33 protein-coding genes and 2 pseudogenes are annotated in these 42,828 nt (G+C 56.7%); 25 read left to right on the plus strand and 10 right to left on the minus strand.

Annotation, left to right across the window (positions count from 1 at the left end; genetic code table 11):
• From PFH44_RS07325 to glgP, 4 genes are all read left to right on the plus strand, one after another.
• On the plus strand, positions 1–145 hold a 145-nt coding region (locus PFH44_RS07325; protein WP_283824698.1), incomplete at its 5' end, for an alpha amylase C-terminal domain-containing protein.
• A gap of 129 nt (positions 146–274) precedes the next feature.
• Positions 275–1,558: a glucose-1-phosphate adenylyltransferase gene (gene glgC, locus PFH44_RS07330; protein ID WP_283824674.1), complete on the plus strand. Its 1,284-nt coding sequence runs from the start codon at positions 275–277 to the stop codon at positions 1,556–1,558.
• Positions 1,559–1,613: 55 nt separating this feature from the next.
• Positions 1,614–3,047, plus strand: a complete 1,434-nt coding sequence (glgA, locus tag PFH44_RS07335) for a glycogen synthase GlgA (protein WP_283824675.1) — start codon at positions 1,614–1,616, stop codon at positions 3,045–3,047.
• A gap of 18 nt (positions 3,048–3,065) precedes the next feature.
• Complete coding sequence (gene glgP, locus PFH44_RS07340; protein WP_283824676.1) at positions 3,066–5,513, plus strand: glycogen phosphorylase; 2,448 nt, start codon at positions 3,066–3,068, stop codon at positions 5,511–5,513.
• A gap of 102 nt (positions 5,514–5,615) precedes the next feature.
• Here the strand turns inward: glgP and ppk2 are convergent, their stop codons facing one another.
• On the minus strand, positions 5,616–6,530 hold the full coding sequence (gene ppk2 / locus PFH44_RS07345) for a polyphosphate kinase 2 (RefSeq protein ID WP_045855495.1): 915 nt from the start codon (positions 6,528–6,530) through the stop codon (positions 5,616–5,618).
• Between the two features lie 23 nt (positions 6,531–6,553).
• The gene (locus PFH44_RS07350; protein ID WP_045855364.1) at positions 6,554–8,164 is read right to left on the minus strand and encodes an inorganic phosphate transporter; all 1,611 of its coding nucleotides are present in this window, start codon (positions 8,162–8,164) and stop codon (positions 6,554–6,556) included.
• A 524-nt stretch (positions 8,165–8,688) separates the two neighbouring features.
• On the opposite strand from PFH44_RS07350, the gene oxlT reads away from it, so the two are divergent.
• Positions 8,689–9,963 carry an oxalate/formate MFS antiporter gene (gene oxlT / locus PFH44_RS07355; RefSeq protein ID WP_283824677.1) on the plus strand — a complete coding sequence of 425 codons (1,275 nt, stop codon included), beginning with the start codon at positions 8,689–8,691 and terminating at the stop codon, positions 9,961–9,963.
• Between the two features lie 54 nt (positions 9,964–10,017).
• Here the strand turns inward: oxlT and pgtP are convergent, their stop codons facing one another.
• On the minus strand, positions 10,018–11,397 hold the full coding sequence (gene pgtP / locus PFH44_RS07360) for a phosphoglycerate transporter PgtP (protein ID WP_283824678.1): 1,380 nt from the start codon (positions 11,395–11,397) through the stop codon (positions 10,018–10,020).
• 501 nt (positions 11,398–11,898) lie between these two features.
• On the opposite strand from pgtP, the gene PFH44_RS07365 reads away from it, so the two are divergent.
• Genes PFH44_RS07365 through pgtA form a run of 3 tightly spaced genes read left to right on the plus strand, consistent with a single transcriptional unit; the run spans position 11,899 to position 16,359 of the window.
• Positions 11,899–13,125 carry an ABC transporter substrate-binding protein gene (locus PFH44_RS07365; protein WP_283824679.1) on the plus strand — a complete coding sequence of 409 codons (1,227 nt, stop codon included), beginning with the start codon at positions 11,899–11,901 and terminating at the stop codon, positions 13,123–13,125.
• On the plus strand, positions 13,122–15,134 hold the full coding sequence (pgtB, locus tag PFH44_RS07370) for a two-component system sensor histidine kinase PgtB (protein ID WP_283824680.1): 2,013 nt from the start codon (positions 13,122–13,124) through the stop codon (positions 15,132–15,134). Before PFH44_RS07365 ends, pgtB begins: the two co-directional genes overlap by 4 nt.
• The gene (pgtA, locus tag PFH44_RS07375; RefSeq protein ID WP_283824681.1) at positions 15,115–16,359 is read left to right on the plus strand and encodes a two-component system response regulator PgtA; all 1,245 of its coding nucleotides are present in this window, start codon (positions 15,115–15,117) and stop codon (positions 16,357–16,359) included. Before pgtB ends, pgtA begins: the two co-directional genes overlap by 20 nt.
• Before the next feature lie 22 nt (positions 16,360–16,381).
• Here pgtA and PFH44_RS07380 read toward each other — a convergent pair whose 3' ends face one another.
• Positions 16,382–17,707, minus strand: coding sequence for a uracil-xanthine permease family protein (locus PFH44_RS07380; protein ID WP_283824682.1), 1,326 nt, complete (start codon positions 17,705–17,707; stop codon positions 16,382–16,384).
• A gap of 54 nt (positions 17,708–17,761) precedes the next feature.
• Entirely contained in the window at positions 17,762–18,886 is a 1,125-nt protein-coding gene (locus PFH44_RS07385) for an aryl-sulfate sulfotransferase (protein WP_283824683.1), read from the minus strand.
• A 202-nt stretch (positions 18,887–19,088) separates the two neighbouring features.
• Here PFH44_RS07385 and PFH44_RS07390 point away from each other — a divergent pair, with 202 nt between their 5' ends.
• Positions 19,089–20,099: a LacI family DNA-binding transcriptional regulator gene (locus PFH44_RS07390; RefSeq protein ID WP_283824684.1), complete on the plus strand. Its 1,011-nt coding sequence runs from the start codon at positions 19,089–19,091 to the stop codon at positions 20,097–20,099.
• 48 nt (positions 20,100–20,147) lie between these two features.
• On the opposite strand, the gene PFH44_RS07395 is transcribed toward PFH44_RS07390, so the two are convergent.
• Positions 20,148–21,251 carry an NADH:flavin oxidoreductase/NADH oxidase gene (locus PFH44_RS07395; RefSeq protein ID WP_045855371.1) on the minus strand — a complete coding sequence of 368 codons (1,104 nt, stop codon included), beginning with the start codon at positions 21,249–21,251 and terminating at the stop codon, positions 20,148–20,150.
• Between the two features lie 308 nt (positions 21,252–21,559).
• Between PFH44_RS07395 and PFH44_RS07400 the strand changes: the two genes are divergently transcribed.
• Complete coding sequence (locus tag PFH44_RS07400; RefSeq protein ID WP_283824685.1) at positions 21,560–23,401, plus strand: TonB-dependent receptor domain-containing protein; 1,842 nt, start codon at positions 21,560–21,562, stop codon at positions 23,399–23,401.
• Here the strand turns inward: PFH44_RS07400 and PFH44_RS07405 are convergent.
• Together PFH44_RS07405 and PFH44_RS07410 are read right to left on the minus strand one after the other, a co-directional pair.
• Positions 23,391–24,719, minus strand: a complete 1,329-nt coding sequence (locus PFH44_RS07405) for an ATP-binding protein (protein WP_283824686.1) — start codon at positions 24,717–24,719, stop codon at positions 23,391–23,393. The genes PFH44_RS07400 and PFH44_RS07405 overlap by 11 nt on opposite strands.
• Before the next feature lie 23 nt (positions 24,720–24,742).
• Positions 24,743–25,495, minus strand: coding sequence for a response regulator transcription factor (locus tag PFH44_RS07410; RefSeq protein ID WP_283824687.1), 753 nt, complete (start codon positions 25,493–25,495; stop codon positions 24,743–24,745).
• Between the two features lie 481 nt (positions 25,496–25,976).
• Between PFH44_RS07410 and nifH the strand changes: the two genes are divergently transcribed.
• The 9 genes and pseudogenes from nifH to PFH44_RS07455 form a co-directional block, all read left to right on the plus strand.
• Positions 25,977–26,804, plus strand: a complete 828-nt coding sequence (gene nifH, locus PFH44_RS07415) for a nitrogenase iron protein (RefSeq protein ID WP_044347205.1) — start codon at positions 25,977–25,979, stop codon at positions 26,802–26,804.
• A 57-nt stretch (positions 26,805–26,861) separates the two neighbouring features.
• Positions 26,862–28,433 (plus strand): nitrogenase iron-iron protein, alpha chain, encoded by a 1,572-nt coding sequence (gene anfD, locus PFH44_RS07420; protein WP_283824690.1) that lies wholly within the window; start codon positions 26,862–26,864, stop codon positions 28,431–28,433.
• The gene (gene anfG, locus PFH44_RS07425) at positions 28,430–28,774 is read left to right on the plus strand and encodes a Fe-only nitrogenase subunit delta (RefSeq protein WP_045855374.1); all 345 of its coding nucleotides are present in this window, start codon (positions 28,430–28,432) and stop codon (positions 28,772–28,774) included. Before anfD ends, anfG begins: the two co-directional genes overlap by 4 nt.
• Before the next feature lie 13 nt (positions 28,775–28,787).
• Positions 28,788–30,176, plus strand: coding sequence for a Fe-only nitrogenase subunit beta (anfK, locus tag PFH44_RS07430; RefSeq protein ID WP_045855375.1), 1,389 nt, complete (start codon positions 28,788–28,790; stop codon positions 30,174–30,176).
• Between the two features lie 51 nt (positions 30,177–30,227).
• Entirely contained in the window at positions 30,228–30,647 is a 420-nt protein-coding gene (locus PFH44_RS07435) for a hypothetical protein (RefSeq protein ID WP_283824691.1), read from the plus strand.
• Positions 30,647–31,147: a pyridoxamine 5'-phosphate oxidase family protein gene (locus PFH44_RS07440; RefSeq protein WP_045855377.1), complete on the plus strand. Its 501-nt coding sequence runs from the start codon at positions 30,647–30,649 to the stop codon at positions 31,145–31,147. Before PFH44_RS07435 ends, PFH44_RS07440 begins: the two co-directional genes overlap by 1 nt.
• 13 nt (positions 31,148–31,160) lie before the next feature.
• Positions 31,161–31,769 carry a Fe-only nitrogenase accessory AnfO family protein gene (locus PFH44_RS07445; protein WP_283824692.1) on the plus strand — a complete coding sequence of 203 codons (609 nt, stop codon included), beginning with the start codon at positions 31,161–31,163 and terminating at the stop codon, positions 31,767–31,769.
• A 202-nt stretch (positions 31,770–31,971) separates the two neighbouring features.
• The gene (locus tag PFH44_RS07450; RefSeq protein ID WP_082079070.1) at positions 31,972–33,579 is read left to right on the plus strand and encodes a sigma-54 interaction domain-containing protein; all 1,608 of its coding nucleotides are present in this window, start codon (positions 31,972–31,974) and stop codon (positions 33,577–33,579) included.
• Positions 33,580–33,963: 384 nt separating this feature from the next.
• Positions 33,964–34,377, plus strand: a pseudogene (locus PFH44_RS07455) (helix-turn-helix domain-containing protein); the annotation flags it as partial.
• Here the strand turns inward: PFH44_RS07455 and PFH44_RS07460 are convergent.
• Both PFH44_RS07460 and PFH44_RS07465 read right to left on the minus strand, forming a co-directional pair.
• Positions 34,377–34,811 carry a hypothetical protein gene (locus PFH44_RS07460; protein ID WP_283824693.1) on the minus strand — a complete coding sequence of 145 codons (435 nt, stop codon included), beginning with the start codon at positions 34,809–34,811 and terminating at the stop codon, positions 34,377–34,379. The pseudogene PFH44_RS07455 and the gene PFH44_RS07460 sit on opposite strands and share 1 nt — an antisense overlap.
• Positions 34,811–36,157 carry an LLM class flavin-dependent oxidoreductase gene (locus PFH44_RS07465; protein WP_283824694.1) on the minus strand — a complete coding sequence of 449 codons (1,347 nt, stop codon included), beginning with the start codon at positions 36,155–36,157 and terminating at the stop codon, positions 34,811–34,813. Before PFH44_RS07465 ends, PFH44_RS07460 begins: the two co-directional genes overlap by 1 nt.
• A 233-nt stretch (positions 36,158–36,390) precedes the next feature.
• Between PFH44_RS07465 and PFH44_RS07470 the strand changes: the two genes are divergently transcribed.
• The 6 genes and pseudogenes from PFH44_RS07470 to PFH44_RS07490 all read left to right on the plus strand — a co-directional run.
• Complete coding sequence (locus PFH44_RS07470; RefSeq protein WP_283824695.1) at positions 36,391–38,013, plus strand: ABC transporter substrate-binding protein; 1,623 nt, start codon at positions 36,391–36,393, stop codon at positions 38,011–38,013.
• On the plus strand, positions 38,010–38,963 hold the full coding sequence (locus PFH44_RS07475; RefSeq protein ID WP_045858055.1) for an ABC transporter permease: 954 nt from the start codon (positions 38,010–38,012) through the stop codon (positions 38,961–38,963). The genes PFH44_RS07470 and PFH44_RS07475 overlap by 4 nt, the downstream gene beginning before the upstream one ends.
• A gap of 2 nt (positions 38,964–38,965) precedes the next feature.
• Complete coding sequence (locus PFH44_RS07480; RefSeq protein ID WP_227503047.1) at positions 38,966–39,802, plus strand: ABC transporter permease; 837 nt, start codon at positions 38,966–38,968, stop codon at positions 39,800–39,802.
• 12 nt (positions 39,803–39,814) lie between these two features.
• A pseudogene (locus PFH44_RS28055) lies at positions 39,815–40,588 on the plus strand (ABC transporter ATP-binding protein); the annotation flags it as partial.
• A gap of 15 nt (positions 40,589–40,603) precedes the next feature.
• Positions 40,604–41,455: an ABC transporter ATP-binding protein gene (locus PFH44_RS28060; protein WP_463671537.1), complete on the plus strand. Its 852-nt coding sequence runs from the start codon at positions 40,604–40,606 to the stop codon at positions 41,453–41,455.
• 22 nt (positions 41,456–41,477) lie between these two features.
• Positions 41,478–42,828 (plus strand): LLM class flavin-dependent oxidoreductase (locus tag PFH44_RS07490; protein ID WP_283824697.1); only part of this gene is annotated, 1,351 nt, incomplete at its 3' end.

Genomic DNA, 42,828 nt, shown 5'->3' on the forward strand with positions numbered 1-42,828 from the left:
GATGCACTACCACGGCAGCAATACCGGCAACGGCGGAGTAGTGGAAAGCGAGGCGATCGCCAGCCACGGCCGCGAGCACTCGCTGTCGATTACCCTGCCGCCGCTGGCAACCGTCTGGCTGGTACGGAAATCTGCCGGCGAATAAAACAGAGCACTGATTTACCGCAATCCAGTTATTACCCGAGGAGACCACTTCTGAATTTATTTACAGAAGAGTAAGGCTTTTTCTTCATTATTTTCTTTGATGGCTTTTATTTAATAGCAGGACTTAATTATGAGTAAAATTGAATATACTGACAACTTAATGCTGTCACGCCAGCTGCCGCTTAAATCCGTGGCCCTGATCCTCGCCGGCGGACGCGGTACTCGCTTAAAAGACCTGACCACTATCCGCGCCAAGCCTGCGGTGCATTTCGGCGGTAAATTCAGAATTATTGATTTTGCCTTATCGAATTGTATTAACTCAGGCATAAGACGTATTGGCGTCATTACCCAATATCAGTCGCACTCCCTGGTTCAGCATATTCAACGCGGCTGGGCATTCTTTAATGAAGAAATGAACGAGTTCGTGGATTTATTACCGGCGCAGCAGCGGGTGCATGGCGAGAACTGGTATCGCGGTACGGCGGATGCCGTGACGCAGAACCTGGATATTATCCGCCGCTATGACGCTGAATATGTCGTGATCCTGGCCGGCGACCATATCTATAAGCAGGATTACTCGCGGATGCTGCTCGATCACGTCGAAAAAGGCGCGCGCTGCACCGTCGCCTGCCTGCCGGTGCCGGTAGAAGAGGCGACCGCGTTTGGCGTCATGGCGGTTGATGAGAATGACAGGATCATTGAATTTGTTGAGAAACCGGCTCATCCGCCCACCATGCCTGGCGATGAAACCCGCTCGCTTGCCAGCATGGGCATTTATATATTTGACGCGGAATATCTCTACCAGCTGCTGGCAGAAGACGATCGGGATGAACATTCCACCCATGATTTTGGCAAAGATATTATTCCCAGAATAACGGCGGCAGGCGAAGCCTATGCGCATCCGTTCCCGCGCTCCTGCGTGCAGTCCGATAATAATGCCGAACCCTACTGGCGGGATGTCGGAACCCTCGAGGCGTACTGGAAAGCCAACCTGGATTTAGCCTCCGTGGTGCCTGAGCTGGATGTTTATGACCGTAACTGGCCGATCCGGACTTACGTCGAGTCGCTGCCCAGCGCCAAATTTGTTCAGGACCGTTCCGGCAGCCACGGCATGACCATGAATTCCCTGGTCTCCGGCGGCTGTATTATTTCGGGTTCGGTGGTGGTGCAGTCGGTTCTATTTTCCAAAGTGCGGATTAACTCGTTCTGCAATATAGATTCGTCGGTTGTATTACCGGGCGTGTGGATTGGCCGCTCTTGCCGGATACGACGCTGCGTGATTGACCGAGGATGCGTGATCCCGGAGGGAATGGTGATTGGCGAAAATGCCGTTGAGGATGCGCGGCGCTTTTATCGCTCGGAAGAGGGCATCGTTCTGGTCACCAAAGAAATGCTGGACAGACTTGATCTATGAGCCCATTTGCGAAAAAACGCGGGTCGTCTCTGTGGATGAACAATAAGGAGCATACATGCAAGTTTTACATGTAGGAGCAGAGATGTTCCCGCTGTTAAAAACTGGCGGGCTGGCCGACGTCACCGGCGCGCTCCCGGCGGCGCAAATTGCCGAGGGGCTGGATACCCGCGTGCTGCTGCCCGGGTTTCCGGCGATCCGTAGCGGGCTGCAGGAGCCGCAGGCGGTGGCCAGCAGGGAGACGTTTGCCGGGCCGATGACGCTGCTGTTTGGCTGTTTTAACGGCGTGGGCATCTATCTGATTGATGCCCCGCATCTCTACGACCGGCCGGGTAATCCGTATCATGACCAGCAGATGCAGGATTATCCCGATAACGTACTGCGTTTCGCATTGCTGAGCTGGGTCGGGGCCGAGCTTGCCGGCGGTCTGGACCCGTTCTGGCGACCTGAAATCGTCCACGCTCATGACTGGCACGCGGGCCTCACGCCGGCCTATCTGGCCGCCCGCGGCCACCCGGCCAGGTCGGTGTTTACGGTGCACAATATTGCCTATCAGGGGCTGTTTCAGGCCCGGCATATGGCGGAGATCGCTTTACCCTGGGCACTTTTTCAGATGCACGGAGTGGAGTTTAAAGGGCAGATCTCCTTCCTCAAGGCGGGCCTCTATTTCGCGGACCATATCACCACCGTCAGCCCGACCTATGCCCGTGAAATCACCGAGCCGCAGTATGCGTTCGGCCTGGAAGAGCTGCTGCGGCAGCGTCAGCGTGAAGGGCGACTGTCGGGGATCCTTAACGGCGTTGACGAAAGCATCTGGGATCCGCGCAGCGATCCCATGCTGGCGGCACATTACGACTCGACCTCGCTGGCTGAGAAGGCGAAGAACAAGCGGCAGCTGCAGGAGACGCTGGGGCTGAAGGCGGACGCCCGGGCGCTGCTGTTCACCGTCGTGAGTCGCCTGACCAGCCAGAAGGGGCTGGATCTGCTGCTTGGCGCGCTGCCGGGATTAGTTGAGCAGGGAGGGCAGCTGGCGCTGCTGGGCTCCGGGGACCCTGATTTGCAGGCCCGTTTTCTGGCCGCCGAGGCGCAGTACCCCGGACAGGTAAGCATCCGGATCGGCTACGACGAGGCGCTGTCGCATCAGCTGATTGGCGGCGCCGACGTCATCCTGGTGCCCAGCCGCTTTGAACCCTGCGGCCTGACCCAGCTTTATGGCCTGCGCTACGGCACGCTGCCGCTGGTTCGCCGCACCGGCGGGCTGGCCGATACCGTCGCCGATTGCTCTCTCGAAAATCTCGCCGATGGCCTCGCGACCGGATTTGTGTTTGCCGACAGCGAGACCGGGTCCTTATCACGCGCCATCCGCCGGGCCTTTGTCCTGTGGTCACGCCCCTCGCTGTGGCGCTACGTGCAGCGGCAGGCGATGAGCATGGATTTTAGCTGGCAGAGTGCCGCAAAGTCTTTCCACCAGCTGTATCAGCGCATTATTTAAATATTACGGATAAGAAAAATGGAACCACGCATAAGTTACAATTCACCCAGGCTGAATGAAGAAGCGCTGCAGCATGCTATCGCTTATAAGCTCATGTTTATTCTTGGTAAAGACCCTTCACTTGCCAATAAGCATGAATGGCTCAACGCCACGCTGTTCGCCGTGCGCGATCGGCTGGTAGAGCGCTGGCTGCGGGCGCATCGGGCGCGGATCTCGCAGCAGGCGCGGCAGGTTTACTATCTGTCGATGGAGTTTCTCATCGGTCGTACTCTCTCTAACGCCTTGCTGTCGCTGGGTATCTATGAGGATGTGAAAACGGCGCTGGCAGGCATGGGGCTGGATCTGGAAGAGCTGATTGACGAGGAGAACGATCCGGGCCTGGGCAACGGCGGTCTCGGTCGTCTGGCGGCCTGTTTTCTCGACTCTCTCGCCACGCTGGGGCTGCCGGGACGCGGCTACGGCATCCGCTATGACTACGGCATGTTTAAGCAAAACATCATCGACGGCCGGCAGATGGAATCACCGGACTATTGGCTGGAGTACGGTAACCCGTGGGAGTTTGAGCGCCATAAAACCCGCTACACCATCCGCTTTGGCGGACGCATTCAGCATGAGGGCAAAAGCTCGCGCTGGCTGGAAACCGAAGAGATCATCGCGGTGGCCTACGATCAGATTATCCCGGGCTTCGATACCGATGCCACCAACACCCTGCGGCTGTGGAGCGCCCAGGCCAGCAGCGAAATCAACCTCGGTAAATTCAACCAGGGGGACTATTTCGCCGCCGTGGAGGATAAGAACCACTCCGAGAACGTGTCCCGCGTGCTCTATCCGGACGACTCGACCTATTCCGGGCGCGAGCTGCGCCTGCGGCAGGAGTATTTCCTCGTCTCGGCGACGGTACAGGACATCCTCGCCCGCCATTACCAGCTGTATCAAACCTATGACAACCTGGCGGCTAAAATCGCTATCCACCTCAACGACACCCATCCGGTGCTGTCGATCCCGGAGCTGATGCGCCTGCTGATTGACGAACATGGCTTCAGCTGGGATGACGCTTTCGAGGTGACCTGCCAGGTCTTCTCCTACACCAACCACACCCTGATGAGCGAAGCGCTGGAGACCTGGCCGGTCGATATGCTGGGGAAAATCCTGCCGCGCCATCTGCAGATCGTCTTCGAGATTAATGACTACTTTCTGAAAACCATGCAGGAGCACTATCCCGATGATATTGACCTGCTGAGCCGGACCTCGATTATCGATGAGTCCAACGGCCGCCGCGTGCGGATGGCCTGGCTGGCGGTGGTGGTCAGCCACAAGGTTAACGGGGTGTCGGAACTGCACTCCCGGCTGATGGTGGAGTCGCTGTTTGCCGATTTCGCCAGAATCTTTCCGCGCCGCTTCACCAACGTCACCAACGGCGTCACGCCGCGCCGCTGGCTGGCCGCCGCCAATCCGGCGCTTTCCGCGGTTCTCGACCGCCATATCGGCCAGACCTGGCGGACGGATTTAAGCCAGCTGAGTGAACTGGGTGAGTATCAGGATTATCCGCTGGTTAACCAGGCCGTCAGCGAAGCCAAGCTGGCGAATAAGCAGCGGCTGGCCGACTACATCGCCCGCCAGCTGGGCGTGGTGGTCAACCCGAAAGCGCTGTTTGATGTGCAAATTAAGCGCATTCATGAATACAAGCGCCAGCTGATGAACGTGCTGCACGTGATCACCCGCTATAACCGCATCAAGGCGGACCCGCAGGCCGAATGGGTACCGCGGGTGGTGATTTTCGCCGGCAAAGCCGCGTCCGCTTACCACACGGCAAAACAGATTATCCATCTGATTAACGACGTGGCCAAAGTCATCAACAACGATCCGCAGATTGGCGATCGGCTTAAGGTGGTGTTCATCCCTAACTACAGCGTCACTCTGGCGCAGATGATCATTCCGGCGGCGGACCTTTCTGAGCAGATTTCGCTGGCGGGAACCGAGGCCTCCGGGACCAGCAATATGAAATTCGCCCTCAACGGCGCGCTGACTATCGGCACCCTGGACGGCGCCAACGTTGAGATGCGGGAGCACGTGGGCGAGGAGAACATCTTTATCTTCGGTAATACCGCGGCGGAGGTCGAGGCGCTGCGCAGCAGCGGCTATCAGCCGCGCGATTACTACGAGCAGGATGAAGAGCTGCGCCTGGCGCTGACCCAGATGGGGACCGGAGCGTTCAGCCCGCAGGAGCCGGGCCGCTATCGCGGTCTGCTGGATTCGCTGATTAACTTCGGCGATTACTATCAGGTTCTGGCGGATTACCGCAGCTACGTTGACTGTCAGGAGAGGGTGGATACGCTCTACCGAACCCCGGAAGAGTGGACCGCAAAAGCGATGCTCAATATCACCAGCATGGGCTATTTCTCGTCCGATCGCACGGTGCAGGAGTACGCGAAAAAGATCTGGTATATCGACAAAACCCAGCTCTGAGCCCATAGCTATCGTCCAGGGCGCGCCGGGAACGCGCGGTAAGGCTGCCGGAGAACCCAGGGCGGGAAGTGCAGGGGCTTATTTTTATAAGCCCCTGTTTGTTTAATATATTTCCGGGACAATCATATTATCCGGAACCGGGTTACGGTGGTATTCCGGGTTGCGCTTACGCTGCGGCAGGGTGATAACGCTGCCATCGCCTTCCGTATACGGGATTTGCTGCAGAAGGTGGCTGATGCAGTTCAGTCGCGCCTTTTTCTTGTCGACCCCCTGAACCACCCACCAGGGCGCCTCTGGAATGTTAGTGCGCTCCAGCATCACCTCTTTCGCCTCGGTGTAGTCCTCCCAGCGGCTGCGGCTCTCCAAATCCATCGGGCTAAGCTTCCACTGCTTGAGCGGATCGTGAATGCGGCTGAGGAAACGCAGCTCCTGTTCGTCATCGGTGATTGAAAACCAATATTTGACGATCTGAATGCCGCTGCGGGTCAGCATTTTCTCGAACTCCGGCACGCTGCGGAAGAACTCTTCGTACTCTTCATCGTTGCAAAAGCCCATCACCCGCTCCACTCCGGCGCGGTTGTACCAGCTGCGGTCGAACAGCACCATCTCGCCGGCCGCCGGTAGATGGGCGATATAGCGCTGGAAATACCACTGCGTGCGCTCGCGATCGTTCGGTGCCGGCAACGCCGCCACCCGGCAGGTGCGCGGGTTGAGGCGCTGAGCTATCCGCTTGATCACCCCGCCTTTGCCGGCGGCGTCGCGCCCTTCGAAGACAATCACCAGCCGGTGGCCGGTGCGGATGACCCAGTCCTGCAGTTTTACCAGCTCGCCCTGCAGACGCAGCAATTCGCGGAAGTATTGCTTGCGCCAGGCCTTTTTCCGATCGCTGTCCACTTCGGCGTCGTTAAAACGCAAATCGTCCAGCTCCATCTCCAGCTCTTCATCATAGCTGTCGTAGAACTCCTGCAGCAGGCGCTGGTTGAAGGTTTCGTCGCGGTCAAATTCATGTATAGACATAATCATTTCCCGTCTTAGTCTTTTTAGAAATGGGTGAAGACCCAGTAAAGCGTGGCCGACAGCAGTATTGAGACAGGTAAAGTGAGCACCCAGGCCATCAGCAGGTTGCGTAGCGTGGACATCTGCAGGCCGGAGCGGTTGGCGGCCATGGTGCCGGCGATGCCGGAGGAGAGCACGTGGGTGGTTGACACCGGCAGGCCAAAGGCGTCCGCCGCGCCGATGGTGGTCATCGCGACCAGCTCGGCGCTGGCGCCCTGGGCATAGGTCAGGTGGGATTTACCGATCTTCTCCCCAACGGTCACGACGATCCGCCGCCAGCCCACCATGGTGCCGAGGCCAAGGGCAATGGCCACCACCACTTTTACCCAGAACGGGATAAAGCGGGTGGCGCTGTCCAGCTCGTTTTTAAGCGCGTCGAGATTGTGCTGCGAATTAGTGGAAATCTGCAGCTGCTCTTCAGATTTAAGATGTTTGATGGTTTCCGACGCCAGATACATATCGTTACGGGTGTTGGAGACCGACTGCACGGGGATTTTATCGACCGAGCCGTACTGGCGAATCTGATCGCCAATCGCACCGGTCAGCTGAGCCAGCGCCGGAACAACGTCCTGGGTGAGCTCTCTGGTACGTACGTAACCGGTCAGCACCTCGCGAGGAGGTATCTGGCCGACAGCCGGAAATTGCTGCAGCAGATCGTTTTTGGTGACTTCTGCCAGCGCGGCCACCCGCGGAATTTGCTCCGGAGGCATCGCGCGGTTCAGCGCATAGGCAATCGGCATGGTGCCCACCAGGATCAGCATGATGAGCCCCATGCCTTTCTGCCCGTCGTTGGACCCGTGAGCGAAGGAAACGCCGGTGCAGGTGAGGATCAGCAGGCCGCGGATCCACAGGGGAGGCGGCATATTCCCCTTCGGAGCGGTGTACAGCTGACGGTTCTTAACGAACGCTTTCAGCACCAGCAGCAGCAGGGCGGCGAACACAAAGCCGATGACGGGGGATAGCAACAGCGCGTAGCCCACCTTTATGGCCTGCGCCCAGTCAACGCCGCTGGTACCGGTACGGCCGTGGATCAGCGCATTCGCCACGCCGACGCCAATAATCGAGCCAATCAGCGTGTGCGATGAGGAGGCGGGTAGCCCGAGCCACCAGGTGCCGAGGTTCCAGATGATGGCGGAGAACAGCAGGGCATAGACCATCGCGAAGCCGTTGCCGGTACCGGCCTGCAGGATCAGCTCAACCGGCAGCAGCGAGATGATGCCGAAGGCCACCACGCCGCTGGAGAGCAGCACGCCGAGAAAGTTAAAGAACCCCGACCAGACCACCGCCACCATGGGCGACAGCGAGTGGGTATAAATGACGGTCGCCACTGCGTTAGCGGTGTCGTGAAAACCATTAACAAATTCAAAGCCTAAGGCAATCAGCAGCGCTAAGCCCAGCAGCAGGAAAGGAATATAGCTTGTATATACTGCGCCCGCATCATGGACATCATTAAATAAATTCACCCCTGCGAATGCTATGCCTGCAACTAATAATGAAACAAAAAAAAGAACAGCTAACTTGCTGTTCTTTTGGTGTATTTTAGGAAGGCCGCCGGCGGCATCCATTTTGGATTGAACTGCGCTGTTATCACTCATAAGTTACCTTTTTAAAATCGCATCCACATATACTTTTAAAGCAGCCTGCAGGCGAGATTATTATTAAATAACATTGCTGTTTTATTTCAGGCGGATTAATTGCGCATAAAAATCATCCTGGCCCGTCAGCGGCTGATTAAATGACTTGAGCAGGCGGATGGCATTAATATTTTGCACTGCAATGGGGTAGGCCGTCGGGCTAATAATCTTATGGTTAAACATACGCATTAAGTACGACCCGCCAGGCAGCGGTCATGTTCAATGCACATACCTGAAACATAGCCCCGCACATCTGAGGTGCAGTCACCGCCCCGCGCCCCGTTATCCTCTCGTTCGAAAATCAATTAACCTACTGATAAATAACAACTATAAATCCTGGCATGCTTAATGCTTAGCAGTGTAAGTATTGGAGCAGAGAGGAGAAATGCAGTGGCGCAGATCGTACCAACAGAGGGCAGACCGGGGAGCGCCGTGGGCGCGGAGACTTTTCGCAAGGTGCAATTAATGGAACACAGGAGCTGCCGATGACCGTTCTCAGAGAACCTTTAGTTGTTGCAAAATGGGGTAAATGGACCCAGCTTACGCTCGGCCTGATCTGCATGGCCTCGATTTCCAGCCCGCAATATGTCTGGACGCTGTTGACCAGACCGTTGACCGAGAAGCTGGGGGTGGGATTAGCGGAATTACAGGTAACTTTCTCGCTGTTAATTATCCTGCAGACGTTCTTTTCCCCGTTCCAGGGACGGCTGGTTGAGAAATTCGGCCCGCGGCTGCTGATCTCCCTCGGCACGGTGATGGCGGGGCTCAGCTGGGTGCTGTCTGCGCAGGTCAATGGCCTGGCAGCGCTGTATCTGGTCTACGGCTGTCTGGGAGGCCTGGGCACCGGGATCGTCTACATCGGCGTGGTCGGGTTGATGGTGAAGTGGTTTCCGCAGCACCGAGGCTTTGCCGCCGGCGCCGTCGCCGCGGGGTATGGTATGGGAGCGATTATGACCACCTTTCCCATTTCCCTCTCGCTGGTCAGCAACGGGCTCGAACAGACCATGACCATCTTCGGCATTATTTTTGCCGCCGTTGGCCTGCTGGCCAGCCAGGGGCTGAGGCTTCCCCCCGATCGGGGAGCGCTGCCGGTTAGCCAGCGCGTGGCGCAGAGCACCCGACAGTTCACCTCCCGCGAAATGCTGCGCCAGCCGCTGTTCTGGCTGATGTTCGCGATGATGGCAATGATGTCCACCTCCGGGCTGATGGTCACCTCGCAGATGGCGGTCTTTGCCGAAGATTTCGGCATCAGCAAAGCGGTGGTGTTCGGGATGGCGGCGTTACCGCTGGCCCTGACTATCGATCGTTTCACCAACGGCCTGACGCGGCCGCTGTTCGGTTTTATCTCCGATCGCTATGGTCGGGAGCAGACGATGTTCATCGCCTTCGCGCTGGAAGGCGTGGCGATGATGCTATGGCTGGCGTGCCGCGACGATCCGCTGCTGTTTGTACTGCTCTCCGGGGTGGTGTTCTTCGGCTGGGGGGAAATTTTCTCACTTTTCCCCTCGACGCTGACCGACACCTTCGGCAGCGAATATGCGGCCGCAAACTATGGCTGGCTGTATATCTCGCAGGGGATTGGATCGATATTCGGCGGCCCGCTGGCGGCGCTGCTGTACCAGCATACTCACGGCTGGCACGTGGTCTTCAGCTGTGCGATCGCGCTTGATTTTGTGACCGCCGCGCTGGCTATTGGCCTGTTGAAACCGTGGCGAGCGCGGTTTATCAGGCTGCACGGCGCGAATTCCGCGATGCGCTAACGCGTCCCCCGACGACCCGCTATCGCCGTCGTCGGGGGATGTTTGCTTAAATGCTTATGCCAGCGCCAGTTCCTGCTCTTCGGCCGCCTGCTGACGCTTGCGCTCCAGCTCCAGCGCGCCGCGATGCGACAGATAGCAGAACAGGATGCAGCAAATAACCCCGCCCATGAGCAGATAGAAGCCGCCGTGCCAGCCCAGATTGTCGACCATGACCCCGAACAGGCTGGTGCCCAGCGAGGCGCCGAAGATATAGCTCATAAAACCGCGCAGGCCGACGGCGGAGCCGACCGCGAAGCTCGGAACGATCTCCATGGTCTGTACCGAGGCCAAAAATTGCGGCACGTAAATCAGGCAGCCGACGATGGCGGCAAACACCGTGACCATAAACAGCGAGTCGCTCTTCCAGTAACCCAGCAGGCAGAAGAAGATAAGCGCCATGCAAATCATCGCCAGCGGCATCCGGCGACCCTTAAATACCTTATCAGACAGCCAGCCGGCGAGCAGGGTGGACGGAATCGCCGCCCATTCGAAAAACAGAAATGCGACGCTCATCTCCTGTTTGGTGAAGTGTTTCACCGACAGCAGGTAGATGGGCAGCCAGCTGATCATGCCGAAGCGCACCATATAGACAAAGACGTCGACCATCGACACATACCAGGCGTTTTTATTCTTCAGCACGTAGGTACAAAAAATCTGCCATGCGCTCATGTTTTCCGGCGCCTTTTCGACCTTACCGGTATTCAGCAGCACTTTCTCTTCTGGCAACATTTCGTCCAGCGCCGGCAGCCCTTCGCTGCGCGGCGAGCCTTTACCGAGCACCAGCACCACCAGCGCAAACAGTACCGCCACCGCCGCAGGTACGATATAGCTGGCGGTTTGCCAGTGTTCGGAACCGAGCAGCGCAAAGGCGGTGCCGACGATAGGGGCGACAATTCCGCCGCCGACGTTATGCGAGATATTCCAGAACGCACCGACGCGGCCGCGCTCGCGGCGTGGGAACCAGTTGGCGATGGTAATGAACGAGGGCCCAACGCCCATCCCCTGAAACAGCCCGTTGATCACTACCAGCACGACAAAAATCCAGAACGCGCTGCTAAAACCCAGACCAACGTTAACAATGGCGCACATGACAAGGCCAAAGGCCATAAAGACCTTGGGGCTGGCCTTGTCTGCCAGGCTGCTCATCACGCCTTTGCTGATACCGTAGGCGATCAGCATACAGCTGCTGAGCATCCCTATCTGGGTGGCGCTGAGATCGAGCTGCTCTTTCAGGTACGGCGTCGACAGCGTGAAGTTGTTGCGCACAATGTAGTAGGCGAGGTAGCCAAGAAACACGCTGAGTAATGCCTGGATACGATAGCGTTGGTAAATGGGCCTTATTTGTTGCGCAGGAACCGGCGCCGCGGCGACCTTTTGTTTTAATAATGAAAACATGTTTAAGTACCTATATTAGGTTATCGGTAATGAATCATGACGATCAAAATGGGTGGTGTGGTATGCGAAATGGATTGTGGTGAAAATAGATAAACAAAACAATCCGACTTATTTGAGTCAGATTTGACTCAAATACAAAAACAGGCTGGCGGTTTTTGACTCAAAATGTATTTTTGCCTTCGCCTTATCATTCAGGGATAATTGTTGTGGGCTTGACGCTCCGCCATATCCTGACGGGAAATAGCCGGGCGCTCGTTAGTTTGATCATCTTAACAGTATGATTTTAATGAGGGTGGTAGGCTAGCGTCTCTTTTCGGAGATTAAACAGAATATTGCTTTTCTCCGCGATTAATCGCAGTGTTATCTATAAATGAACTTTTTTGTCACAAACCGGCGCGCGGTTTTATTTATTATTTTCCCCGTTTTATGAAAATGATCACAAAACGATGGCAGCCAAAAGGACGCAATATGGGTAACCGGTCAAATAAACAGCAGCGAGGTATGGTTGTCGTTGGTTTATTTCTCAGCCTGCTGACGGTATTTCCCGCACAGGCCAAAAAGAGTGAGCTGGTGATTGCCACAACGTTTTCGCCCGACGCCACCGCCTATATCATCAGCCGCTGGCAAACCCAGCCGCAGTCGGTGATTATTCGCACCCTTAACCGTACCAGCGCCTCCCTGGAACAGCTGCTGGATAGCGCCGGAGGGGAGAATATCGATCTGGTGCTAACCTCTTCGCCGATGCTGCTGCAGCATCTGCAGGAACATCAGCGTCTGGCGGCCTACCCGGATGCGCCGGCGCAGTCCCAGCAGCTGGTACCGGAATCAATCCGCAGCACCGCCGTCGCGGTGGCCATCTCCGGCTTTGGGCTGTTAATTAACCAGCGCAACCTCAGCGAACGCCATCTGCCGCTGCCCGCCAGCTGGGAGGATCTAATGCAGGCGCGCTATCAGGGAACCCTGTTGATGAGCAGCCCTTCCCGTTCCGATACCAACCATCTGATGGTGGAGTCGCTTTTGCAGCAGGAGGGGTGGCAGCGGGGATGGGAAACCATACTGAGCGTGGCAGGGAACCTGATAACCATTTCCAGCCGCAGCTTTGGCGTGGCGGATAAAATTAAAAGCGGTTTGGGCTCGGTCGGTCCGGTCATTGATAACTACGCTAACCTGCTGCTTGACGACCCGAACCTGACGTTTCGCTACTTTCCCCACTCGGCCGCCTCGCCAACCTATGTGGCGCTGATCCGCCATAACCCATACCCGGCGGAGGCCCGGCGCTTTATTCAGTTTCTGCTGAGCCCGGAGGGGCAGCAGGCGCTGTCGGATACCAATACCGGGAAATATTCTATTATCCCGGCCCCCGGCAACGGCGCGCGTGCGCGGCAGCAGCATCAGCTACTGAGCGAGCCCTCCCTCAATTATCAGCTGATCCTCCAGCGCCAGAGCCTGGTGCAAACGCTGTTCGACACCGCCATCAGCTTCCGCTTGTCCCAGCTGAAAGATGCCTGGCGCGCGCTGCATAACGCCGAAGCCCGGCTTAAGCGACCGCTGCCGGAGATCCGCGCCCTGCTGACCGCCATACCGGTAAGCGCCGGGCAAAGTAGCGATCGGCGCTACCTCGAGCAGCTGGATAATAAAGATCAGGCCGAGCAGCTGATGATGGAGTGGCAGCTTTTTTTTCAGGAGCAGCAGCGGCAGGCCATTGAGCAGCTGGAGAATCTGAAATGAGGCTCCCCGATTTTATTAAAAGCCTGACCATCAGCGCCAGCCTGCGCGGCGCCTTCCTCGCCGGGGCGCTGCTGACGCTAATCGTTAGCGGCGTTAGCCTGTACTCCTGGCACGAGCAAAGTTCGCAAATCCGCTATGCCCTGAATGACTATTTCCCGCGGATCCAAACCTCATTTCTGATTGAAAACAACCTGAACACCGTCGTCGATCGGCTTAACGAATTTCTGCTGGCGGCCAATACCACCTCGCGGCTGCAGCTGCGCAACCAGATCCTGCAGCACCTCGACCAAATTGCCGCGCTCAGCCAGCGTCTCGACGCGCCGGAGCGCCGGCAGATCGAACTGACGCTGAGGGACAGCCGCCAGCTCCTCACCAGGCTTGACCGTTCGCTGTACAGCATGTTTATCGCCCGCGAGAAGGTCAACGAAACCACCGCGCGGATTAACTGGCTGCATGAGGATTTTACCGCCGAGATGAACTCTCTGGTGCAGGATTTCAGCTGGCAGCAGGGCGCGCTGCTCGATCAGCTGGAGGCAAAACCGGGGAGCGCCATCCTCCGGCTGCAGGCCAACCTGCGGGCGGTGCAGGGGGAGCAGCAGCAGGTCTATACCCTGGCGCGTATTGAAAATCAGATTATCAGCGACCTGCGCGACCGGCTCACCGAGGTGCAGTCCAGCACGGAGGGCAGCGGCAATATAGAAGGGCATATTCGCTATCTGTCCTATCTGAAAAAAACCGCCGACGATAACATGCGGCTACTGGAAGGCTATCCCAGTACGATAACCCTGCGCCAGACGATTGATGAACTCCTCGATATCGGTATTGCCGAAAATAAAATGCCGGCGGCGATCCGCGAATATATTCGCGCACAGCGCGTGCTGTCGCAGGTGACGCAGGACAAAGAAACGACGCTGGCCCGCTTTCGCGCCCAGCTGGAGTCCCAGCTCAGCGACAGCCACGGCAAAATGCGCGCCTTCAATCAGCGCCTGGAGCATACCATGTGGTTCAGCGGGAGCCTGATTCTTGTCGCCACGCTGCTGGCGCTGATCCTCGCCTACCTGCTCAACCACTATTTTATCCGCTCGCGGCTGGTGAAACGCTTTAACCAGCTTAACCAGACGGTGGTCCGCATCGGGTTAGGGGACGTTAACGCCGATATTCCGGTTTACGGCGAGGATGAGCTGGGACGGATTGGTAAACTCCTGCGCCATACTCTCGGCCAGTTAAATCAGCAGCGTCTGCTGCTGGAGCGGGAAATTACCGAGCGAAAACGAGTGGAAACGCATCTGCGCACCACCCAGGATGAACTGGTACAGACCGCCAAGCTGGCGGTGGTTGGCCAGACCATGACCACCCTGGCGCACGAGATAAACCAGCCGCTCAACGCGCTGTCGATGTATCTCTACAGCGCGCGCAGCGCCATCAGAAACGGGCAGGCGGAGAGCGCCGGTCAGACGCTGAGCAAAGCCGAGGGGCTGATTGGCCGCATTGACGCCATTATCCGCAATCTGCGGCAGTTTACCCGCCGACCGGAGGTCGATGCGCCGGCCAGCCCCGTCGATCTGCGCCATGCTTTTACCGCCGCCTGGGAGTTGCTATCCCTGCGGCATAAGCCGCTGCACGGCGCGCTGCATCTGCCGCCAGGCGCCGCGCAGGTGCTGGGAGACGAGGTGCGGATCCTGCAGGTGCTGGTCAACCTGCTGACCAACGCGCTGGATGCGGCGCAGGGCGCACCCGACATTAGGGTGGCATGGGAAGCGTCAGCGGAAGGCTGGACGGTCACGATCGCGGATAACGGCTGCGGCTGGCCGCTGGAGCTGGCCGACTCGCTGCTGAAACCCTTTGTCACCAGCAAGCAGCTGGGGCTGGGGATCGGTCTGTCGATCAGCGAATCCTTGATGCGGCAGATGGGCGGGCATTTACGGCTGGCGTCGACGCTGAGCCAGCATGCCTGCGTTGTTTTGCAATTCTTACCAACGGATGTCAACCATGCTCACTCATCAACATAATATTCTGCTGATTGACGACGACAGCGACGTGCTGGATGCCTACGCTCAGCTGCTGACGGAGGCCGGACACCGGGTGTATGCCTGTCGCGATCCGCTGATGGCGCAGGATCTGGTGAGCGAGGAGTGGGCGGGTATCGTGCTGAGCGATGTCTGTATGCCGCATTGTTCCGGCATCGATTTGCTGAAGATCCTGCTGAAACATGACCCTCATCTGCCGGTGATGCTGATTACCGGCCACGGCGACGTCCCGATGGCCGTCGACGCCGTCAAAAAAGGGGCATGGGATTTTTTGCAAAAACCGGTTAACCCGGAGCAGCTGTTAGGCCTGGTCGATAAAGCGCTGGCCCAGCGCCAGGCGCAGGTCGTGCGGCGACAGTGGCAAAAAGAGCAGCTGGAGGACAACCTGATCGGCCGTAGCGAATGGGTCATGCAGGTGCGGCACAGGCTGCGGCAGCTGGCAGAAACCGATATCGCGGTCTATTTGCATGGCGAGCGGGGCACCGGGCGTACGCTGGCGGCGTGCTACATGCATCGTCTCAGCTCACGCCATGCGCAGCCGATTATCTTCGGCGACATCCTCGAAGATCAGGATGCGCCGCTCAATGAATGGATAGCTCAGGCGCAGGGCGGGACGCTGGTTCTGCGCAATATCGAGTTCCTGACCCAGGCTCAGCAGAATATGCTGGCGCATCTGCAGGGGCAAGATGTGCTGCCATTTCGCCTGATCGGCATCGGGCTACAGCCGCCGATCGCCATGGCCGGCAATAACCGCATTATCCCCGATTTATACTACTGCTTTGCCATGACCCAGCAGCATTGCCCGCCGCTTTCACAGCGGCTTGACGATATCGAGCCGCTGTTCCTGCACTACCTGCAACAGGCCTGTTTGCGCCTGAATAACCCTGTACCCGAGCTTCCGCCGGCGCTGGTTAAAAAACTGATCGCGCGCCCCTGGCCGAATAACGTTCGCGAGCTGGCCAATGCCGCCAAGCTGTTTGCCGTCGGGGTGATGCCGCTGGCCGATATCCCGAACCCCGTGCTGCACGCCGCTGAGCCTGTTCAGCTCGACCAGCGGGTCGAAGATTACGAGCGGCAGATTATTGTCGAGGCCCTGAATATCCACCAGGGCCGCATTAACGATGTCTCCGAATATCTGCAGATCCCGCGCAAAAAACTCTATTTGCGGATGAAAAAGTTTGGTCTGAACAAACATCACTATCGTTAACGGGCTTAAGCGGGGTGTCGGTTCAGCCTTTTAGCCGCACGGCGGCCCGCCTTTCGCTCACCAGGAATAACGAGTTAACGGCGATCGCGGTGAGCGTACCGGCCGCCATGCCGTTACCCAGCACCATCTGCACTGCGGCGGGGAAATTCTGGTACAGGCCGGGCACGAGAATCGGCAGCATCCCCATCGCTAAACCGGTGGCTAAGGCGTAGGTTTTACCCGGTTTGTGCAGCGGCTCGCGGGCAATCATATCGATGCCGATGACCCCGATGATGCTGAAGACAATCACCGCCGTCCCGCAGACCACCGGACCGGGCAGGCAGGCGGCAAAGCGCACCAGCGGTGAAAATAACGCAATCAGGATTAACAGCACCCCGGCGAGCGCCGTGACGTGGCGTGATTTGACGTTAGTGGTGCGCACCACGCCGATATTCTCGCCGGAGGTGATGATCAATGAGGTACCGAAAACGCCGCCCAGCAGCGAGATAACGGCATCGCCGCGAATGGTGCGGGGAATGGCCTGATGGACGTTTTGTGTCGATTTGACGATCTCTGCGGTGGCAATCGTTTGCCCGGTCGCCTCAGCCATAGATATCACCGCATAGATCAGCAGCGGCAGCGACGCTGAGAGGTTGAAGATTGGCCAGCCGAACGGAAACAGCTGCGGCAGGCTGAACAGCGGCCCGTGATTGACGCCGCTAAAATCGGCGCTGCCCAGCACGATTGCCAGCAGGGTGCCTGCCAACAGGCCGAACATAACCGACAGCTGACGCAGGATGCCGGTGAACGCCAGGGCGAAGATCAGCGTAATCAGGATAGTCACCAGCGCCAGAATAATGTTTGCTGGCTGGGCAAAGTGGCTGCTCCCTGGCTGACCGATAATGAGCCCGCCGTACAGGCGAATCAGGTTGATGGAGACCAGCAGCAGCATAATCCCGATGATAAACGGCGGGAAATGGTGCAGAAAACGGCGAAAAACGGGGAGGGCAATAAAATAAAACAGCGATGTTAAGATCACCGCGCCAATTGCCGTCTGAATATTGGTCTGCAAAGCGATAGCGATGAAGAGGGCGATCGGCGCACCGCCCGGAACCATAATAAACGGCAGGCGCGCGCCGAAGCTGCCGATACCGAGACTTTGCAGGATCGCCCCCAGCCCGCATATCAGAAAGGTGGCGCTCAGCAGCGATGTGGTAACGCCATCGCTGAAGTGAAGCGCCTGGGCAATGAGAAAAACGGCGGCGATCGGCGTGGCGGCGACGACCAGCACGTGTTGCAGGGCCAGCAGCAGCTTAGTTTGCCAGCGCAAGGCTTCGTTTTCCGGCACGACGGAGTCAGAATAGGGCATAAATGCCTCCCAAAGACGTGAGAAATCCCCGCCGACCGCGCCGGCGAAGAGCGATTATTTCAGCCACGGTACCGCATCGGCGGCGTAGCGGTGCGCGCGGAAGGCGCTGTTTTGCTTACCGGGAATAATCCCCTTGCTGAGATGCTCCGGGTACTCATTGAAGTAAGGAATAATGTATTCCCACACCGTTTCTCCCTGCGGCGTGACTTCAAACAGGCGGCCGAAGGCGGACTCACAGATAAAGGTATTGCCGTTGTCCAGGCGCTGCGCGCTTCCCATGTAGGGTGAGAAAAAGGCCGGCGGGAAAATATCGCGATATTGCCAGCGAATAGCCTGGGTGTGCGGGTCGAACTCCAGCACCGTGGAGTGCGGAGAGGTTACGCCGGGGCGCAGGTTGCCGTTATCGAATACCAGAATCGACCCACTATCCGTCTCGATCGGGGTGTGCTGCTGGGCGACAACGTTCGGACCCGCGTGCCAGGCCACGCTGCCGGTCTCTTTATTGACGGCAATCACTCCGGAAGTAGTGCGCAGGCTCATCAGCACCAGGCCGTCGCGGGTGACCGACAGACCGTTGATCATCGGCCAGTGGCGGCGGTCGAAGATCTCATGGACGGGAAAATCTTCCGGAGCCAGATGCTCCCAGGCGCGCCATTCCCATACCACTTCACCGTCGCGATTGACCTCTTTGACGACATCGCTCTGTATGATGCCGTCCGGCGCATCGCGGCGCGGATCGCCGCCGGTGACGCGGGCGGCGATGTCAGCCGGCAGCGGAGCCGCCGCGGTATACAGCAGGTTACCGTTCGCCAGCCACTGTGCGTCGTGGTGATGGAAGATATCCTCATAATGCCAGACCACTTCGTTATCCGGAGTGACTTCATAAAAATCGCCGCCGTGCCAGAGATCCCAGGCCGGATAGAGGCCGGCCGACGTGCGGTGGCTGCCGTTATAACCGAGGTTACCGTTAGGCAGCAGCACGGCATCGCGTCCCGCCCGCACCGGGAGCTGCCACTGGTGCGCGACTTCTCCCCGCTCATCAACCAGATAGACCCGGCCTTCGGCGGTTTGCGGGGCGAAGAGCGTATAGCCGCCGAAGCTTTTCTCCATGTTGGCGAGGGTCAGCCCGCCCGGACGACGCCCGAGGGTGAAGGTAGGGTCCTGAGATAAGTGCGCCACGTAGCCTCCTTAAGAGATGATTTCCTGGCGATATACGCCATTAAAACGTTTTAATGAAGAAACATTAGATAGGAATGCTCGACAGAGAGCTACGGTAAACGGCCACTTTTTTAATATGATTTTGTTATGTAATAGTGCCGAAATTCATACCCTGGAAATGTGCTACCCTGAGCGTAAAATCTCGGGAGGAACCGCCAGCCAGATGACTGCTCAAGATAAAAAACGCGCCAGGCTCATTGACGTTGCACGCCTTGCCGGCGTATCGCCCGGCACCGTGTCTAATGCGTTGCATCACACCCGTTTTGTCGAACCTGAGACCCGGCAGCGCATTGAGGAAGCTATTCAGGCGCTGAACTACACGCCGAATATTCGCGCCCGCCAGCTGCGTACCGGGAAAACCAACACCATTGCGCTTCTTTCTTCCTTGCCGCTGACCATCGCTTCCGGAGCCTCAAAGCTGGGTTTTATGATGGAGGTCGCGCTGACGGCGGCGATTATCGCGCTGGAGAAGCAGCATGCGCTGATTCTGGTCCCGCCCGGGAAGAACCCGCTGGACATGGTGACCTTTGATGCCGCCATTTTGCTGGAGCCCGCCGAAAACGATCCGCAGCTGCGGGCTCTGCAGCAGGCGGGGATCCCCTGTATTACCATCGGCCGCACGCCGGGAACGCCGACGCCGGTACCCTGGGTGGATCTGCATTCGGCGGCGACGGCGAAACTGCTGCTGAGCCACCTGCAGGCAGAAGGCGCCGATTGTTGCGCGCTCCTCGTCGGCCATACGCCGCGGACTTCCGCGCTGGAAACCGAGGCCGCCTATCGCCTCTGGTGCGAAGGGCGGCAGGCTCCGGTTATCTATTACCTTGATGAGCAGGAAGGGGAAGCGGCTGGCTATCAGGCGGCGAGTCAGATGTTGCAGGAGCATCCCGAAGTCAATGGCGTGCTGGTCGTGGTTGATACCTTTGCCAGCGGCGCCGTGCGCGCCTTTCACGATGCGTCGATCGCCATGCCGCAGCGGATGCGCTTAGCCACGCGCTATGACGGCATTCGCGCCCGGGAATCCCAGCCGCCGCTGACGGCGGTGAACATGCACCTCGACGAGGTCGCTCGTCAGGCCGTCACGCTGTTGTTTGAAGTGCTGGCCGGCCATCACGTGAGCGGCAGCCGCGGACAGAGGCCGGAACTGGTGGTCAGAGCCTCGAGCAGAGCATCCTAAGCCGCCGTGCCCTGAAACGGGCCGGGGGCCTACGCAAGGCGTGCCTGTTCAGGACTTGAACAAGTTCTTCAGCGTATGGGGTTGACAGCGAAGGTACTGATTAGGCACATGAACCTGAGCACCAAGCGCTGCCGCAGCATGCCACGGCCATCTTGGATTATAGAGCGCGCCACGGGCAATCGCGATGATATCGGCATCCCCGCTTGCGACGATAGATTCCGCATGCTCCGGTTCGGTAATGAGCCCTACCGCCACAACGGGGATACCCACTGCGGCTTTAACCGCTCGTGCCAGCGGAACCTGATAACCGGGATAAACATCAATTTGCTGGTCGGGGTGCAGGCCACCGCTGGAGACATGTATGGCATCGACGCCATGTGCTTCCAGCATTTTAGAAAACGCCACGGCTTCCTCGAGGCTAAATCCGCCGTCGAACCAGTCGGTGGCGGAAATACGCACGCTGATTGCTTTATCTGCAGGGAATGCCTCGCGCACCGCATCGACTATTTCCAGCGGAAATCTGGCTCTGTTTTCCAGCGAGCCGCCGTAATTATCCGTTCTGTGGTTAGACAGCGGTGATAAAAACTGATGCAGCAGGTAGCCATGCGCAGCGTGGATCTGAATAAGATCAATATTAAGTCTTGCCGCACGTTTTGCGGCTTCAGCAAACTGGCGGCGAATTTCGGCCAGGCCGCTGTTGTCGAGGGCGGTAGGGATCGTATAGCCGTCACTATAAGGTACTGCGGAGGGCGCTAAGGTTTGCCAGCCGCCTTGCCGATCGGGCGGTATTTGACCGTGTTTATCCCAGGGTTTGTAAGTTGACGCTTTTCGGCCCGCATGCGCCAGTTGAATAGCAACGGGAATCGGTGACCATTTGCGAATAGCGGTGAGCACCTGAGCCATCGCTTGCTCAGTTTTATCATCATAGAGCCCGACATCAGCATAGGTAATTCGCCCCTCAGGCGAGACGGCTGCCGCTTCAATGGTGAGCAGGCCGGCACCTGATTGCGCCAGTTGACCCAGATGGAGCGTATGCCAGTCATTCATACAGCCATCTTCAGCGGAATACTGACACATGGGGGCGATGACAATACGGTTTTCAAGTTCAAGATTACGGATACGTAACGGTGTAAACAGCTTCGGGTTAGACATATATGTCGCTCCAGATTGGTCCTGGTAATGTAGCAATTGTATGCACGAATACTTCTCAACATAACGCATAGCTATCTGTAAATGAACCTCCAGCTTATGCGCGGTATGCGCGCGCCGTCTTTGCTCCAAAGGTTGCTTATCTGTCTTACTTTGTCCAATTTTGACAAATGCGGATGATTACTATTAGCGTTTTTTACCCAGGGCGTTAATCAATCATGTGCAACTCAATCATTAAATTTAAACGGACTGAATTAGCCAGTCTGATCCTGCTATTTACCTCAGCGGCCAACGCAGCAGAGACAGAGACGATGGTGGTCACCGCATCCGGATTTGAACAGCGGCTGGAAGATGCCCCTGCGTCGGTGACCGTGATTTCAGGCGACGACCTCCGCAAGCGTTCTATCCAAAACCTGGCGGATGCCGTTCGCGATGTTGAAGGTGTCGCCGTCATCGGCGGCGCCAATGAAAATGATATCTCCATTCGCGGCATGCCGGGAGACTACACGCTCATCCTTGTTGACGGAAAGCGCCAGAGCGGTCGCGACTCCCGGGTGAACGGCAACGCCGGTTATGAACAGAGTTTTATCCCGCCGGCTGCCGCCATCGAACGTATTGAAGTGATCCGCGGACCAATGTCATCGCTTTACGGCTCAGATGCGATTGGCGGAGTTATCAATATCATCACCCGTAAGGTCAGTAAGCAGTGGGGCGGGTCGCTCTCCTGGGACTATGCTGCTCGTCAGCATGACGACCAGGGTAATGCGGCAAACACGCAGTTTTACCTGGCAGGTCCCCTGGTTGATGACAAGCTGGGCCTACAGCTATGGGGGCGCTATCTGGATCGTCAGGCCGATGATGATGTGCAGAACACCAATGGCTTTAGCAAAGCCGACCATAGGGACGTAACCGGGAGGCTGTCATTCGCGCCTACCGATAATCAGGAGCTGCAGCTTGAAGGCGGCGTCAGTCGCCTGAAAAACGGTGACGGCGAGAGCGCAAACTGGGCGACGCGTGAACAAAAAAACAACCGCGATCACTGGTCTGTCAGCTACGACGGCCGCTGGGACTGGGGAACATCGACGGTTTCTTTTGCTCAGGAAAAGACCAGCCGGGAAGGATTAGCCAGCCCTTCACAAAGTGACGTTTACGGGCGTAAACCCACCATCAAAAATAGCGTGCTGGATGCAAAACTGATCGTGCCAACCATGTACCATACCGCCACGCTGGGGGGCCAGTGGCAGGAAAACGAGCTAAAAGACTGGAACCAGGGAGATGGTACGCGCCAGGATCATCGCTATAGCGTGGTGCAACGAGCGCTGTTCATCGAGGACGAATGGCGGCTCGCTGAGGCGTTCTCACTCACCGGTGGTTTACGCCTTGATAATCACGAACAGTACGGCAATCACTACAGCCCGCGCGTATATGGCGTTTGGTACGTCAGCGATGAGTGGACTCTGAAAGGCGGCGTCGCGCGAGGCTTTAAGGCCCCGGAAATTCGCGCGGTGATTGACGATTACGCGGTACTGCGCCGCAATACCTGGGCCATGCTCGGTAATCCCAATCTGAAGCCTGAAACCAGTACTAATTACGAGCTTTCCGCGATGTGGTCGAATCGGGACGATCTTTCAGCCAGCGCTACGCTCTTCTACAACGACTTCCAGGACAAGCTTTCCACGCTAACGACGGATCGACGCTGGAACGGTTATATCGTGATGGAGCGTATCAATATTGATAAAGCGATCATCAGAGGCGCGGAATTGACCGGCAGCTGGAAGATAACGCCTGAGCTATCGTTCAAAGCTAACTATACCTTCCTGGATTCAGAGCAGAAAAGCGGCAGCAATAAGGGGGCGCCGCTGGCTTTAACGGCTAAGCATAAAGCCAGCCTGCGCAGCGAATGGGATTACACGGGAGCAACCCAGTTTTGGGCAGCGGCTAACTATTATGGTAAAGAGTACGGCACCTCCGTTAACGCTGAACCGGCGCCCGATTACCTGACGGCAGATGTCGGCGTGTCGCATCAGCTTAGCCGGAATCTGGCCCTCAACGGGGCTATTTACAACATTGGCGATAAGCGTCTGAACGATGAAACCTACGGTACGGTCAACTACGGCCGAACCTTCTGGGGGGGAGTGACGCTCAGCTTCTGATCGCTCCAGGCAGCAAAATCGTTGCACACAGGCCGGCGGGCGAGCGATTCTTCAGGCTCAGCTCGCCGCCGTGGGCATGGACGCAGGCACGGGCAATCGATAAACCTAAACCCAGCCCGCCGCCAAAATGGCGTCGGGCGGTGCGATTATCATTCAAGCGAACGAAGGGTTCGAAGACCTGCTCAAGCTGTTTCTCCGGGATACCCGGACCGCTGTCCAGAACATCGATCCTTACCATGTTGCTCTCCGCTGTGAGTCTGACGGATGCCTCGCCTGCATAGCTCAATGCGTTCTCAATAAGATTGCTGAGTACCCGTTTTATCGCCAGCGGTCGGCAAGTGATCGTAATCCCGTCCTCTCCCTGCCAGGTGACTGACTCGCCTTTTTGGCCGTAACGATGCGTCAGATCGCTCAGTAACTTGCTCAGGTCGCAGCGACGGCTCTTCTCCTGCGGCGTTTCATCGCGGATAAAGTTCAGCGTTTCACTGACCATATTCTGCAGTTCAGTGAGACTTTCCAGCATGTCATCGCGAGCCTCTCCGGCTTCCATGAGTTCTATCTGCAGGCGCAGTTCCGTCAGCGGCGTGTTGAAGTCGTGGCTCATGGAGGCCAGCATACGGGTCTTGCCTTCCAGATGCCGGGCAAGACGCTGCTGCATCAGATTAAAGCTGCCCGTCAGGTCTTTCGATTCCCGCGGGCCAACCAGCGGTAGACTGCCGGTCCAGTCTCCCCGACTCAGGGCATCAGCGGCGGCGGCAAGCCGCTGAATCGGCCTGACAACGCGGTGGGTAAAGTAAAGACTCAGCAGGATCAGCGGAACCGTCATGATTATCAGCGACAGGGAGAGCAGCTGTATCCATGCATAGGCCGGATCAAGCGGCTGTATGCCGTTTAGATAGGTCCCGTCAGGCAAAGAGAGGGTCGAACGGAGCCTTAAAGGCTCGCTATTCTCCGTACTAAAAAGATGCCAGCGCGCCGGCCCGCCGTTGGAGCGCTCGAGCTGAAACGTCACCTGCACGTCCGGCGAAAATCCCTTTAACTTCAAAACAGCGTCACGCAGGCGCCGCTCTTCACGCCGCATAGGGAAGGGCGTCACTTCAGCGCGATCGGCAATCCAGAACCTGGCGCCGTCCTGACGAAGAACAGGTAATGGAGAGCCTGGAGCCAGTTGGCTGGCAAGATAGGCCAGCTCAATACGTTCTACAGCCAGATTACGCGTGGCAGGAGAGAGCAAATTACCGATCAGCTGAAGGCCGCCCACCGCGAGCAGATTGGCAATCACAATTGCGGAAACCATCAGCAAACCAAGCTGACTCATCATTCTCTGCGGCAGCAGGCGTTTTAGCTGAGACATTCGTTATGCGCCTCAACCTGCGAAACCAGACGGTAACCCTCTCCCCATACCGTATCCAGCAGCACAACGCCTGGAAGCAGCAGCTGCAGGCGGTTTCGTAAACGGCTGACCTGTCGATCGATTGCCCGGTCAAAAACCTCATTTCCGGGGGTTATGCAGCGATCCATCAGCACTTCACGGCTGAGTACACTACCCGGGCTGGTGAGAAAAGCGGTCAGAAGCCTGGCCTCCACAGTACTCAGCTTCTGCGTTATCCCCTGTGGATTGGTGACCGTGCGGTTGGCCGACCTGTAGATCAACCCGGAAAAACTCATCGCCCGATCGGGCAGTTGGTGAGCCGAATGCTGTGGCCCATCCGTTCTCCCTGTGCGCCTCAGCACGGTATGGATACGGGCAAGCAGCTCACGCGGCTCGAATGGCTTTACCACGTAATCATCGGCCCCCATCTCCAGCCCACTGACGCGGTCATCAAGGGTGTCTTTCGCCGTAAGCAGGATAACGGGCGTTTTGTATTTGCGCTGAATCTGCTGGCAAAGCAGCATGCCGTCACCGTCAGGCAGCATGACATCCAGAACGATCAGGTTAAAGGTGTTGGTACGCAGCATCGACCACATTGAGGTGGCGTTATCAGCCGTGATGACATTGAGGCGCTGACGCCTCAGCCATGCAGCAAGCGGCTCGCGAATTTTTCGGTGATCGTCGACAACTAACACTTTGACAGAAAGAGAAAAACTATCCATTAAGACTGCCTGTTAAGACCTGGCGAAGGGAATAATAACTCCACAATGTAATGAGAATAATTGTTATTTTCAATAACCATGTTGATAGCGAAATTCCCGCTTCACCCAACGTCCATACGCGTCTTTCCCGGGATTTATCCCGAGGAGAGAGGGTGACATGGCATTTCAAGAACATCTGCGCCTGAGTCAAAGCCAACGGCCGCAATCAAGCCATGAGCCGGGCGCGGGAAATGAAGCCGGGCCCGTCCGTCTCTACAATTTGGTACTGCATTAACGCGAATAGTTCCGCCCGGAACGGTTACTGTTGAGTGAGATAAGAATAATATCCCATGTTGATATCTTTTGAATGGAATAAAAGGCAATTAACTCATCTGGTTAGGTGAGAGTTTTTCTTTTTTCCTGAAAGAGAATCAGTCTGGCAATGATTTTGCAATTTATAAAAAGCAAAACAACAACCACCGCTTCCTTTAGGAGAGAAAATATGACTCGTAAGCTTGCTATTTATGGTAAGGGGGGGATTGGTAAATCCACCACGACACAAAACACCGCTGCCGCGCTCGCCTATTTTCATGCGAAAAAGGTATTTATTCACGGCTGCGATCCAAAAGCCGACTCAACACGTCTTATTCTTGGTGGTAAACCGCAGGAAACCTTAATGGATATCCTTCGCGACCAGGGAGCAGAGAAAATAACCAACGAAATGGTGGTCAAAACCGGTTGTTTTGATATTCGCTGCGTTGAGTCCGGCGGCCCTGAACCTGGCGTTGGTTGCGCCGGGCGCGGGGTTATTACGGCGATTGATCTCATGGAGGATAATAAGGCCTATACCGATGACCTTGACTTTATTTTCTTCGACGTGCTGGGGGATGTGGTCTGCGGTGGCTTTGCGATGCCAATTCGTGATGGCAAGGCACAGGAGGTTTATATTGTCGCCTCCGGCGAGATGATGGCGATTTATGCGGCCAACAACATTTGCAAAGGACTGGTGAAATACGCCAAACAGAGCGGTGTTCGTCTGGGAGGGATTATCTGCAACAGCCGTAACGTTGACGGGGAGCGAGATTTCCTTGAAGAGTTTACGGCAGCCATTGGCACCAAAATGATTCATTTTGTGCCGCGCGATAATATCGTGCAGAAAGCGGAATTCAATAAAAAGACCGTAACGGAATTTGATCCTGAAGCGAATCAGGCGCAGGAGTATCGCGAACTGGGGCGCAAAATAATTGAAAATGAAGACTTCGTGATCCCCCGACCTTTGACAATGGATCAGCTGGAAAAAATGGTGGTTAAATACGGTATGATGGATTAATCCTCGCCGCTATTAACTTTCTGTCAACAGCCGAATTTCCCGGATAGGGGAGGTATTATGCCTTACCATGAGTTTGAGTGCAGTAAATGCATTCCTGAGCGCAAACAGCATGCCGTAGTCAAAGGCCCGGATGAGGATATTACATCCGCGCTACCGTTGGGATATTTAAATACTATTCCGGGCACTATCTCTGAACGCGGATGTGCTTATTGTGGAGCCAAGCATGTTATTGGCACCCCGATGAAAGATGTTATACACATCAGCCATGGTCCTGTGGGATGCACCTATGATACATGGCAAACCAAACGCTATATTAGCGACAACGATAACTTCCAGCTTAAATACACGTTTGCAACCGACATGAAAGAGAAACATATTGTTTTTGGTGCGGAGAAGGTGCTCAAAAACAATATTATTGAAGCCTTTAATGCGCATCCGACGATTAAGCGGATGACCATCTATCAGACCTGCGCCTCAGCCCTGATTGGTGACGATATCGCGGCTATTGCGCAGGAGGTTATGGATGAGCGCCCGGATGTTGATATTTTCGTCTGTAACTCGCCGGGATTTGCCGGTCCCAGTCAGTCAGGTGGGCATCACAAAATCAATATTGCCTGGGTTAACCAGAAGGTGGGCACCGTCGAGCCGGTGATAACCAGCGATTACGTTATTAACTATGTGGGCGAATACAACATCCAGGGTGACCAGGAAGTGATGGTGGATTTCTTCCGGCGGATGGGGATCCAGGTGCTCTCTACTTTTACCGGCAACGGTTCGTATGACGACCTGCGCGCGATGCATAAAGCGCATCTCAACGTGTTGGAGTGCGCCCGTTCGGCGGAGTATATCTGCAATGAGCTGCGTGTGCGCTACGGCATTCCGCGCCTGGACATTGACGGTTTCGGCTTCGGACCTCTGTCCGACTCATTGCGTAAGATTGGCCTCTTTTTTGGTATCGAAGATCGCGCCCAGGCGATTATTGATGAAGAAGTGGCGCGCTGGAAACCCGAGCTGGACTGGTATCGGGAGCGGCTGAAAGGCAAGAAAGTCTGCCTCTGGCCGGGGGGATCTAAGCTCTGGCACTGGGCGCACGTGATCCATGAAGAGATGGGCATGGAGGTGGTATCGCTTTATACCAAATTCGGCCATCAGGGCGATATGGAAAAGGGGATTGCGCGTTGTGAAGCCGGGGCGCTCGCCATCGACGACCCTAATGAACTGGAGTCGCTGGAGGCGATGTACACCCTGAAACCGGACGTTATTTTTACCGGTAAACGCCCCGGCGAGGTGGCGAAGAAAATTCGCGTGCCGTATCTCAACGCCCATGCTTACCACAATGGCCCCTATAAAGGTTTTGAAGGCTGGGTGCGTTTCGCGCGTGATATCTACAACGCGATTTACTCGCCTGTCCATCAGTTGGCCAAACTCGACATCAGCCAGGACGTTATCCCAACAGCTCAGGGCTTTGCCACGGCGCGCATGCTCTCTGATGCCAGCCTGAGCGAAGAGATACGCAACAGCCCCGATCTGCGTGAATACACCGGCAGCTACGACAGCGTGACGAAGCTGCGCGAGCGCAAATACCCGGACTTCGCTGCGCAGGCTTCCGATCGACAGGAGGCCGTATGACCCAGGATGAACAAATCGAGCAGATGGTGGATTACATCATGAAGCACTGCCTGTGGCAGTTTCACTCTCGTAACTGGGATCGGGAAAAACAGAACGCTGGCGTACTGGGAAAAACCCGCGAACTGCTGTGCGGCGAACCCGTTACCCTGGATACCCCTGCCGACCGCTGCTACTGGGCTGACGCAATGGTGCTGGCGGAGGCATGGCGTACGCGCTTTACGTGGCTGACTTCGATGAGTGTCGATGCCATCGCCGAACTGATGGATGCGCTGCATCAGCGCCTGAACTATCTGACTATTACCGGTTCACTCAACGCCGAGCTGACCGATAAGCGTTATTAAGAGGGGGTTGATCATGTCTTGTGAACTGAAAGCGAAAGATCGTACCGGGGTAATCAATCCCATTTTTACCTGTCAGCCTGCGGGCGCGCAGTATGTCAGTATTGGCATTAAAGACTGTATCGGCATTGTCCATGGGGGACAGGGCTGCGTGATGTTTGTCCGTTTGTTGATTTCCCAGCATCTGAAGGAGAGCTTCGAGATTGCCTCGTCGTCGGTTCATGAAGATGGTGCGGTATTTGGCGCGCTTGACCGGGTTGAACAGGCGGTGGATGTGCTGCTGATGCGCTATCCCCACGTTAAGGTTATCCCGATTATCACGACCTGTTCCACGGAGGTTATCGGGGACGATGTGGACGGCGTCGTGCGTAAGCTCAACGATGGCCTGCTGCAGGAGAAATACGCCGGCCGGGAAGTGCATCTTATCCCCATCCATACGCCGAGCTTTGTCGGCAGTATGATCAGCGGCTATGACCTTGCCGTGCGCGATATGGTGAAATATTTTGCCCGCAAAAGCGCACCGAGCGGCAAGCTGAATTTGATAACCGGATGGGTCAATCCGGGGGACGTTACGGCCCTTAAGCATCTGCTGGCGGAGATGGAGATCGACGCGACGGTATTGTTTGAAATCGAAGCGTTCGATTCGCCGCTGATGCCTTCCGGGAACCATGTGTCCCACGGCAACACTACGATTGCCGATCTGGTTGGTACCGCTAACGCAACCGCCACCCTTGCGCTCAACCGCTATGAAGGGGCAAAAGCGGCCCGCTATCTGGAGGAGACCTTCGACGTGCCCGCGCTGATTGGCCCGACGCCGATTGGCATTCGAAACACCGATACTTTTTTGCAAAACCTCAAAAACCTGACCGGCAAACCCGTTCCGCCATCGCTGGTGCGCGAGCGCGGTATCGCCCTCGATGCTCTGACCGACCTGGTGCATATGTTTCTCGCCGACAAAAGGGTGGCGATTTACGGCAACCCGGACCTGGTCGTAGGGCTGGCGGAATTCTGTCTCGACCTTGAAATGAAACCGATGCTGCTGCTGCTCGGCGACGATAACGCCGGCTACGGCAACGACCCGCGTATCCAGGCGCTGCAGCAGCAGGTGGATTACAAGATGGAGATTGTCACTAACGCTGACCTCTGGGAGATGGAGAAACGTATTACGGATGGATCTCTGGCGTTGGATTTGATCCTCGGGCATTCAAAAGGACGCTTTACCGCCATCGACAACCAGATCCCGATGGTCAGAGTCGGCTTCCCCACCTACGACCGCGCCGGCCATTATCGTCATCCGGTTGTGGGCTATGCAGGAGCCATCTGGCTCGCGGAACAGATGGCCAATGCGCTGTTTACCGATATGGAATACAAGAAAAATAAAGAGTGGATCCTCAACGTCTGGTAGTCGCCGCAGTCAACGCCGGGGGAACCCGGCTTTTTTTCCTGGAGAATATCTATGTCGACGTTACTGTTTGAAAGCGACGACCAGCGTTTTACCCGCTGCTATGAACACGCCTGCGGCTATCATCATCGGGCGCGACTGCTGGTGGATCAGACCCGTTCATCAAGCCTGGTGTTCAACGTCGGGGCCATTGCGGTGGAGTGTTATCTCATCGCGCTCTGCGCCCTGTATGGCGATATGCCGCTCAACCACAACTACCGCAGCCTGCTGCGCACTATTGAAGAACACCTTGAGATCGACGACGCGCTACGCCAGAACATTCTGTCACTGGATGCCATTTTCGGCATCTGCTCCGTTGACGACTATCACCATGGCACCCCTGACGAGAGCGACGGAGCACGCATTCTGGTGCTTTGCGACGAGCTGGATGCGTTAATCAAGGCCGGGCAGGTAACGCTCGAGGAGAAATCGTGATGGATACCACCTCATTCATGCCCGGACATCCGCACGGTGAAATGCGTCGGGATGAACGCGAGATAACAGACCTGGCAGAAATTGACGCCATTCTGACCCATGAGAGGGTGATGTATATCGCGTTATCCTGCGAAGACGTACCGTTTTTGCTGCCGGTTTTCTACGTATGGGATGGCTCATCGCTCTATTTTCACTCTGCCCGTGCTGGCAGCAAAATTGAGATTATGAAGAAAAATCGGGCAATCTGCTTTGCTATCTCCCAGTTCAGCGGGGTGATGGAAGACCCTCTGGCCTGCAATTATGAAGCGCGGCACCGCACGGTGATTGGCCTGGGGAAAACGTATTTCGTTCAGGATGATGCGGAAAAAATTGCCATGCTCCATCAGCTGATGGCGCGTTTTAGTCCGAAATCCTTCACCTTTCCGGCGGCGAACCTGACGGCGACGCAGGTTATCCGCATCGACATAACGTCGATGAAAGGTAAGCAGCACGGTTTTTAATGGGGAGAATGCCATGAAGATCGCCGTATTTGTTGATGAACAAGGCGTAACGGCCCCGCTGGGGCAGTCCGGTTATGTCAACGTTTTTACCCGCGAAGAGGGCCAGTGGCAGAGCTGTCAGCGTATCCCGTATGCTCTTTCACCGACGCTGACGCTTAGCCAAATTCGTCAGCGTACGCTGTCGATGCTGGCTGAACTGCCGCACTGTCAGCATTTTGTGGCCAGCGAGATCCACGGCGCACCGCTGGTTTGGCTTGACGGCATGGGGCTAACCATGTGGAAAACAAGCGGCAGGCCAGAGGACTTTCTGGATCGTATCGTCGCGAAGATCTCGCCCGTGTCTGAAACTGTCGCCGCTCTTCCACAGGTATTCATCATGCCAACCGAGAGTGAAGGGGCGTTTCGCGTGGATTTGATGGCGGCACTGCAGAGCGGTGGCGGGGCGCATACCTCGAAGGAGCTGCTGATGCCGTTCTTCGAGCAGCGAACGTTTAGTTCGCTGGAGATCCTCTGCGACCATCTGCCAAAGTGGTTTTCCAGGCTGGATCCTGCGCGTTTTGTCTGGCGAGTCACGCCATGCGGCGATGGAACGCTCAGCGTCATTGTGGAGCCTGTACGCTAATGTACGAAAGACAACAGTAATGTACCTTGCGGAACACGCGCTCTCCCGTGGCGCGAATTTTTCTAAAAAAGATTAAATAAATTCAATGGATTATGGTGGAGACGTTTCAGGTCGTGCTGGCGTTGATTTTGCATCAGCGAATGCAGACGGTTTAACGCCGCGCGCTCGCGAGTCTGGGAGTCTATTTATCGGGAGAAACGTGATGCACTGTGAGAAAAGAGCTTTTAGCCAGACCGACACGACGCCTTCACCTCTCACGGAGCCGCTGTCGTTCAGCTGCCGTTTGGGGGAGTGCCGTTCTGAACTGATGCCGTTACTCTCGGAGGTCAGTAAAGTGGTCAGCGCAGAGGGTAAACTTTCGCGTACCCTGAAGCTGGTGCTGGAGCTGATGCAAAAACATATGCAGGTGATCCGCGCCATGATCACCCTCTATGATGCCAGCTGCGATCAAATCTTTATTCATGAAAGCTACGGCCTGTCGGCAGAAGAGGTGGAAAAAGGCGTCTATGCGCCAGGGGAAGGTATTACAGGACGCGTTATTGAGACGCGACAGCCTATTGTGGTACCACATATTGCCGACGATCCCTTATTTCTTAACCGTACCGGAAGTTGGGATAAGCAGCGCGACGGACAGCACTCGTTTATCTGCGTGCCGATTATCCGTGGATTAAAAGTGATGGGCACCATCGGCATTGAGCGCGTTTACAATAACGTTCAGCTGCGCTTTTTAGATCTGGAGGTGCTGCGGGTCATTGCGGCCATTATTGCCCAGGCGGTGGAACTCCATCTGCTGGAGCGAGCGCACAAAAAAGTGCTGCGTGCACAGAGTGCGGCCGTCAGTCAAAGTACAGAAAAGTACAAGCCTGCCAATATTATCGGCAATTCCCGCGCTATGCAGGCGGTATACCAGCTGATTGATAAAGTCAGCCACGCGCGCACTACCGTGCTGATCCTCGGAGAGAGCGGGGTTGGCAAAGAGCGGGTTGCGACTGCGATTCACCAGAATAGCCACTGTTCGGCAGGTCCCTTCATAAAATTCAACTGTGCGTCATTGCCGGAGAGCGTGATTGAAAGCGAGCTTTTTGGCCATGAGAAAGGGGCGTTTACCGGCGCAATTTCCCGCAGAGCGGGGCGTTTTGAAGAGGCAGATGGCGGGACGATTTTTCTTGATGAGGTCGGCGAACTCTCTCTTTCGGCGCAATCTAAACTGCTGCGCGTGATACAGGAACGCAGCTTTGAACGAGTGGGAAGTAACGATACGCTGCAGGTTAACGTGCGGATCCTCGCCGCCACCCATCGGGATCTTAGCCAGATGGTTGAGAACGGGACATTTCGTGAAGACCTCTATTATCGCCTGAACGTCTTTCCGGTCACAATTCCGCCTCTGCGCGAACGCGGGAACGATATTTTTATTCTTGCCGATCACTTTAATGCCTGGTTTGCCCGCGAGCAGAGGGTTGAGGTGCCAACTATCGATACGCCTGCGCTGAATATGCTGCTCAACTACGACTGGCCGGGCAACGTGCGGGAACTGGAAAACGTAATGGAAAGAGCCGTACTGCTGGCAGATGAAGGTATCATTCATGCCTGGCATCTTCCGCTATCGCTACAGCCAGTTATTGAGCATCTGGCAGAGCAGGATGGTCTGGAGGCGCGACTTTCGCGGGTCGAATATGATCTGATTGTTGAAGCGCTGGGCATGTTTCAGGGAAATATCTCTCGCGCCGCCGCGCATCTGAATATGACGCGCCGGGCGCTGGGGTTAAGGCTGGAAAAATACCGTTTGAACTACAAACAGTTTCGGGGGTAAGGCTGGATCACTTGATGAACTAAAAGAGATTGCATTTCCCACAGGTATTTTCTGACAGCTTAATGACTTCAATTGATCAACGAGTACACAATAAAGAAGAGGTTCTGCCTGTGCTTAGCAGCGCATTGTGGTGTTATGTGTACTTAGCGCCTAATGTCTGAAACAGGGCAAGCTCAGAAATCACTATCATACTGATTTCATGAGAGAGGAGTTGGGCTTATGAGTTATCTGGTTGGATATGCAATTTAACATAATATACATTATGCGCACCAAAGATGTAGCTGCAATATTCTAATGTCACTTTTAACCCATTTAGTGATGTCACTTTTTCTGGCATAAAGGATCCAATCCTCAGGCTATGGAGACATCAGGATGCTTGTGACCATGTCAGATAAAGAGCTCAGCCGGATCAACGTCATTCAGTCAGTTGTCGAAAAGCGTATGCGCCGTCGTGATGCTGCGCACCAACTTGCTCTGACCGAACGTCAGACGCAGCGTCTGATGAACCGCTTTCTTGAATCAGGTGCCGCTGGCCTGGCAAACCTTCGCCGTGGACGCTCTGGTAATCACAGACTCCCTGAGTCACTGAAGCTGCGTGTACTTTCTTTACTTCACGATCACTACAGCGACTTTGGACCAACGCTTGCCGCAGAAAAATTACGCGAACGTCACAACATCACGGTATCTGTTGAAACGCTCAGAAAATGGATGACGGCTGATGGACTCTGGGTTCCATATTCACGTCGAAGACCCCGCGTTCATCAACCCAGATACCGACGTGACTGCCTCGGAGAACTTTATACGTGCCTACTAAACGATATACTTTTGGCAGGTGCAATTACGTAGCTAAAAATTAATTCATCTCTATCATCAGCATGCCTATCACGATAGAGAACTCGTTCTATTTTTACTGCTAAATAATATCCATTTTTATTTTGCAATACAGCCAATTCCCCTTCCTTCAACGAAGTGGAACTATCTTCATTGTAAAACGAGTTACATTCGGCATTATTAATTTGTTCAATTTCAGTGATTCCAATTGGAATACGCAAAGAATGAATGCTTTCTTGTCTATTGTATATCCATATACTTCCTTTGCTGCATCTGGACCAAGATAGCTCGAAAGCCATATCTCCAGCACCAACCCAGAATTTTCCGTTGTTCAACGTAGGGTTGAATGTAACAGTATTCGTTAAGGCAGGACTAACAAAGCTCTCTGGAATATCAAACACTATAGGTTCAACTGCCACAGGTTGCCGATTAAAAGGATTAATAGCCGCTGACGCAGCGTCAGTGTCTCAGTTGGGTTCCCTAACAGGCCTCGCTGTTTCAGCTCCGGGATCACCCAGCGGGCAAAATCCTCAAAACAGCCTGGAGAAAGCCACTGCGCAAGATTAATGCCATCGGTATCGCTCTCTTGCAGCCACTGCGCCAACTGCCCGGCAACGCTGGCACCGCTGCCGATAAAGGTCTTCTGCCGCCCTAGCCCCCGCTCAGGATGAAATACTTCGCGCAGCGTGCGGCTCGGTTGTCCATCCTCGCCGGCGACCATTTTCAGCAGCGAGCGGTTAGAGTTGGTCTGCTGCCATGCCAGCGGCGCATCCAGCGAATGGCCGGAAAGATCGACGCCGGTGCTGGCGCCATAGTGAATCAACGCGCCCTGTAAATCATAGCGCGCGCGTCGTTCTGAATAGCGCTGCTGCGCTTCACTCTCTGTCTCTGCGGTAATGACCGTTACCGCGCTGATAAACTTAATTGCCCCCGGCGAGCGGCCAAACTCCGCCGCCCGCGACTTAATGGCCGTGACCTGTCGACGGACGCCGCTGGCGTCCAGCCCGGCGACAAACACCACCTCCGCATGACGAGCAGCAAAATCAATGCCGCGTGGCGAGCCCCCGGCCTGAAAAATGACCGGCGTCCGCTGCGGGCTGGGTTCAGATAGGTGGGCATCTGGCACCGCAAACCAGCGCCCCTGATGGCGGATTGGGTGGACTTTGGCGGGGTCGGTATAAAGCCCCTCCCTCTTATCACGCTTCAGCGCCGCCCGCTCCCAGGAGTGCTGCCACAATTTGTAGCTAACGGTCAGAAACTCGTCGGCACGCTCGTAGCGTTCGTCATGATCGATCTGCTTTTCCAGTCCGAGATTGCGCGCCGCGCTCTCCAACTGTGAGGTCACGACGTTCCAGGCAATACGCCCATTGGTTAGGTGATCGAGCGTGGTAAATTTTCGCGCCAGCAGGTAAGGCTGCTCATAGGTAGTGGAGACGGTGATACCGAACCCCAGCCGCTTTGTCTGTGCTGCCATGGCGGAGACCAGCAGCAGCGGATCGATAAGCGGAGACTGGATGCCTTGCTTAAGCGAGGCCGCCGGGCTGCCCTGCCAGCTGTCAATCAGCCCCAGCGCATCGGCAATAAACAGGCAGTCAAAATCGTTCTCTTCCAGCAGCTTCGCCAGACCTACCCAGTACTCAATATCGGTATAACGATGGCTTTGGTCCTGCGGGTCGCGCCACATGCCGTAGTTAATATGTGAAACTGCCGCCATCGTAAACCCGCTGAGAATAATGTTATTGCGCATGTCATTTACCGAAATAAAAAGAACTGACAATAAATAAAACCAGTTTTATCGACAATTATTAAATCCGGCAAACCAAAGTCTAAAACCGCAAATTAAAAAAATAGAATATAAAATCACAAATGCGCATTTATGCTCTTTTTTTTCCAGTGCTAACATCGCCTTCAGACCTGATGGAAAGACAAAAAATTCAGGCAAATATTACAAAAACCTGCATTCAAAACTTGGACATCGCTATGAAAAACAATAACTTTCCATCCGGGATATCATTATCTCGTCGTAAGCTATTACAGCTTACGGCCATTTCCACCACATTATTAGTGGGATTAGGGCTGCCCGGTTTGTCCTTTGCCGAGGAGAGCGATGAGAAATCTCGTTATGGCAAAGTTTTAATTATTGGTCAGGCTCTGGAACCGACGATTTACGATCCTAACCGACAGTATTCTTATGAAACCTACCGGGTTGATAAACATATTTACGAGTCGTTGGTCGCGGAAGATCTCTCCGTACCCGCAGCGCAGGGCACCCCGCCGATCGTACCCGGACTGGCGACCCGCTGGGAAGTCAATGATGATGCAACCGTGTTTACCTTTCATCTCCGCGAAGGGGTCAAGTTCCATGACGGCACGCCATTTGACGCCGAAGCGGTGCGTTTTAACGTGCGCCGTTATACCGATCCACAGTTTGAATACTATGACGCCCGCTCACAGGCCACCATGGCGCAGGTCTATCACGATCTGAAAGCAATTGAGGTCATTGATCCGCTCACCGTCCGCTACACCTTCAACCAGCCTTTCCCTGATTTCCTGCGTTTCTTGCCGCAGGGCAACTGGGTTTCCGGTATTTTCAGTCCGCAGGCGCTGAGAAAATGGGGTCAGGACGGGCTGGCGGAGCACCCTACCGGCACCGGCCCGTACCGCTTTGTGCTGCGGGTACGCAACGACCGCACCGAGCTGGTTCGCAACGACGACTGGTGGGGCAAAAAGCCGTATATGGAAAGGCTGATCTTCCGTCCCATTCTCGACGGCAGCACTGGCGTCAGCGCGCTGCAATCAGGCCAGGTGGATATCCTGTCACGTACCCCGACCGACGCGGTAGATCTGCTCTCACAAAGCGGCTATACGGTGCACGACAGCACAGAGGCCAACCAGCTGTTCCTCGGCTGGAACTTTGCCAACAAATATACCAGCCAGCTGGCGGTCCGTCAGGCGGTGATTAAGGCCATCAACCGCGAAGAGCTGGTGAAATCGCTGCTCAACGGCCACGCGGTGGCGAGCTACAGCATACTCAACCGTTCTAATGAAGCTTTTCTGGCCGAGCAGAAAGACTATGTCTACGACCCGGAAGGGGCGAAAAAGCTGCTGGCTGATGCGGGCTACCAGCCCGGCGAAGTGAGCTTCACCATCATCACTTACGACCAGAACCAGCCGGTTATCGAGTGGATCCAGCGCGATCTCAGCAAGGTCGGCATTACCGTGAAGGTCGTGTCGCAGGAGTGGATCACCTACAGCTCGCATCTGGCCAACCTCGCCGATGACACCGGGCTGTTCACCATGGAGTGGGGGCTGATTAGCCCGCAGTGGCTGAACGTGGCGTGGAAAAACTACGTGGTTTCGCGGGGCAAAGGCGAAAAGGTGATTACCGGCGTCGCGCCGCTGATTGCCGAGGCCAGCGTAACCATCGACCGCCAGAAAGCGTTGACGCTGTGGCGCCAGGTCAACCAGCAGTTCCAGCAGCAGGCGGCGTTCGTCCCGCTGCTGGAGCTGAACCGCGTGTTTACCACCTCGCCTGCCGTCCAGGGCTTTAACGTACCGGCGCAGAACTTCTACGACCTGACCCGCGTGTGGCTGAAATCATGATACGCATCGTACTGCTTCGGCTGGCGCAGGCCGTCCCGCTGCTGTTTCTGATCTCGCTGCTGGTATTCCTGATTGCTAAGCTGGTACCCGGCGACCCGATCGCCAACGCGCTGGCCGGGCAGCTCTCCGCCGAAGCTATCGAACAGATCCGTCACGTCTACGGGCTGGATAAACCGGCGGCGGTCCAGTACCTGCTGTGGCTGAAAAATCTGTTCAGCGGTGACTGGGGAACTTCGCTGACCCTGCGCGCGCCGGTAGTAGAGGTGCTGAGTAGCGCCTTCGCCAATACCGCCATCCTTACCGGCGCCGCGGTGCTGATGTGCCTGATCCCCGGCGTGGCGGTCGGCGTGGCGTGCGGCCTGTGGCAGAACACCCGCCGTGACCGTCTGGTGATGCTGTTGGTGCAGCTCGGCCACAACGTCCCCATCTTTTGGCTGGCGGTGTTTTTCATCTGGCTGTTCGCCGTCAAGCTGCGCTGGTTTCCGGTCTCCGGCATGTACGACATGCGCGGCGATCGCGGACTCGGCGATCTTCTGCACCATCTGTTTTTACCGGCGCTTTCGACGGCGCTGATCTCAATGCTGATCCTCGCCCGTCAGGTGCGTAACAGCGTAATTGGCATCATGAATGCCGACTACATCCGCACCTACCGTGCGCTGGGCTATCCCACCGCGCTGCTGCTATGGCGGCACCTCGGACGCAATCTTCTGGCGCCAATTGTCAGCATTACCGGGCTGCAAATCGGCTACCTGCTGAGCGGCGTCATTTTTATCGAGAAAATTTTCGCCTGGCCCGGCATTGGCACCCAGCTGTACAACGCCGCGGCGGGCCAGGACTACCCCACTATTCAGACCGGGGTAATGCTGATTGCCGCTTGCTTCCTCGCCGTCAACCTGCTCAGCGACATCCTGCAGGATTGGCTCGACCCGCGCCACCAGGGAGCCCGCTAATTATGACCATGACCCTGTTCCTGCGCCGGCTCTCCCGACACGGGCTGGCACTGTTCGGCCTGTTTATTTTGCTCACCGCGCTGCTGGTCTCTCTGCTGGCTCCGTGGCTTTCGCCATACGACCCGCTCGCTTCCTTTGACGGCCTGCGCCTGGCGCCGCCTGGAACGCCGGGTCATATACTCGGCCTGGATAATCAGGGGCGCGACGTCCTGAGCCGAATCATCTGGGGCGGGCGTAGCCTGCTTACGGCTTCGGTGCTGCCGATTATCTTCGCCGCGCTGGTTAGCCTCGCGCTCGGCATGCTGGCAGGTTTTCGCGCCTCGGCCTTTTCCGAACTGATTATGCGCAGTATGGACATGCTGTTCGCCTTCCCGATGGTGCTGTTGGCCATCGGCCTCTCAGCGGTGCTGGGCAGCGGCTATCCGACGCTCATCATCACCCTGATTTGCAGCGTTATCCCCTACCTCACCCGCGTGGTCTATCGGGATACTCGCGCCGAGGCGGCGAAAGAGTACGTCGAGGCGCTACGCGCCCAGGGGGCGTCGACCGTCGACATTCTGTTCCGTGAAATCCTGCCCAACGTGGCGACGCCGCTGCTGGTTTACACCACCTCGTTGCTCGGCGGCATGGTGGTATTTCTGGCCGGCCTCAGCTTCCTCGGCCTCGGCGTACAGCCGCCGCAGGCGGACTGGGGACGAATGGTTGGCGAAGGCGCACAGATGATGATCCTCGGTGCGCCGCACGTCGCTACCGCCCCGGCCCTTGCGATCGTGCTGCTGTCGTTGGCTTTTAACTGGCTGGGGGACGGCTTGCGCGATCTCCTTGACCCTTACCAATAAGGAGCGACAGCCATGAGCCTGCTGCAGATTACCCACCTTAACGTGCTTTTTCACCGCCAGAACGTGCAGGCGGTGGACGATGTCTCCCTGACCGTTGCTCCCGGAGAAGTGCTGGCACTTGCGGGCGAATCCGGTTCCGGAAAAAGCGTCACCGCCGCCGCCATTCTCGGCCTGCTGCCTGCGGGCCAGGCGACGGTCAACGGCAGCATCGTTTTTGACGGCCAGCCCTTGCTGCACCAATCCACCGCGCGGCTTAATCGTCTGCGCGGACACGATATTGCGATGGTGTTTCAGAACTCGCTTTCCACGCTCGACCCGTCATGGCGAGTGGGCAAGCAGCTGCAGCACAACCTGCGCCGACTGCATCCGGCGCTGGGGCGGCGCGCTCTGCGTGACGAGGCGCTGACGTGGCTTACCCGGATGAAAATCCGTCAGCCGGAGCAGGTGATGGCGCTCTATCCGCACCAGCTTTCCGGCGGCATGCGCCAGCGTATCCTGATTGCCCTCGCCGCCATGTGCCGCCCGCGGCTGCTGATTGCCGATGAGCCCACCACCGCGCTGGACGCCACCGTGCAGCGCGAGGTGCTCCAGTTGCTCAAAGAGCTGTGCCAGCAGCAGCAGATGGCGCTGCTGATCATTACGCACGATTTCGGCGTGGTGGCCGCGTTAAGCGACCGCGTCGCAGTTATGCAGCACGGGCGCATCGTTGAGCAAGGGTCAACGGCCGACCTTATCGCCGCGCCGCAGCACCCGTATACCCAATCGCTGCTGGCGGCGGTACCGTGGCCGAACACCACGCCGGTGGCCGAATACCGCGACGAAGACGCGCCGCTGCTGCAAACCAGCGGATTGGGAAAAGATTTCTGGCGCCGGGAGACGCGGGGCTGGTGGCCGAAAAAGGTGACCGTTACGGCGGTTAACGACGTCAGCCTGACCGTTCAGCGCGGCGAAATTGTCGGCATTATCGGCGAGTCCGGGTCCGGAAAGTCCACCCTGGCGCGGCTGCTGGCGCAGCTGATCCCTGACGATCGCGGCGAAATGCGCTTTGCCGGCGCGCTGGTGAGCAACAAGGATAGGGACAGCATTACCGCCCTGCGTTGTCAGCTTCAGTGCGTCTTTCAGGACAGCCTGGCCTCATTCAACCCGCGTCTGACGCTGGAAGAGCAGCTGGTTCGCCCGCAGTTTCGCCTTGGCACGGTCGCACAGCGGTCGCAGGCGGTGGCGCGCGCCAGGTCCCTGTTTAGCGAAGTTGGGCTGGACGCCGCGCTGCTGCAGCGCTATCCGCACCAGCTCTCCGGCGGTCAGCGCCAGCGCGCCAATATTGCCCGCGCCCTGGCGGTGAATCCCCGCTTTCTGCTGCTCGACGAACCTACCTCCGCGCTGGATCTCACGGTACAGGCGCAGGTAATGGCGCTGCTCACGCGCATGCATCGCCAGCACGCCCTGACCTGCCTGTTTATCAGCCACAACCTGGCCCTGGTCGCGCAGTTTTGCCAACGCATTGTGGTGATGGCCCGCGGCCAGATAGTGGACGATTTCCCGCGCCACGCGCTGTACGCCGCGGATCGTCATCCGATCACCCGGCAGCTGCTGGCCGCCAGCTACCTGCTGCCAACGGGCGCGTCGGACGCGGCGTTAAAACGTTTTGCCTGACCCATTTTAATAAGGACACACCATGCCAACCGCAAAAAAACAGCTGTTATTCAACGGCTTTATGATGAACGTCGTCGGCCATGTCTCCGCAGGACTGTGGCGGCACCCCGATGACCGAGCCAGCGAATACACGACTCTCGACTACTGGCTGCACATTGCGCGCCTGCTCGACGAGGCCGGTTTTGACGCTATGTTTATCGCCGACGCGCTGGGGCAGATAGACGTCTACCAGGGCAAACCCGATGCCGCGCTGCGTACCGCCGCGCAGTCGCCGGTCAACGATCCGCTGCTGCTGGTCTCGGCGATGGCCGCCGCCACCCGCCAGTTGGGGTTTGGCATCACCGTTTCAACCACCTACGAACATCCGTATCTGCTGGCGCGCAAGTTCACCACGCTCGACCACCTGACTAAGGGGCGAGTGGCGTGGAACATCGTGACGTCGGTGCTGGAGTCCGCCGCGCGTAACCTTGGGCTGGAAAAACAGATGGACCACGACGAACGCTACGAGCGTGCGCAGGAGTTCCTTGAAGTGACCTACAAGCTGTGGGAAGGCTCGTGGGAAGACGATGCGGTACGCCGTGACCGCGAGGCGGGCGTCTATACCGACCCCGCCAAAGTTCACCCGATCCGCCATCAGGGGCGCTGGTTTACGGTGCCGGACGCGCACCTCTCTGAACCCAGCCCGCAGCGCACGCCGGTGCTGTTCCAGGCAGGCACCTCGGACCGGGGTCGTCTGTTTGCCGCACAGAATGCCGAAGTGGTGTTCCTCGGCGGTACTACGCCGCAGTCAATCGCGCAGAATATCGACAAAATTCGCATCCTGGCGCATGAACAGGGGCGCGGCGCCGAGGCAATTCGCTTTATTACCGCCATCAGCGTGGTGGTCGATGAGGACGATGCCAGGGCACACGCCAAATTCCAGGACTACCTCAACTACACCAGTCAGGAAGCGGCGCTGGCGCTGTTCTCTGCCTGGACGGGAGTGGACTGGTCCGGCTGGTCCCTGGACGAGCCGCTCAAATATATCGAAACCAACGCCAGCCGCTCGGCGCTAGCCGGGCTGACGCGCATTGACGCTGAGCGCCAGTGGACGGTGGGCGATATCAGTAATTACATCGGCATCGGCGGCATTCACCCGACGCTGGTGGGTAGTCCGCAGAGCGTCGCAGACCAGCTGGAAGCCTTTGCCGACGCCTCCGGGGTTGATGGCTTCAACCTCGCCTACGCCATCAGCCCCGGCAGTTTCGAAGATTTTGTCCGCTGGGTGGTGCCGGAGCTTCAGGCGCGGGGGCGCATGCGTCGGGCGGACGGTACGTCACTCACCCTACGCGAACGCCTGCAGGGTCGCGGGCAGCAGCGGCTGCGCGACGATC

This window comes from Klebsiella sp. Ech2A, assembly GCF_030078455.1.
In the GTDB taxonomy this organism is placed as follows: Bacteria; Pseudomonadota; Gammaproteobacteria; order Enterobacterales; family Enterobacteriaceae; genus Klebsiella; species Klebsiella terrigena.

Coding starts and splice junctions, on each gene's coding strand:
- PFH44_RS07410 (WP_283824687.1), bottom strand. CDS start 25,495: ATGGATAGTTTTTCTCTTTCTGTCAAAGTGTTAGTTGTCGACGATCAC.
- PFH44_RS07470 (WP_283824695.1), top strand. CDS start 36,391: ATGAAAAACAATAACTTTCCATCCGGGATATCATTATCTCGTCGTAAG.
- pgtB (WP_283824680.1), top strand. CDS start 13,122: ATGAGGCTCCCCGATTTTATTAAAAGCCTGACCATCAGCGCCAGCCTG.
- anfD (WP_283824690.1), top strand. CDS start 26,862: ATGCCTTACCATGAGTTTGAGTGCAGTAAATGCATTCCTGAGCGCAAA.
- glgP (WP_283824676.1), top strand. CDS start 3,066: ATGGAACCACGCATAAGTTACAATTCACCCAGGCTGAATGAAGAAGCG.
- PFH44_RS07350 (WP_045855364.1), bottom strand. CDS start 8,164: ATGAGTGATAACAGCGCAGTTCAATCCAAAATGGATGCCGCCGGCGGC.
- PFH44_RS07380 (WP_283824682.1), bottom strand. CDS start 17,707: ATGCCCTATTCTGACTCCGTCGTGCCGGAAAACGAAGCCTTGCGCTGG.
- ppk2 (WP_045855495.1), bottom strand. CDS start 6,530: ATGTCTATACATGAATTTGACCGCGACGAAACCTTCAACCAGCGCCTG.
- pgtA (WP_283824681.1), top strand. CDS start 15,115: ATGCTCACTCATCAACATAATATTCTGCTGATTGACGACGACAGCGAC.
- PFH44_RS07440 (WP_045855377.1), top strand. CDS start 30,647: ATGGATACCACCTCATTCATGCCCGGACATCCGCACGGTGAAATGCGT.
- PFH44_RS07390 (WP_283824684.1), top strand. CDS start 19,089: ATGACTGCTCAAGATAAAAAACGCGCCAGGCTCATTGACGTTGCACGC.
- PFH44_RS07465 (WP_283824694.1), bottom strand. CDS start 36,157: ATGCGCAATAACATTATTCTCAGCGGGTTTACGATGGCGGCAGTTTCA.
- PFH44_RS07435 (WP_283824691.1), top strand. CDS start 30,228: ATGTCGACGTTACTGTTTGAAAGCGACGACCAGCGTTTTACCCGCTGC.
- nifH (WP_044347205.1), top strand. CDS start 25,977: ATGACTCGTAAGCTTGCTATTTATGGTAAGGGGGGGATTGGTAAATCC.
- anfG (WP_045855374.1), top strand. CDS start 28,430: ATGACCCAGGATGAACAAATCGAGCAGATGGTGGATTACATCATGAAG.
- oxlT (WP_283824677.1), top strand. CDS start 8,689: ATGACCGTTCTCAGAGAACCTTTAGTTGTTGCAAAATGGGGTAAATGG.
- PFH44_RS07445 (WP_283824692.1), top strand. CDS start 31,161: ATGAAGATCGCCGTATTTGTTGATGAACAAGGCGTAACGGCCCCGCTG.
- PFH44_RS07480 (WP_227503047.1), top strand. CDS start 38,966: ATGACCATGACCCTGTTCCTGCGCCGGCTCTCCCGACACGGGCTGGCA.
- PFH44_RS07450 (WP_082079070.1), top strand. CDS start 31,972: ATGCACTGTGAGAAAAGAGCTTTTAGCCAGACCGACACGACGCCTTCA.
- PFH44_RS07365 (WP_283824679.1), top strand. CDS start 11,899: ATGGTTGTCGTTGGTTTATTTCTCAGCCTGCTGACGGTATTTCCCGCA.
- glgA (WP_283824675.1), top strand. CDS start 1,614: ATGCAAGTTTTACATGTAGGAGCAGAGATGTTCCCGCTGTTAAAAACT.
- PFH44_RS07405 (WP_283824686.1), bottom strand. CDS start 24,719: ATGAGTCAGCTTGGTTTGCTGATGGTTTCCGCAATTGTGATTGCCAAT.
- anfK (WP_045855375.1), top strand. CDS start 28,788: ATGTCTTGTGAACTGAAAGCGAAAGATCGTACCGGGGTAATCAATCCC.
- PFH44_RS07400 (WP_283824685.1), top strand. CDS start 21,560: ATGGTGGTCACCGCATCCGGATTTGAACAGCGGCTGGAAGATGCCCCT.
- PFH44_RS07395 (WP_045855371.1), bottom strand. CDS start 21,251: ATGTCTAACCCGAAGCTGTTTACACCGTTACGTATCCGTAATCTTGAA.
- glgC (WP_283824674.1), top strand. CDS start 275: ATGAGTAAAATTGAATATACTGACAACTTAATGCTGTCACGCCAGCTG.
- PFH44_RS07475 (WP_045858055.1), top strand. CDS start 38,010: ATGATACGCATCGTACTGCTTCGGCTGGCGCAGGCCGTCCCGCTGCTG.
- pgtP (WP_283824678.1), bottom strand. CDS start 11,397: ATGTTTTCATTATTAAAACAAAAGGTCGCCGCGGCGCCGGTTCCTGCG.